The 51,353-nt window shown below is 39.1% G+C and carries 52 protein-coding genes and 2 pseudogenes; 30 read left to right on the forward strand and 24 right to left on the reverse strand.

The genetic code is table 11. From position 1 onward, the window contains the following. From BFP77_RS17590 to BFP77_RS08685, 4 genes and pseudogenes are all read left to right on the forward strand, one after another. Nucleotides 1–173 (forward strand): annotated as a pseudogene (locus BFP77_RS17590) (IS30 family transposase); the annotation flags it as partial. Continuing rightward, entirely contained in the window at nt 170–577 is a 408-nt protein-coding gene (locus tag BFP77_RS08675; protein WP_099573643.1) for a hypothetical protein, read from the forward strand. The pseudogene BFP77_RS17590 and the gene BFP77_RS08675, both read left to right, overlap by 4 nt. A 90-nt stretch (nt 578–667) precedes the next feature. After that, a complete protein-coding gene (locus tag BFP77_RS08680; protein ID WP_099573644.1) occupies nt 668–1,465 on the forward strand; it encodes a TIGR00266 family protein in 798 nt (265 codons plus the stop codon). A 186-nt stretch (nt 1,466–1,651) separates the two neighbouring features. After that, the gene (locus tag BFP77_RS08685) at nt 1,652–2,305 is read left to right on the forward strand and encodes a DUF2461 domain-containing protein (RefSeq protein WP_099573645.1); all 654 of its coding nucleotides are present in this window, start codon (nt 1,652–1,654) and stop codon (nt 2,303–2,305) included. A gap of 2 nt (nt 2,306–2,307) precedes the next feature. Here BFP77_RS08685 and BFP77_RS08690 read toward each other — a convergent pair whose 3' ends face one another. Further along, nucleotides 2,308–3,351 carry a bestrophin family protein gene (locus BFP77_RS08690; RefSeq protein WP_099573646.1) on the reverse strand — a complete coding sequence of 348 codons (1,044 nt, stop codon included), beginning with the start codon at nt 3,349–3,351 and terminating at the stop codon, nt 2,308–2,310. A gap of 4 nt (nt 3,352–3,355) precedes the next feature. Further along, nucleotides 3,356–4,926 (reverse strand): annotated as a pseudogene (locus BFP77_RS08695) (M81 family metallopeptidase). Between the two features lie 184 nt (nt 4,927–5,110). Between BFP77_RS08695 and nudK the strand changes: the two are divergent. After that, entirely contained in the window at nt 5,111–5,698 is a 588-nt protein-coding gene (gene nudK / locus BFP77_RS08700; protein WP_099573689.1) for a GDP-mannose pyrophosphatase NudK, read from the forward strand. Between the two features lie 18 nt (nt 5,699–5,716). After that, entirely contained in the window at nt 5,717–6,226 is a 510-nt protein-coding gene (locus tag BFP77_RS08705) for a peptide-methionine (S)-S-oxide reductase (RefSeq protein WP_099573647.1), read from the forward strand. Here the strand turns inward: BFP77_RS08705 and BFP77_RS08710 are convergent. After that, the gene (locus tag BFP77_RS08710) at nt 6,220–7,491 is read right to left on the reverse strand and encodes a D-alanyl-D-alanine carboxypeptidase/D-alanyl-D-alanine-endopeptidase (protein ID WP_099573690.1); all 1,272 of its coding nucleotides are present in this window, start codon (nt 7,489–7,491) and stop codon (nt 6,220–6,222) included. The genes BFP77_RS08705 and BFP77_RS08710 overlap by 7 nt on opposite strands. A gap of 198 nt (nt 7,492–7,689) precedes the next feature. Between BFP77_RS08710 and BFP77_RS08715 the strand changes: the two genes are divergently transcribed. Then, nucleotides 7,690–7,884, forward strand: coding sequence for a hypothetical protein (locus BFP77_RS08715; protein ID WP_099573648.1), 195 nt, complete (start codon nt 7,690–7,692; stop codon nt 7,882–7,884). A gap of 84 nt (nt 7,885–7,968) precedes the next feature. Beyond that, nucleotides 7,969–8,382, forward strand: coding sequence for a lipocalin family protein (locus BFP77_RS08720; protein ID WP_099573649.1), 414 nt, complete (start codon nt 7,969–7,971; stop codon nt 8,380–8,382). 6 nt (nt 8,383–8,388) lie between these two features. On the opposite strand, the gene BFP77_RS08725 is transcribed toward BFP77_RS08720, so the two are convergent. Then, nucleotides 8,389–9,327: a LysR substrate-binding domain-containing protein gene (locus BFP77_RS08725; RefSeq protein ID WP_099573650.1), complete on the reverse strand. Its 939-nt coding sequence runs from the start codon at nt 9,325–9,327 to the stop codon at nt 8,389–8,391. A 128-nt stretch (nt 9,328–9,455) separates the two neighbouring features. On the opposite strand from BFP77_RS08725, the gene BFP77_RS08730 reads away from it, so the two are divergent. Further along, nucleotides 9,456–9,935: a Dps family protein gene (locus BFP77_RS08730; protein WP_099573651.1), complete on the forward strand. Its 480-nt coding sequence runs from the start codon at nt 9,456–9,458 to the stop codon at nt 9,933–9,935. Nucleotides 9,936–10,089: 154 nt separating this feature from the next. Here the strand turns inward: BFP77_RS08730 and BFP77_RS08735 are convergent, their stop codons facing one another. Continuing rightward, entirely contained in the window at nt 10,090–10,506 is a 417-nt protein-coding gene (locus tag BFP77_RS08735) for a DUF2141 domain-containing protein (protein WP_099573652.1), read from the reverse strand. 216 nt (nt 10,507–10,722) lie between these two features. On the opposite strand from BFP77_RS08735, the gene BFP77_RS08740 reads away from it, so the two are divergent. Then, on the forward strand, nt 10,723–12,882 hold the full coding sequence (locus BFP77_RS08740) for a TonB-dependent receptor (protein ID WP_099573653.1): 2,160 nt from the start codon (nt 10,723–10,725) through the stop codon (nt 12,880–12,882). A 2-nt stretch (nt 12,883–12,884) separates the two neighbouring features. Here the strand turns inward: BFP77_RS08740 and BFP77_RS08745 are convergent, their stop codons facing one another. Next, nucleotides 12,885–13,376 (reverse strand): DoxX family membrane protein, encoded by a 492-nt coding sequence (locus tag BFP77_RS08745; protein ID WP_099573654.1) that lies wholly within the window; start codon nt 13,374–13,376, stop codon nt 12,885–12,887. 244 nt (nt 13,377–13,620) lie between these two features. Between BFP77_RS08745 and BFP77_RS08750 the strand changes: the two genes are divergently transcribed. After that, a complete protein-coding gene (locus tag BFP77_RS08750) occupies nt 13,621–14,706 on the forward strand; it encodes an adenylate/guanylate cyclase domain-containing protein (RefSeq protein WP_099573655.1) in 1,086 nt (361 codons plus the stop codon). A 36-nt stretch (nt 14,707–14,742) separates the two neighbouring features. On the opposite strand, the gene BFP77_RS08755 is transcribed toward BFP77_RS08750, so the two are convergent. Both BFP77_RS08755 and BFP77_RS08760 read right to left on the reverse strand, forming a co-directional pair. Then, nucleotides 14,743–16,110 (reverse strand): glycoside hydrolase family 113, encoded by a 1,368-nt coding sequence (locus tag BFP77_RS08755; RefSeq protein ID WP_099573656.1) that lies wholly within the window; start codon nt 16,108–16,110, stop codon nt 14,743–14,745. Then, entirely contained in the window at nt 16,111–16,722 is a 612-nt protein-coding gene (locus BFP77_RS08760; protein ID WP_099573657.1) for an FMN-binding negative transcriptional regulator, read from the reverse strand. It lies immediately after the preceding gene. Nucleotides 16,723–16,822: 100 nt separating this feature from the next. On the opposite strand from BFP77_RS08760, the gene BFP77_RS08765 reads away from it, so the two are divergent. Further along, entirely contained in the window at nt 16,823–17,653 is an 831-nt protein-coding gene (locus BFP77_RS08765; RefSeq protein ID WP_099573691.1) for an alpha/beta fold hydrolase, read from the forward strand. A gap of 45 nt (nt 17,654–17,698) precedes the next feature. Here BFP77_RS08765 and BFP77_RS08770 read toward each other — a convergent pair whose 3' ends face one another. Continuing rightward, entirely contained in the window at nt 17,699–18,535 is an 837-nt protein-coding gene (locus BFP77_RS08770) for an endonuclease/exonuclease/phosphatase family protein (RefSeq protein WP_257212919.1), read from the reverse strand. A gap of 54 nt (nt 18,536–18,589) precedes the next feature. Here BFP77_RS08770 and BFP77_RS08775 point away from each other — a divergent pair, with 54 nt between their 5' ends. Beyond that, nucleotides 18,590–18,970, forward strand: a complete 381-nt coding sequence (locus BFP77_RS08775) for a glyoxalase superfamily protein (RefSeq protein WP_099573658.1) — start codon at nt 18,590–18,592, stop codon at nt 18,968–18,970. 787 nt (nt 18,971–19,757) lie between these two features. Here the strand turns inward: BFP77_RS08775 and BFP77_RS08780 are convergent. The 3 genes from BFP77_RS08780 to BFP77_RS08790 form a co-directional block, all read right to left on the reverse strand. Further along, nucleotides 19,758–20,279, reverse strand: coding sequence for a nuclear transport factor 2 family protein (locus BFP77_RS08780; RefSeq protein WP_099573659.1), 522 nt, complete (start codon nt 20,277–20,279; stop codon nt 19,758–19,760). Between the two features lie 295 nt (nt 20,280–20,574). Then, nucleotides 20,575–22,593 (reverse strand): adenylate/guanylate cyclase domain-containing protein, encoded by a 2,019-nt coding sequence (locus tag BFP77_RS08785; protein ID WP_143751883.1) that lies wholly within the window; start codon nt 22,591–22,593, stop codon nt 20,575–20,577. Nucleotides 22,594–22,596: 3 nt separating this feature from the next. Then, complete coding sequence (locus BFP77_RS08790; protein WP_099573693.1) at nt 22,597–24,615, reverse strand: S9 family peptidase; 2,019 nt, start codon at nt 24,613–24,615, stop codon at nt 22,597–22,599. Between the two features lie 105 nt (nt 24,616–24,720). On the opposite strand from BFP77_RS08790, the gene BFP77_RS08795 reads away from it, so the two are divergent. Beyond that, nucleotides 24,721–25,722 carry an SDR family oxidoreductase gene (locus BFP77_RS08795; RefSeq protein WP_099573661.1) on the forward strand — a complete coding sequence of 334 codons (1,002 nt, stop codon included), beginning with the start codon at nt 24,721–24,723 and terminating at the stop codon, nt 25,720–25,722. A gap of 43 nt (nt 25,723–25,765) precedes the next feature. On the opposite strand, the gene BFP77_RS08800 is transcribed toward BFP77_RS08795, so the two are convergent. The 5 genes from BFP77_RS08800 to BFP77_RS08820 all read right to left on the reverse strand — a co-directional run bounded on the left by BFP77_RS08800 (nt 25,766) and on the right by BFP77_RS08820 (nt 31,741). Beyond that, on the reverse strand, nt 25,766–26,353 hold the full coding sequence (locus BFP77_RS08800) for a Pycsar system effector family protein (RefSeq protein WP_257212920.1): 588 nt from the start codon (nt 26,351–26,353) through the stop codon (nt 25,766–25,768). Between the two features lie 87 nt (nt 26,354–26,440). Continuing rightward, nucleotides 26,441–27,946 carry a M28 family peptidase gene (locus tag BFP77_RS08805; RefSeq protein WP_099573663.1) on the reverse strand — a complete coding sequence of 502 codons (1,506 nt, stop codon included), beginning with the start codon at nt 27,944–27,946 and terminating at the stop codon, nt 26,441–26,443. Nucleotides 27,947–28,026: 80 nt separating this feature from the next. Next, nucleotides 28,027–28,719: a peptidase E gene (locus tag BFP77_RS08810; protein ID WP_099573694.1), complete on the reverse strand. Its 693-nt coding sequence runs from the start codon at nt 28,717–28,719 to the stop codon at nt 28,027–28,029. 70 nt (nt 28,720–28,789) lie between these two features. Continuing rightward, entirely contained in the window at nt 28,790–30,097 is a 1,308-nt protein-coding gene (locus BFP77_RS08815; RefSeq protein ID WP_099573664.1) for a DEAD/DEAH box helicase, read from the reverse strand. A gap of 93 nt (nt 30,098–30,190) precedes the next feature. Continuing rightward, complete coding sequence (locus tag BFP77_RS08820; RefSeq protein WP_099573665.1) at nt 30,191–31,741, reverse strand: NAD(P)/FAD-dependent oxidoreductase; 1,551 nt, start codon at nt 31,739–31,741, stop codon at nt 30,191–30,193. A gap of 114 nt (nt 31,742–31,855) precedes the next feature. Here BFP77_RS08820 and BFP77_RS08825 point away from each other — a divergent pair, with 114 nt between their 5' ends. The 10 genes from BFP77_RS08825 (at nt 31,856) to BFP77_RS08870 (ending at nt 37,936) form a co-directional block, all read left to right on the forward strand. Further along, nucleotides 31,856–32,272, forward strand: a complete 417-nt coding sequence (locus BFP77_RS08825; RefSeq protein ID WP_099573666.1) for a DUF2141 domain-containing protein — start codon at nt 31,856–31,858, stop codon at nt 32,270–32,272. Nucleotides 32,273–32,302: 30 nt separating this feature from the next. Beyond that, nucleotides 32,303–32,929: a tetratricopeptide repeat protein gene (locus BFP77_RS08830; protein ID WP_099573667.1), complete on the forward strand. Its 627-nt coding sequence runs from the start codon at nt 32,303–32,305 to the stop codon at nt 32,927–32,929. Between the two features lie 8 nt (nt 32,930–32,937). Continuing rightward, entirely contained in the window at nt 32,938–34,275 is a 1,338-nt protein-coding gene (locus tag BFP77_RS08835; protein WP_257212921.1) for a 2TM domain-containing protein, read from the forward strand. A 543-nt stretch (nt 34,276–34,818) separates the two neighbouring features. Further along, nucleotides 34,819–35,097, forward strand: a complete 279-nt coding sequence (locus BFP77_RS08840) for a 2TM domain-containing protein (RefSeq protein WP_099573668.1) — start codon at nt 34,819–34,821, stop codon at nt 35,095–35,097. 53 nt (nt 35,098–35,150) lie between these two features. After that, a complete protein-coding gene (locus BFP77_RS08845) occupies nt 35,151–35,453 on the forward strand; it encodes a 2TM domain-containing protein (protein WP_099573669.1) in 303 nt (100 codons plus the stop codon). Continuing rightward, nucleotides 35,453–35,776: a 2TM domain-containing protein gene (locus tag BFP77_RS08850; protein WP_257212922.1), complete on the forward strand. Its 324-nt coding sequence runs from the start codon at nt 35,453–35,455 to the stop codon at nt 35,774–35,776. The genes BFP77_RS08845 and BFP77_RS08850 overlap by 1 nt, the downstream gene beginning before the upstream one ends. Before the next feature lies 1 nt (nt 35,777). After that, entirely contained in the window at nt 35,778–36,158 is a 381-nt protein-coding gene (locus tag BFP77_RS08855; RefSeq protein ID WP_099573671.1) for a 2TM domain-containing protein, read from the forward strand. Beyond that, nucleotides 36,148–36,480: a 2TM domain-containing protein gene (locus BFP77_RS08860; RefSeq protein ID WP_180272332.1), complete on the forward strand. Its 333-nt coding sequence runs from the start codon at nt 36,148–36,150 to the stop codon at nt 36,478–36,480. Before BFP77_RS08855 ends, BFP77_RS08860 begins: the two co-directional genes overlap by 11 nt. Nucleotides 36,481–36,542: 62 nt before the next feature. Next, nucleotides 36,543–37,184 (forward strand): DUF2306 domain-containing protein, encoded by a 642-nt coding sequence (locus tag BFP77_RS08865; protein ID WP_099573673.1) that lies wholly within the window; start codon nt 36,543–36,545, stop codon nt 37,182–37,184. Beyond that, entirely contained in the window at nt 37,181–37,936 is a 756-nt protein-coding gene (locus tag BFP77_RS08870) for a LytR/AlgR family response regulator transcription factor (protein WP_099573674.1), read from the forward strand. The genes BFP77_RS08865 and BFP77_RS08870 overlap by 4 nt, the downstream gene beginning before the upstream one ends. Nucleotides 37,937–38,006: 70 nt before the next feature. Here BFP77_RS08870 and BFP77_RS08875 read toward each other — a convergent pair whose 3' ends face one another. Then, nucleotides 38,007–39,203, reverse strand: coding sequence for an LETM1-related biofilm-associated protein (locus tag BFP77_RS08875; RefSeq protein ID WP_099573675.1), 1,197 nt, complete (start codon nt 39,201–39,203; stop codon nt 38,007–38,009). Nucleotides 39,204–39,434: 231 nt separating this feature from the next. Between BFP77_RS08875 and BFP77_RS08880 the strand changes: the two genes are divergently transcribed. The 3 genes from BFP77_RS08880 (at nt 39,435) to BFP77_RS08890 (ending at nt 42,305) form a co-directional block, all read left to right on the forward strand. Next, nucleotides 39,435–40,145, forward strand: coding sequence for a DUF4331 family protein (locus tag BFP77_RS08880; RefSeq protein WP_099573676.1), 711 nt, complete (start codon nt 39,435–39,437; stop codon nt 40,143–40,145). 25 nt (nt 40,146–40,170) lie between these two features. Next, the gene (locus tag BFP77_RS08885; RefSeq protein ID WP_099573677.1) at nt 40,171–40,935 is read left to right on the forward strand and encodes a DUF4331 family protein; all 765 of its coding nucleotides are present in this window, start codon (nt 40,171–40,173) and stop codon (nt 40,933–40,935) included. 92 nt (nt 40,936–41,027) lie between these two features. Further along, on the forward strand, nt 41,028–42,305 hold the full coding sequence (locus BFP77_RS08890; protein WP_099573678.1) for a tetratricopeptide repeat protein: 1,278 nt from the start codon (nt 41,028–41,030) through the stop codon (nt 42,303–42,305). 396 nt (nt 42,306–42,701) lie between these two features. On the opposite strand, the gene BFP77_RS08900 is transcribed toward BFP77_RS08890, so the two are convergent. Beyond that, complete coding sequence (locus tag BFP77_RS08900; protein WP_099573680.1) at nt 42,702–44,951, reverse strand: efflux RND transporter permease subunit; 2,250 nt, start codon at nt 44,949–44,951, stop codon at nt 42,702–42,704. A 109-nt stretch (nt 44,952–45,060) separates the two neighbouring features. Between BFP77_RS08900 and BFP77_RS08905 the strand changes: the two genes are divergently transcribed. Continuing rightward, nucleotides 45,061–46,158 carry a BamA/TamA family outer membrane protein gene (locus BFP77_RS08905; protein ID WP_099573681.1) on the forward strand — a complete coding sequence of 366 codons (1,098 nt, stop codon included), beginning with the start codon at nt 45,061–45,063 and terminating at the stop codon, nt 46,156–46,158. A gap of 6 nt (nt 46,159–46,164) precedes the next feature. On the opposite strand, the gene BFP77_RS08910 is transcribed toward BFP77_RS08905, so the two are convergent. After that, a complete protein-coding gene (locus BFP77_RS08910) occupies nt 46,165–46,947 on the reverse strand; it encodes a DUF547 domain-containing protein (protein WP_099573682.1) in 783 nt (260 codons plus the stop codon). A gap of 216 nt (nt 46,948–47,163) precedes the next feature. Here BFP77_RS08910 and BFP77_RS08915 point away from each other — a divergent pair, with 216 nt between their 5' ends. Both BFP77_RS08915 and BFP77_RS08920 read left to right on the forward strand, forming a co-directional pair. After that, entirely contained in the window at nt 47,164–47,868 is a 705-nt protein-coding gene (locus BFP77_RS08915; protein WP_099573683.1) for a TIGR04283 family arsenosugar biosynthesis glycosyltransferase, read from the forward strand. After that, nucleotides 47,861–48,922 (forward strand): VOC family protein, encoded by a 1,062-nt coding sequence (locus tag BFP77_RS08920; RefSeq protein WP_099573684.1) that lies wholly within the window; start codon nt 47,861–47,863, stop codon nt 48,920–48,922. Before BFP77_RS08915 ends, BFP77_RS08920 begins: the two co-directional genes overlap by 8 nt. Before the next feature lie 10 nt (nt 48,923–48,932). Here BFP77_RS08920 and BFP77_RS08925 read toward each other — a convergent pair whose 3' ends face one another. From BFP77_RS08925 to BFP77_RS08940, 4 genes are all read right to left on the reverse strand, one after another. Beyond that, nucleotides 48,933–49,118 carry a hypothetical protein gene (locus BFP77_RS08925; protein ID WP_099573685.1) on the reverse strand — a complete coding sequence of 62 codons (186 nt, stop codon included), beginning with the start codon at nt 49,116–49,118 and terminating at the stop codon, nt 48,933–48,935. A gap of 43 nt (nt 49,119–49,161) precedes the next feature. Continuing rightward, nucleotides 49,162–49,962 carry an anti-sigma factor gene (locus BFP77_RS08930; RefSeq protein WP_099573686.1) on the reverse strand — a complete coding sequence of 267 codons (801 nt, stop codon included), beginning with the start codon at nt 49,960–49,962 and terminating at the stop codon, nt 49,162–49,164. Further along, the gene (locus tag BFP77_RS08935; RefSeq protein ID WP_099573687.1) at nt 49,963–50,496 is read right to left on the reverse strand and encodes an RNA polymerase sigma factor; all 534 of its coding nucleotides are present in this window, start codon (nt 50,494–50,496) and stop codon (nt 49,963–49,965) included. Between the two features lie 74 nt (nt 50,497–50,570). Beyond that, nucleotides 50,571–51,161 (reverse strand): superoxide dismutase family protein, encoded by a 591-nt coding sequence (locus tag BFP77_RS08940; RefSeq protein WP_099573688.1) that lies wholly within the window; start codon nt 51,159–51,161, stop codon nt 50,571–50,573. Nucleotides 51,162–51,353 lie beyond the last annotated feature (192 nt).

Here is a 51,353-nt window from a genome sequence, read left to right on the forward strand (position 1 = left end):
ATAGAATAGGAGTTATTAGACGATTCTTCCCTAAGAAAACGGACCTTAATCAAGTCTCAATAGAGAGAATCAAAGAAGTGGAATTATTACTAAATTACAGACCTATTAGAAAGTTTAACTATTACAACCCTATTGAAGTCCTAAAAAATAAGTGTGTTGCACTTATGGATTGAACACAGCTTATAACCTATATGGAAATTTAGTTACTGATTCAGGTATTGGGTCTTTTTCCATAATAATGCCCATATCTTACTGGATTGGTGCCTTAATCTATGTTTTCATCTTATTGTTTATGCTTTTTTCTAAACTAACTGTTATTATTACAGATAGAGAAATAAATATCCGTCACCTTCTTTTTTTTAAAAAATCATTTGCAGTAAGTGACGTTGTTACATCAAAAATTGTTGCCTACTATTTTCTGGGTTATGGTATTCGCATGAGTCCTAAATATGGAACGGTATATAATGTAAAAGGAAATAAGGGGTTGGCAATTACCTTAAAAAAAGGCAAAAAAATTTTGATAGGTACCCAGAAACCGACAGCGTTACTTTTGGTAATGGAACAAATTTTAGATTAGTTGTAACAAATTGAAGGTTAATTACAACTAATTGTCATCAACAAAAAACAATTAGATTTCGGTATACGCCGAAATGATAAAACACAACTTATGAACGCACATGAAATAGATTACGAGATTTACGGGGAAGAAATGCAATATGTAGAAATAGAGCTAGACCCTCAAGAGGCTGTAGTGGCCGAAGCAGGAAGTTTTATGATGATGGATACCGATATAAAAATGGACACCATTTTTGGAGATGGTTCCAACCAGGACAGTAGTGTCCTAGGTAAAATATTTTCCGCAGGAAAACGAATGCTCACAGGAGAAAGTCTTTTTATGACCGCCTTTTTGAACGTTGGTCAGGGAAAGAAGCAAGTTAGTTTTGCATCTCCCTATCCAGGAAAAATATTACCAATTGACCTATCCGAAAAAGGAGGAAAATTCATTTGCCAGAAAGATGCTTTTCTCTGCGCCGCAAGGGGAGTTTCAGTTGGTATAGAATTTTCCAAGAAATTAGGCAGGGGACTTTTTGGAGGTGAAGGTTTCATCATGCAAAAGCTAGAGGGAGATGGCATGGCCTTTGTACATGCTGGCGGAACCATGGCCAAAAAAGAACTAGCAGTAGGAGAAGTTCTTAAAGTCGATACCGGTTGTATCGTCGGTTTTTCGCAAACGGTGGATTACGATATTGAGTTTGTTGGCGGAATAAAAAATACGGTTTTTGGGGGCGAGGGGCTTTTCTTTGCAACCCTAAGAGGTCCTGGAACGGTATACATACAATCCCTACCCTTCAGTAGATTGGCGGGTCGTGTTTTGGCTGCTATCCCAAGAGGAGGAAAGGATAAGGGCGAAGGAAGTATCTTGGGCACTTTAGGCGATGTAATCGGAGGAGATAGAGGGTTTTAAAGTCCCATTCTTTATTACCCTTTCAAGAGGAGACAGGACTTCCAAATTAGATTTTTTGTCAGTTCGAGCCTTTGGCTTTGCTGAGGACAGGCGCTGCCCAGAATGAGCTCAGGAATATAAATGCATCTCGACTCCGCTGGACTTGACGATAGTTATTTAAGTAACTTTGCGATTCAATTACTAAAAATGAATTTCAAGAACCAAATCAATTTCCTCAAAGAACTCCAGAAAAATAACAATAAGGAATGGATGGACGCCAATCGCAAATGGTACAAAGAAGTCCGTGACGATTTCATAAGTTGGCTGGATGGTATGAATACTAGACTAATGAGTATTGATGATGAATATTACGATACTCCCGGAAAGAAGGGCATAAATCGCATCAATAATAATCTCATGTTTCATCCAAATAAACCCATATATAAAGACCATTTTGGTGCCGGATTAGATAAGCGTCCCAATACAGGTGACTTCTACGTAGAAATAGGAATTGAAAGAGGTATGTTCGCCGGTGGCCTATGGAGACCGGAACCTAAACGGCTACGAAGCATTAGAGATGCCATCGATTATGATGGGGAGGCGTTACAAGAAATCCTAAATAGAAAGTCTTTCAAAGCCATGTTCGGTGGTCTTTGGGAAGATGTAAGGCTTACCAATTCGCCCAAGGGTTTTTCCAATGACCATCCGCATATAGATTTATTGCGGAATAAAACCTTTGCAGTTGCAACCGAGTTTTCCACTAAAGAAATTTTTAAATCCGATTTTGAAGACAAAGTTATTACCGCCTATATGGAAATGCTTCCCTTTAGAAGGTATTTAAACCATGCTATTACGGTTTAGCATTACAATAAAATATCATTAATAGGCGTAATGGCATCAGGAAGTTCGGTTTCACCCAACATTTCCCGCAAGTCAATTTCAATAGTTCTGCATAAGGAGAGCATAGGGATATCGTTACCAAGTCCTTCAAAAGGATTTTCCGAGTAATCGCCCACCAATTCCATCATAATATAGACCCAACCCACCAAGATGGTGAAAGGAATGGAAAGCCATACGCCGAATTCGCCTAATTTTGCAAACTCCGAAACCATCCCCAAAGGCAACAGGAAAATGAATATACCAACGAAAACCAAACTCATGCTACCATACTGTCTCGGTAACGGAAATTTTTTAATCCGTTCACACTGCCCTTGAAAAGTGCAGAAATCGGCAAGAAGTTTTTGCATCTTCATATGCCTAAAATCGTCAACATAATCCTTTTCGCGCAGCGCTTTCAAATCTTGACTTTGGTGGTCTATGATTTGCGTGGCCGTGTTTTTATAATTTATGAGTTGTTCGTATTCTGTTGCGGGTAAAAATTTTCTCAGATGTTTTTCCGTAATATCATCACTGTGTAGACCAACTCCAAAATTCTCCATTCTTTTTTTTTTTGCCGTTTTACGTACATGTTTACCCTGATTAATATGTTCCCATTGGGTTGGTATGAGCAATTGACTTCGTAAAGCATATAGCCATCCAACATGTCTGTATATCAATTTTTTACGTAGTATATCAAGTTCTTTTTCATCATGATGTTCTTCACTGAATTGATTGCTGACAAAAGCTTTTGTAGTGGCTCCCCATGTTCTGCTACCATTAACAATGGCTCCCCATATTTTCCGTGCCTCCCATAACCTGTCGTAGGCGCTGTTATTTTTGAAGCCTACATAAAATGCCACTGCGGTACCGATAACTGAAAGTGGTAACCATGGAATGACCAACCAATCCTTTAAGGGGGTAAATTGATAGACCAAGGCAATGAGTATGGCCCAAGTGGCAATCCAAATGATATGCCCACCGCTAAATATTAGAATAGATTTTAGTCCAAAATTCTTTTTTACGTACATGATTTTAATTCAGTTGATTTGATGCGGATAATAGTCGCGCTTTTAAATTTGGTGTATCCATATCCGCATCTAATGGAAACATGGGACGTTTTATGTATTTATAGTCAAGACGTTCTAAATCTTGGTCTACGCCGCCAGGAGTAAGTGCCATTGTCCATCCTTTACGCATTTCATAAAGTTCCGGGACAAGGTAGCCTATTTTTACTACTATAATATCCGTCTCTCTGGGATTCAGACCCAAATCCATAAAATCCTTTTCCTTGTGATAAGGTTTTCTTTTCTTGGTAACGATAACGTTAATACTGCCTATCCGCACCACAACTTCTACTCCAGCATCACGGTCACCTTCTTTGATTGCGGTTACGGCACCTTCTAGTTGAAGCGGCGGGCATATCTATTGTCCACAAGAGCTCCAGCCATGGCCGATACAGAACCTCCAACGCCAACTTTAAGGGCTTCTTCAATCAACTCTGGCCCGGGAATAGAAGCGTATATCATAGAGGGACCTTTAGCGGACTTAAACTCCTTTCTTGCCAAAAGTTCCCTTAAGGTCCATGTGACATCCCCAGCACCACCTGCAGTGGGGTTATCGCCCATATCACTAATTATATAAGGCCCTTCTTCACTAGCTAAAGCCAATTTTAAACTTTCGTCCAAGCGAGCTACCGGAGCTACAAATTCAAATTCGTTACGTACTCCCCAGTACGCTTCTGCTAAATCTTCCGCAGCATTGACCACTTGTTCTTTGTTATCACCGACCGCCATCACTACGCCATGGTTCCTAGATTCGTCCGCCCATGGATATCCCATCCAAATAGCCGCATCAATAATACCCTCTTGTGCAACTAAAGCAGGAATTTTGCCATACAAGCTTTTTCCGGGCTCTATACGCGTACTGGTTTTCTCTCCAGGAAGTAAAATCGGAACGGGAATCCATGCTTTGAATTTTGGTTTTCCCTTGCCACTTTCTAATCGGTCCAATAAGTTGGTAATGGCGCGTTCTTTTGATTCCAACGCATCTTCATGGGGAGCCATTCTATAGCAGGTGATAAGGTCAGAATGTTCAGCTAGCGTTTCGGTCACATTACCGTGTAGGTCCATCGAGGTAGAAATCAATACATCGGTCCCAACGACTTCTCGTATTCGTTTAATTAAATCCCCTTCTGCATCTTGTAGACCTACCACGCTCATGGCACCATGTATATCAAAGAACAGCCCGTCATAAGGTCCATTTTCCTTAAGCATATTCAATATTTTCGCCACCATGGATTCATATGCCTCTCTCGTTACGATTCCGCCTGGTAATGATTTTCCCAGTAATGTGGGTACCCATTCCGCGCGCTTTCTTACGGAAGTACCTTCCGCAAAGAATGGATAACGCCCAAAAATAGAGTCACCAATTCTAGCATGGAATGCTTCTTCATGTGTTTGGGCAGGGGAGAAGGTACTGGACTCAATACCGATACCTGCTATTGCAATACGGGGAAGTTTTTTAATTTCTTTTTTATTTTGTTCGCAGCCAAAAAACAGCCCAACACATAATGTTGTTAGCAGAAGATATTTATTCATTTTCATTAGGTTTTTCTTAGGGCATAAGTTACAAAGTTTTCATGGTTTACCCTTGCAAGAAATAACGATGATGTCATTGGGCTAGGACTATAGACATTTGAAAACTATATTTGAGAATTCACAAGGAATAGGGATAACAAAAAGCCTCAAACAGTTTAAGCAAGAATTAATTCTTAAAATTATAAATGAATTGAAAAACCCAAAGATTAAAAACATAAGAAAGGAATTATTATCTGACAATTGGTATACGCTGAATAAATATACTTTCGATTATCAAAAGGAAGATGGTACTTGGGAAGAACAACATCGCGAAGCCTATGATAGGGGTAATGGTGCTGGAATTCTGCTGTACAACAAGAAGAAGGGAACGGTAATACTGACCAAACAGTTCCGTATGCCCACCTATGTCAATGGTAACGATAATGGCATGATGATAGAAGTATGTGCCGGTTTATTGGACGGCGACAATCCGGAGGATTGCATCAGAAAGGAAACCGAAGAGGAGACAGGGTATAAAATAGCCGATGTTGAAAGGGTATTTGAAACGTACATGTCTCCAGGTTCGGTAACCGAAATCCTCTATTTGTTCGTTGGGGCTTATGAGGAAAAAATGAAGGTTGGCGACGGGGGAGGAGCTATAGACGAAACAGAAAATATAGAAGTCTTGGAATACCCTATGGCTACTGCGATTAGGATGATTGCCTCCGGTGAGATTAAAGATGCAAAGACTATTCTACTGCTACAATATGCACAGATACATGGGTTAGTTTCTAACTAATATTACGACCAACAGTACATGAAAACGTTACAGAAAGTAGCCCTAGGCGGCGGTTGTCATTGGTGTACGGAAGCGGTTTTTAAATCCTTAAAAGGAGTTAGTAAGGTAGCGCAGGGATACGTTGCGCCTTTAGGGGAGGAAAATGAATTTTCTGAAGGGGTAATTATCCATTACGATGCAGCATGTATATCCCTGCAGGAACTTATAACAATTCATTTACACACACATTCCAGTACTAAGATACATGCTATGCGGCATAAATACCGTTCCGCTGTTTACGTGTTTTCATCTACTGATATGGGCACTGCAAAAGCGGCCGTTATGAAGGCTCAAAGAGATTTCACAGAAAAAGTAATTACCCAGATTATGGAATTTGGTGCCTTTAGAGCTTCTCCGGAACAATTTCAGAACTATTACTATAAGAACACTCAGAAACCGTTTTGTGAGACCCATATAACTCCAAAAATAGGAATGCTTTTAAAGCGTTTTTCAAAAAACGTAAATGAAGAAATGCTGGAAGGTCAGTAGTTCTGGTGAAGCATTTCAAAAATCTGCTGCATCCTAATTTTCACCTCAGAGGAAGGATTTCTAAAATGATTGTTCATAAAACTGAATAGAAGCACTTTACCAGATTTTGTAAGGAGGTAGCCGCTAAGACAATAATTGTTTCCTAAACTACCCGATTTAGCGAAGATGTAGGGATTTATACCGTTACCGTACCAGTTTTGCAAGGTTCCAGAAACACCACCAGCGGGAAAAATACTGAAAAGTCTTTCTTGGGGTACTTCAAGTTGAAGTTGGTGTAGCACATGTACCAAGGACTGTGGGGTAAAGAGGTTGTACCGGGAAAGCCCCGAACCATCTACCCAACGCGGTGGTTGTTTTAAATCGGCCAAGTTGTTTTCTAATATATGTGTTCTTATTATTTCACTGTTCAGCGTATCCCTTAGTTCTGATGCCGCTAATAATAGCAATTGCTCAGCGATAAAATTATCACTTTCGTGCATGAGTTTTACATAAAGGGAATCTGCATGAATACCTTCCAAAGTTCTCGCGTTGCCTTTTGGAATCTTAGTGATAAGACGTACTGGCTGACCCAAACTACTTTCTAATACGTTTTTGGTTGTTCTGCTACCAGTCTTAAAGGGCACCTCCAAAGTATCGGTACGGGCAGTATTAAAATAGAATTTGTTTTTATCCTGCTGACGGTTAAAGTCATAATCTTCATAGAAAACGCTATCCTTAAAATATGTTGGCGAAACATGCTTCTGCGGCGTACTGGTTATTAGGGTAACATTACCGTGAATAGGGAAAGCACTGCGTTCCGGAGAATAGTACCAGTGAAAATCGTCCCAAGACCAACCTGGCCCTAAAGGTGTATCCAGAAAATTATCCGCAAAAAGGGCCAAGTTTTTATACTTTTTGAGAAACTTATAGGCCGTTGAATCGCTTAGAAAGGGGTGTAAGAAGCTAGGGTCTCCAGTACCCTTAAAGTAAAGCGTATCATTTTGCTGCAAATAGCGCAAAGCAGGTATTTTTTCCGGGAGGATTTTTAGGGCCGTGTATAAAGTAAAAATCTTCGTATTACTTGCGGGAGTAAAATATCTGTTACTGTTCAGATTGTAGATTGTATCTCTAGTACTTGGGTCCACAATCAAAAATCCGGTAAACTGATTTTCAAAAAATTTGGAATGAAGTACTGTTTCAATCTCTTTCTTAGTTTGCTTTTTTAACGAAGCACAGCCAAAAAGGAGCAAGAACGTACACACATAAATCGATATTTTTTTTATCATATATTCTATTGTATGGGCGCTTGGATCACTGTTCATTCAGTTAAGAATTCCTAGAAGTTTAAAAGTAATGAAATTAGTGTTTCTTCCTTTGTCATAGTTTAACATATTACCATTCAGTTTTAACTTTTTAGGGGCAATAATATACCTTCTTTTCTGTTTAAATTTACACAACACCTAATCAATAAAACTACATACTATATGACTAGAACTATGCTAGAGTATAGCAAGACAGTACTGAAAAAGGTTAGTTTCGACGTAAAATTATTTTGCAAAGAACTAAAGAAAGCAGTAGACCTGTTACTACCTGAAGAGGTAGTGGAACTCAAAATCTGGTTAGAACGTTTTATTACGGATAAGCCAGAGCTCCAACAAAGTTTAATCTATCTAAAATAATGAAGAGCCACTGAAAAGTGGCTTTTTTTTGTTTAGAAAGCAACCCTTTGAATATATGGTATCTAACTAAAAAGGATAGTCGTTATGAAAAGACTGCTCGCATTAGTATTGGTGGTGTCATTATCTTCGTGTTTTAAGGAATCTAGCGGTATAGAAACTCCAGTAAGAGCGAGTGCCATCGTTGGTACTTGGCAGATTATTTCTAACAGCTATAGTATAGGAGGTCCTCAAATAAATGAAGAAATAGAGGATGGAGGTTTTTATAGCTTTGATTTGAACGGCTCTTTTTCTTATAACGATACCCAGAATCCTTCGCTCGATTACTCCGGTACTTTTGAAATAGAAGAGGAATTGATTGTGCTCTTCTACACCAAATCTGATGAATCCTTCACTTGGAAGTGGAGACCTGATTTTAAAGGAGATATATTGATTGTCTACCAAGGTGGTCCTACAATTTGTATAGAAGGTTGTTCCTTTACCTTGAAACGAAAGAACTGATTGCTACTACTTGTTCAAAGGACTTATGATTTTTACATCTTGAAATTTAATCGCCCCTCGGATCACTCCGGATATGACGTCACGTAAGGCCTCCGTTATTTGAATCTTTAATTCGCTTTTATGGTAGATAAGGCTTACTTCCCGTGCGGGTGAAGGTTCCTTGAAAAACTTAAGATTTTGCTTTTTAGTCGTATCGAGTTCTAAGGTATTTAGAAAGGGTAATAAGGTCATTCCCAAGCCTTCATTAGAAAGATTGATCAGGGTTTCAAAACTGCCACTTTGCAATTGAAAATGCTCTTCCCCAGATTTTTTTGGGGTCTTACAGAGATTAAGCACCCCTTCCCTAAAGCAATGCCCATCCTGCAATAACAGGATATCCGAAACATTTAAATCGTCCGGGGTAATTTCTTTTAATGCCCTAAGTCTATGGTCTTTTGGAACATAACCCACAAATGGTTCGTAATAGAGGGGTCTTTCCTTTATAAATTCAATTTCAAGAGGAGTAGCGGCAATGGCGGCGTCTAGATGGCCATCTTGAATATTCCTGATTAGATTCTCCGTGCTCTGCTCCTTGATGATGAGGTTTACCTCCGGGTATTTATTTATAAAGGTTTTCAAGAACATGGGTAACAGTGTAGGCATTATGGTAGGGATAATACCCAAGGTGAAATCTCCGCCGATAAACCCTTTTTCTTGGTCCACCACATCTTTGATACGATCCGCTTCGTTTACGATATTCTTGGCCTGTGCAACGATTTTTTTGCCTACTTCCGTAACGGATATAGGTTTTTTGCTTCTGTCAAAAATCTGTATATCAAGCTCGTCCTCAAGCTTTTGAACCTGCATACTTAAAGTAGGTTGCGTCACGAAACACTTTTCCGCCGCCAGGGTAAAATTTTTATACTCGGCAACTGCCAGCACATATTGTAATTGTGTAATAGTCATATCAATAATTTAGTACTATAAAGTTATAAAAACTATCAATAAAACTTATGACAATCGTCATGTTTATTTTTTAAACTTATAGTTAAATATGTAAGTAGTATAATGTCACCTATAAAATTATAGAATTAATGAAATTAAATAGTATTGGTTTAGATGCAGAAAAGTCCAAAGTTATTGGGGCAGACCTTAATATTCTTTTGGCCAATTTCCAACGTTATTATCAGAGTTTAAGAGGTATACATTGGAATATCAAAGGAAAACGATTTTTTGATTTGCATATAAAGTTTGAGGAACTTTATGATGATGCTAATCTGAAGGTTGATTTAATTGCAGAACGTATTCTAACCTTAGGAGTTGTTCCTTTACACACCTTTGAGGATTACACGGAGCAAGCCACGGTACCTGCGGGTAAAGATATTACTAAAGATGAAGAAGCCATTCGTTTAATCGTGGATTCCTTAAAAGAACTATTGTTAATAGAACGAAAGCTTTTGGATGCATCAGCAGACGCCAATGACGAAGGAACGAATAGCATGATGAGCGATTTTATCACCGAACAGGAGAAAACGGTCTGGATGATGAAAGCTTGGCTAACAGAAGAGATTTAAAAAAAAAGGCTTCCAAGATGGAAGCCTTTTTTGTTCTTGATTGATGAATAATCCGTTTACCCGATAATAGGGATTAAGGAAGCACTAAAGCTCGCCTCGAAACTAGAAGTTCATTCTATATAAATGACTCCTTAATCTGCTAGTAGGACCTTTTTTAGAAACGAATTCTAAAATCAAGGTCATTGTCGACTACCTCAAACTTTGCGCTATTAAAGTTTGGAGGACCAAAGACCAATTCTCCCGTCGTAGCATAACTCTCTTTGGGCATTCCGTTAGCTTCAAAATCCATACGGTTATTCCCATTACCATCGTGCAAAATCATTATGGCAAAGGTGCCGGGTTCAACATTTGTAAAGGTCAAGGTTACTTCCCCTTTTTTGGCATCTACTACCTCGGTAGCAATGCCGGCTCCTTTCATAAAGGTACCCTCTATATGCAGGGCCCCTATAATCTTACCTTCATTTGAAAGAACATTCTCGATAGTTACGGTAAGGGTCATCCCTTCCTTTTCCTGTGCGTTACTCAAAAAGCTGGTCAATACTAATCCTAAAATAAGTGCTGCAATTCTCATAATATATAAAGTTTTAATTGTTATTGAATGACTCAAAATTCCAAAGAAAGCACGCATTCTGAAAAATGGAAGTACCCAGTTGTTGATTTTTGTGCGTGAATTGTCATTGAAAAACAGCGATACATTTCAGTCTTAAAAATCTACATTTCGGTCAGACGTTTTGGTTTAGGTCTGTGTAAACATTCAATTTTGCCCCGTAATCATCACTCAAAAACCATGAAGGCAATTTTAACAACACTAGTTTTTCTAATCACACTAAATAGCGCTGCTCAAACCGTTATTACGGGTACAGTTGTGGATAGCAAAGGTAATTCCATAATGGGTGCGAACGTTTACTTAGACGGAACGTATGATGGGGCATCTACGAATGCAGATGGAAAATTCAGCTTTGAGACCTCCGCTTCCGGAACACAAAACCTTATTGTATCCATGATTTCCTATGAAACTTATATGCAAGCAGGTGACGTATCCTACTTAAAAGACTTAGCTATTGTATTGCGGGAGGCCATTAACCAATTAAACGGAGTTACCTTAACAGCGGGGAGCTTTAAAGCTGGGGACAACTCCAAAGTATCGGTACTAAAGCCTTTGGATATCGTAACCACAGCAGGAGCTGCAGGAGATTTCATTGGAGCGCTACAAACATTACCAGGGACTTCAAATGTGAGCGAGGACGGCCGCCTTTTCGTACGTGGAGGCCAAGCAGGGGAGACACAAGTTTTTATAGATGGGTTACGGGTATTTCAACCTTTCAACGCAACGGCCAATAATATACCTACTAGAGGGCGTTTCTCACCGTTTCTTTTTAAGGGAATCACATTTAGCACCGGAGGATATTCTGCCGAATATGGTCAGGCACTATCTAGCGTGCTTCTATTGAACACCACCGATGAACCGGACCAAGAAAAAACGGACATATCGGTTCTCTCCGTTGGCGGAGGTCTTGGGCGAACTATGATATGGGACAACAAATCGCTCAGCGTTAACGCCCAGTATATAAATCTGGCACCGTACCAATGGATCGTGCCTAATGAGCAAGGTGCCCGTTGGAACAAACCTTACCAATCTTTTTCTGGCGAAACGGTGTATAGAAGTAAAACGGATAAAGGAATTTTTAAATTTTACACCGGATTTAATCAGGCGAACCTAGATGTAGACCAAGAGGATATCAATTTTGAGGACTTTGTCAACTTTCGTTTAAAAAATAGCAACCTGTACGCCAATACCACATACAAGCATTTTTTTGATAAGGAATGGACCGTAACTACGGGAGCAAGTATTTCTTATGATAGAAACGATATTGGTTTTGAAGCCAACGATATTTTAACGAGCGAGACCGCCGGACATTTAAAACTGAAGGTAAAGAAGACCTTTAATAGTAAACTTCAATTGAATATGGGAGTGGAACATTTTATTACCGATTACAAAGACGATTTCACAACCCCGTACAATTTTATTTTAGCATCGGGATTTAAAGATAATTTAAGTGCCGGATTTGCCGAGGCCGATATTTTCTTTAGTAACAAGTTTACAATGAAACTAGGGCTTAGGGCAGAGCACTCCAGTTTTTTAGATGATACTAATATTGCACCTCGTGTGTCATTGGCTTATAAGAGTAGCGAAAAGGGACAGTTTTCTCTGGCTTATGGAGATTTTTATCAAAACCCTTTGACCGAATCCCTGAAATTTGACCAAAGTCTAGACTTTGAGAAGACCGCACACTATATTTTAAATTATCAGTATCTATCTGATGGAAAAACTTTTAGGGCAGAGGCGTATTATAAGGACTATGACGGACTCGTAAAATTTGATACCCAATTTCCCCAGTTCAACTCGGAATTCAACAATCTTGGTAAAGGCTATGCCACGGGTATAGATATATTTTGGAGAGATAACAAGAGCATAAAAAATCTGGACTATTGGGCCTCCTATTCCTATTTGGATACCGAACGGGATTTCCGAAACTTTCCGGAGAGGGCAACACCCAATTTTGCCCCCGCACATAGTCTTTCCTTAGTGACAAAGTACTGGGTGGGAGACTGGCGTTCCCAAATAGGCCTTTCCTACAATCATGGTTCAGGAAGGCCTTATGACAATCCGAATACGCCAGAATTTTTAGCAGAGAAGACCAAATCTTTTAATAGCTTGAACATGAACTGGGCTTACCTGATTTCGCAACAAAAAATATTGTTTTTCTCGGTTAGTAATATTACCGGATTCAAAAATATAAATGGTTATCAATATGCAGATACACCAAATATAAACGGTATTTTTGAGCGCCGTGCCATACGACCTACAGCAGATGCTTTCTTTGTAATCGGTTTCTTTTGGACCATAAGTGATGATAAGACGAGCAATCAGTTAGATAATCTGTGATGCTAGCGTAGTTTTTTCGATAACCAATAATCCAAGCCCCATTTTCCCGAGCCGAAACCCATGAGGAACAAGCCAAGGCAAAAGAAACAGAAAACTGGAAGTATGTCCCAAGTGCCGTCCCAAGTCCTAAAAAAAATACCCATGGTCATTGTAAGAAAGACAAAAAATGCGGTGATACGAGTATTAAGACCTAAAATAAGCAGAAGGCCACCAAAGGCTTCCATAAAGCCAATGGACCAAGCGAAAAGGTCAGGAAATACATCAAATGGATAACCTTGATTTGCAATGAGCCCTACAAACTCGTCAGAAACTTCCAAAAAAGACAATTCCAATGCGTCTGGGGTCCATGGGGTTCCAAATTTATTAGGGGCATAAACAAATGCAAGCAACACACCGGCCACCACACGGGGAACGAACAGAAAGAAATTAACAAGGAAACTATCAATGGTATATGGAGTAATCCACTTCTTAATTTGGTATGTAATGAACGTCATCTGAGGTCATTTGGTCGGTTATTTGGTTAGCTACTTAAATATACCAAAATGTTCACTACGCATCAATAAAGATTTCATTATGAGTGTTTCATATTAAAGAGAATATAATTTGTAGTTCCCAACATATAATTTGGTATTAAATCATACGTTAATCTAGAGTATTTTTATAAGAAATAATATTGAGGCATATTAGCTGTCCTAGTATTATTTACTTATACTGAGTATTCAACTAAGAAGGTTCGTCTTGCGTATAAAGAGATTTTTAAAACAAATTGTGCCCTTTGGTCTCATATGGGCAGGATTTGCATTTGTTTATGGTTTGGTAGAATATGGGTTACTAGGTACACTGGATAAATATCCTACTACGGGAAACCCTTATGATTTTGAAAACGGCATTTTACCCTTGGTTTTGGGAGCGTTCGTGGTTGGACTATTACAAGGGGCATTTGAAGTTGCTTGGTTTAAAAAAAGACTTTCCCATACCTCGCTCAGGGTAAAGATTTTATTAAAGCTGCTATTCTATGTCTTTTTTATAGCGCTAAGTCTAATGGCGTTCAGCCTTCTTAATAGTTACTATAATTATGACGAATACCAATTCACGGATGCCTTAGATGATTTAAAACGTTTTTCAGCCAATTTTGCCTTTTGGAGCATTTTAATTTTCATGGCTTTCATTGCGGGTATAGCAGTGTTTTTCTCGGAGATGATTCAATATGTGGGGAATGACGTGCTCTACAATGCTTTGTTCTCCAAGTATCATAAGCCTTTGAAAGAAGTTAGAATATTCATGTTTTTGGATATGAAGTCTTCCACTAGCATTGCGGAATCGCTAGGTCACGAGCAATATTTTGCCTTATTAAAGCAGTATTATGCGGATATGACCAGCGCTATTTTAGATAGCGAGGCAGAAATATACCAGTATGTTGGGGACGAAATTGTTTTATCCTGGCCCAAGGAAATTGGTCTAAGAAATAACAATTGTATTGTTTCTTTTCTTAAAATTTCCGAAACGCTCGAAGCAAAAAATAATTGGTACCAGAAAACGTTTGGAATAGCACCAAAATTTAAAGCAGGCTATCATATAGGGGAAGTCACCACGGGAGAAATAGGAATCATAAAGAGAAACATCATTTATACTGGGGATATTTTAAATACTGCCGCTCGTTTAGAAGCGGCCTGTAACACGTATAGGGCCAACTTACTAATGTCCGGCGAGCTTTACAGGGAACTAAACAACAAAAGTACTTCTAGATATAAATTCAAACGAATAGGGGAGTTAGTACTGCGAGGAAAGAACGAACCAATTGATTTGTACACCATTGAATTCTAGAAACTTAACTCTAGTATCTTAACTGAAACCTCAAGTTTAAGGTCTTTTAACCGTATTTTTAAAACCCTTGGCAATTACATTTTCTGCGGGCTTAAAACGTGGCGAGAAATTGAGGTCTGTTGCGGCACTTTCCTCCGTAGTCCGTACGTTCCATTCCCAAATATAAATACCCGCTAGCCATGGCTGGTCCCAACATTTGTTGAACAAAGCTTCGAAAGCCAATTGTTGGGTCTTATCGGATTTCTTTTTAGTAAGTATACTAAACCCTGAACCCCATTCCCAAGGCTTTATGGTAGCATTAGATTCGCTTTTATAGCCCACTTCTGTAAAAAGTATGGGTTTCTCATATTTTTCATGTACACTCTTTAATTCCAGTATATGTTTGTCCCATCCCATTTCGATGGTCTCTAAATCCGGATTTTCCATTTTGGTCAAGGGAAAGTAAGCTTGTATTCCTATGTAATCTAACCTGTCCCAAAAGCCAACGTGCTCATACTCATCGTACCAGTTTGCGGCGTAAGTGAGTTCGCCCTTATAAATTTCCTTTATTTCATCAATAAGTCCGTTCCACTTTTCAGGTTGTCTTTTTATAGAGGTTCGCAGTTCGGTACCTACGCAGAATAGTTCCGTTTCTGTCAGCGCCGCAATCTTTGCATAGCGCATCATGTTTATCCGGTAAGATTCAAACCAGGCATCCCAATCTTCATTACTATCTAGCGTAATATTACTCCGCCAACCACTACTCATCCACAAATGCGGTTTCAGATGTACTTTAAGTCCTTTTTTATGAAGCGTCCTTATCGTTTTTATGAAGCTAGAATCCCTTCTGGTAAAAGAATTGAGATCATCTGGAACATTAATTCGTTTTGTGGTTTCATCCTCTTGATAAAGAAAGGGAATTACTGCCACCCATTCTACATTGGCCTTGATAAGATCATCTATAACCTCGTTATTATCACGAGACCAGCCAAAAACACTCATGCCTCTTTGTTTTTGATCGGCCTCATAAAAATTATTAACGATTCCCTCAGTATTCATTACGGAATTATCCCACTGATAATCGTGCCACTCATAGGAATTGGCATAGATAAGTGTTTTAAGACCTAGGAAGGCTATCAGAATGGGAAGTATAAAACGGTAACCCAGTTGTCTGAAGAAGACCGATTTTGATTTGGATCGATAAAGTTTGATGAAATATTGAAGTGCCAATAGCAGTAAGCTGCACAAAAGAAAAACTATATGAAAACCGGTGAGGAAATTTTTATTCCCGGCAATGTTAAAAAAGAATAAGGCGCTGTCTCCAGGGCTTCTATCTCCACGACTTAAAAGAATAGTAATGACAATGAAGCTAAGGAACCAAAGTACCGCATATACTACCAAGAATTGTTTGGTTTTACGACCCATTTATGCACTATTAGATTTGGTCATTGCACTAGCAACTGAAGCTGCTTGCGCATCTCGTTTATTTAATTCTTCAATGATTCTAGGTTGATCATGCTCGCGTCCTTGAGATAATTTTTTCGCCGCCTGTATGTCCGTTATCCGTATTTGAAATCCGACAACACCTTTTATTTGGCGCATGGTTTTTGGGGATAGATTTTCAATGGCCACCGGACATGCGGAATTTTTCTCGTACTTGTTCACTAGCTTATGCATGGAATCCAGAACGGCCGCCTCGTCTATAATTTTAAGGGTACCGTAGACATGAACCGCAATATAGTTCCACGTTGGAACTTCCTCTTCTTGGTACCAAGAGGAAGAGATATAGCTGTGCGGACCATTAAAAATACAAAGGACTTCGGTCTGTTCCGAAAATTGAGTCCACTGCGGGTTGGCCTTGGAGATGTGACTAACGAGAATATCGTTTCCATCCTTATCGGTATCCAATTCCAACGGAATATGGGTGGCCCATGGTTTTCCATCGACCTGACTTACCAAAATGCCAAAGCTGTTCTGTTCTAAAAACTCTTTGACTTCGGAAAGGTTCTCGTTTCTATACTGTGTGGGTATGTACATAGTGTGAAATTAGATAAAATATTAATAGAGCAAATATTCTTTTAAAACGAGGTAATAGCATGCCAGTTATAAAACTACCTTGTTTAAAATAAAAAAAGATATGCCATTTATAACAAACGAGAAAGCAAAAGAATCCGTAGCTATTTTTTATGAAGATTACGGACAGGGACAACCAGTAATCCTAATCCACGGCTGGCCGTTGAGCAGAAAATCATGGGAGCAGCAAGTATGGAAGATTGTTGAAGAGGGCTACCGATGTATTTCGTACGATAGAAGAGGGTTTGGAATATCTTCATCGCCTTGGGAAGGTTATGATTATTCCTCTTTAGCAGGCGACTTACATACGCTAATTACCGAACTGGACCTAAAGGATGTTGTCCTAGTAGGGTTTTCCATGGGTGGCGGCGAGGTAGTGCGCTACTGTACGGACTTTGGTACGCAAAACATTGCGAAAGCGGCGCTCATAAGTTCTATCATCCCCTTGGTAAAGAAGAAAGACGATAATCCAGACGGCGTGCCAGTGCATGTTTTGGATAATATTAAAAGTGCCTTACAAAAGGACAGGGTCGGATTTTTAAAAAATTTCCACAAAGGTTTTTATAATTATGAGGATAATAAGAACCGGGTAAGCGAAGGCCAATTGGAATATGATTTTATAGTTGCCTCCCACGCATCTCCAAGAGCCACGATACAAGCTGCCTTGTCATGGATGCATACCGATTTTAGACCGGAGCTTAAAAACGTAGACGTGCCTACTTTAATAGTACATGGCGATGCAGACCAGACCGTTCCTATTGAAACATCAGGTGATTTAGCGGCCAAGGGAATTTCCAAAAGCACGTATGAAGTCATTAAGGGAGCCCCACATGGCTTAAATGTTACTCACGCTGACACATTGAACGATATCTTGGTCAATTTCCTAAAAGGATAAGGATGAGATAGTTTTAGTTAGGGGGCCAGTGTAAAAAGTGGGCCTTTATGGTGTAAAGCTGAGCATGGCTATTACGGGCAAATGATCAGAAATGTGTTTGTTGTTTTCCATACGGTCGTCTATATGGGTATAACTTTCTACTTTAAAACCATCCACGAAAATATAGTCTATACGCTTATCCAGAACTGCATTCCAGTCAAAACCATTGAATGTCCCAAGAGGTCCGTAGGGAGGCTTTTTTGATACTTCACGTCCATCATTGAGCTGTTTGCTCAAGTACATAATAGGAGCCTCGTCCGGGGTAAGATTTAAATCTCCCATTAAGATACAAGGTAATTTTTGGGTATTCAGTTCTCTTATCTTACTTATGATAAGCTGTGCAGCCTTTGCACGTGCGGTCTTACCAATGTGGTCAAAATGCGTATTGAACACATAGAATCGATTTTTAGTAATACTATTTTGGAATAAGGCATAAGTACAAATACGTTCTAAAGCGGCGTCCCATCCCACGGAAACCTTATCCGGTGTCTTCGACAACCAAAAAGTATCGGTTGCCAATATCTTCAGCTTGGTGCTGTCATAGTGAATAGCCGTATATTCCCCTTTTTGCGTTCCATCGTCCCTTCCTATGCCAACATAGGCGTAAGAGGTGATGCTACTATCCAAATAGGTGGTTTGATGGTAAAGGGCCTCCTGTGTGCCAAAGACTTGTGGATTGTAATGTTTGATCAAACGCGCCATGGCTTGTTTTCTATTGTTCCAATTATTTACGGTATCATTGACATTATCGTATTTTATATTGTAGCTCATGACGGTCATTTCCTGACCATATCCCATACGCGTACAAATTACCAAAGCAAGAAAAAGTATATGTTTTAACATCTCTATATAGTGTGGAAAATTACAAGGTAGCTATAATCCCTTTATATTTATAGTATGGAAAGAAAAGGATTTTTACATCAAATACATCCTGTTTTACCTGTTAGGGATGTGGTACATGCACTAGATTTCTATGTAAATAGATTAGGGTTTAAAATCGCATTTGCGGACGATTCCAAAAAACCGACTTACGCAGGTGTTCTGCGCGATGATATTGAAATTCATTTGCAATGGCATGACGCCAAGGAATGGGAGCTGAACGGTGATAGACCCATGTTAAGAATTGTTACCCAAAATATTGAAGCGCTTTACGAGGAATATTCAGAAAAATCTGTTTTTAATGCCCATACCTTACTTAGGGAAACAGCTTGGGGAACCAAAGAGTTTGCTTTTTACGACCCTGACAATAATGGACTTACTTTCTACAGGGATGCGTAAAAAATAGCGTTACTCGATCATACAGATTTATCGCCTCGACGCTTACGTAGAAAATAAATATTGGTTTTTTTTCTAACGCCTCATGAGTTTAATTCAAGGTCGTTTAGCCTAGTTTTCTTTTTCTTTCTTCTTCATTTCAATATATCTTGTAACAAGGCGGACCCCTAACCTTGCAGAAAGGATAACGGCGATAACCATTACAATATCAAATCCGTTCAAAATTTCTTTTTCTTTAAGATAAGGTTTTTAGGATTAAAAAGAAGCAGCTTTAACCATTTTAACTAGTATAATAGGCCTCTTTAGTCTTACGTAATTCTTTGGTGTAGCCAACAAGTTTTGGATTATAGGGAATGATTTCTCCCATAATATCACCCACCCCTTGATCCCCTCCAAAGAGGGGTAGGTTTCGTTTTTAAATTTAACATTGATAGTAACTAAAAACCGAATAACTAGAAGGATAATTTCACCAATGGCATATTTGAAGTATTCGGTGATTTTTGATTTTCAAAGAAGTATTGCTATAGTTGTTTTTTTCAGGATTGAAGTCTCGCTTCAGATTCAAAGAGGGAAAAGGGTTCTGGGCCTGGGATAGCTAGTAAAAAAAGTATAAAGAAGAAATGGCCAGACCTATAACTAGGTAAGGAGTGTTGGGTTGGTTTCATTTGGTTGGTCTAATCAACGGCAATCGCTTAAAGGTATTAAAATAAATCTTAAAGAGTTAACTATATATTAAACAAAACCCAGAACAGGATTCCGGGTTTTGGAGTTTTGTAAGGAGGTTAAGAAGTTATTCTGGCGCAGTAATTTTATAACCCTGTGCCATCATAACATTCATCATATCGTAAAAATAACGAGACATCACTATTTTTCCATTTTCTACCAAATTTGCGGTATGGTAAGGAATTACGATAGTTTCCGCTGTCTCTTTATTGGTCAGCGTATTGGCGCCCCAAGCAAGCACCCATTCTCCTTCGTTCCAGTTATTGGTAACTTTTACAGGTAAGTATAAATCTTGCCTAATCGTATGTTCGAAGCTATCTGTACTATTTTTAAAATTCTCCTTGTGTTGTGCAACGTTCAAGGAGTCCAGTCCTCCTCCAAGTCCATATATCATTGCATGATCTGCCAGATGCATATTCATAGTGGCTACATCTCCTTTTTGCAAAGCAGCAATATAGTTTTGAACAACTTCGCTTGCCGTCTCGGCGTTATCAAATTCTATGGTCACGGTAGACTCTTGTGCTTTAGAAATTGAAGGAATCAATAAAAGGGTTAGTGCTAAAAATAGATTCATTTTTAATGTTCTCATAATACTTATATTTAATTGGTTACTATTCTTAATAAGTAATTACAATCAATAATGATTTGGCAACAATCGATGGTGATCAAGTCGGGAGAACAAATACGTGGGAGAACAATAAAGAATCTGGTCTAAACCAGTAAAAAGAAGGTCTACAAAATGGACCTAGGGTAATGTAGTGATTATTTTGACATGTTTATCAATTGATAATCAAAATGTTATAACTTTTGTTGATTTTTCATTGTATTTATGTAAATCCTATTTAAGTGGCGTTATCATACAATTATCGGAAAAGCAGGTTAAACTATACATCTATAAGTTTTTCAACAAACCACATATCAACTTCTCCTTTACCTTTTGCATTTATTTTGCCTCTATGGGTACAAGTGAGTAATGGGTTGTCTTTTATTAACTCATAAGTGTCCTGAGAAATATTTACTTGTCCTACAGCGCCGCTACTTTCCATTCTCGAAGCCGTGTTCACAGTATCTCCCCAGATATCATATTGAAATTTCTTAACTCCGACTATACCGGCCACTACGGGCCCGGTGTGTATTCCTAAGCGCATTTTAAAGGTAAACCCGTCCGTTGATTCTTTTTCTATGAACCTCTGTGTCATGTAAGCCTGCATCTCTAAGGCCGCCAGAACAGTATTATGAACGGCATCGTCCGATGGTATAGGCAATCCACCTGCAGCCATATAGGCGTCTCCAATAGTTTTTATTTTTTCTATACCGTATTTTTCACAGATATGGTCAAAGGCCTTGAAACAGTTGTTGATTTCACCAATTAATTCCCCAGCGGACAGTTCGGCAGATTTTTCGGTAAAACCTTTAAAGTCGGTAAATAAAATCGACACAAGGTCAAAATCCCGAGCCGCTGCCTCTCCTTTTTCCTTGAGTTCTTCGGCTATTTCAGCAGGTAGTATATTGAGCAGTAAACTTTCTGAACGGTTTTTTTCCTTTTCTATAACGGCGCGCGACTTTTTTACATACCGCCAGCGAATAAAAAAACCTATGGCGAGGATTAGGCAGATTAGTGCACCGGCGATGGCGATATTTCTATTTTTATCTTTTTGCTCTACTTCAATCTCGTGCTGCAACCGTACGGCCGTATCTTTCTCTATCTGTATTAAACTGTCCTCCGCCACTTTTTTGGAGAACTCCATTTGCTGTAGTTTAATGGCGGTTTCCTCAGATTGTATACTATCCGAAATTGCAATCATTTCTTCGTAATAAGATAAGGCCTGGCTGGTTTTACCGAGGGCTCTAGAAGCTTCGTAAAGACATTCGTAAGAATACTCCTGTCCACCTAAATCGCCAACTATTTTAGCATAGGATAGGCTTTCAGTGCAGAGCTGTATGGCCTTTTGGTAGTTTTCTTGATCCAGATAAATATCGCTCATACTCAGTAAATAGGAAGTACTCCCTTGTAGGTCATGGATACTTTTTGCGATTGCTAAACTACGTTCCAGATAGTCCAATGCTTGTTCCGTATCACCTTGATTATAGAACACAATGCCCATACCGGAAAGTGAGGCAGCGATACTCAATTTGTCTTGTTTTTTCTCATCAATGGCTAGCGCCTTTTGATAATACTCCAAGGCCTTCGTATACTCTTCAGTATCCAGGTAAACATTCCCAATATTTGTATATTGGGAAGAGTTGGCCGTTTCGTTACCGTACTCCTTATTAATGGCAATGCCCTTAAAATAATAGTCCAAGGCTTTATCATGATCACCTCTCACAAAATAAATGCTGCCAAACTCGTTATAAATAGCGCTCACACCTTCCGAATCACCAATTTCTTCAGAAATTTTTAGACTTCTTTCATAGTTTTTCAAGGCATTGATGACATCCTCGTTGTCATGGTAGATATAACCTGTTTTCAATAAAATATCAGCAGCTCCGGTTTTATATCCAATAGTCTCTGCGAGCGATAGCCCTTCATTATAAGCAGCTAGGGCCTCAGGATAGTTTCCACTTCTAAATAATACGTAACCCTTTAGGTCCAGTGCGTCTACCGTTGCAGTAGCGTAATTAATTTCTTTGGTGAACCGGTACAGCTCATTGGCCAAGATCAAGGCACTATCAGGAGCACTGTTAAATGGTCCTTCGTTAATATAATCATGTAGCGCATCCGCACGGGCCGAATCCGGTAGGGCTTTGTTCAGCCAGATACTTTGGAGCGAATCTAGTTTTTGTTGTGCACATAAAGTACCAGTAAAAATTAGAAAAGCAGCAACGAGCAAAGCCATATTATTCTTAGCTACCATTCCTATAGAACAATTTTGCGCAGTTCCCACCTCTAAATTGTTATGCAACGATTAATCTTTATGTTTCTCAAACCAAGCCAGTATACCCGCTATTTTAGCGATTAAGTTGCTTGGCCTGTTGGCAATGCCGTGCGATGCTCCGGGGATACGTACCATAGCGGTTTCTACACCCTCTAGCTTTAGCGCGGTATAAAACTGCTCCGACTCTGCAATGGGTGTTCTATAGTCTTCCTCACCGGTGAGTAGCATGGTGGGTGTGGTTACATTGGCCACATAGTTCAGTGGGGAACGTTTAAAATAACTCTCTGGGTCTTCCCATGGTTTTTTACCGAACCAATATTTAGAGAAGAATGCGGCACCATCTGCATAGAGAACAAAACTTGCCCAGTTGATAACGGGTTTGGCCACTACGGCAGCTTTAAAACGGTCGGTCTTACCTACGATCCAAGCAGTGAGTACTCCACCACCGCTTCCTCCGGTAACGAACAACTTATTCGGATCTACGTAGCCTTTTTCTATCACTGCATCTACACCACTCATTAAATCATCATAGTCGTGGTTGGGATAATCGTGATGTATAAGGTTACCAAAATCAGCACCGTAACTGGTACTTCCGCGTGGATTGGAATACAGCACTACGTACCCTGCCGCTGCAAAAGCTTGTATTTCTGCCGAATAGACCGAACCATAACTGGCGAAAGGCCCACCGTGAATCTCTAAAATAAAAGGATACTTTTTTGAAGGGTCAAAATTTGGAGGTGTTACGATCCAACCTTGAATATCTTGTTGGTCATAGGAAGATTTCCACCAGATTTCTTCCACATTACCGATAGCTTTGAAAGAGAAAAGGTCGTCGTTTACAAAGGTAAGTCGCTTGTTCCCTTTTTTGGTCTGAACGCTTAAATCTGCTGGGTGCTCCGTAGTACCCAAGGTGTAGGCAATGTTTCCATTTTTGGCTACCGTAAAGGCCCCTGCATTATAGGGTCTCCCCAGGGAAAGTCCTCCAACCTTACCCACTTTGTCCGTAATTTTACCACTTAGTGCGATATGTGCAATTTTGGTTTCCCCCTTATCATCATATTGAAAGAAAAGCCCTTTACCATCGCCGTCCCATTGAATATTGGAAATATTACGATCAAAATCGCCGGACAATAGCATTGCGCTTCCGCCAGTAACATCCCTTACGTACAACTGATTCAGTTGATACCCTAGTAATTTATCATCTAGTCCGGTATACGCCATTTTGGTGCCGTCGGGAGAGATTACTGGCGTATTGTCCGGCCCATAGCGTTGCGTCAGCGCCTTAACTTCATTGTTATTTAAATTTAGCGCGTAGATTTCACTATCATTGGGTTCAAAAGCTTCATCGGGATTAAAATTGGCGGAGAAGTATAAAGTCTTACCATCTTTTGCCCATTGGGGAGCACCATGGTCAAATTCTGTCGTAGTCAATTGTTTTGGCGTTCCTCCATCAATGGATAGGGTAAAAAGTTGCGTGTTTCCTCCTTTTATGTAGCCCTGGCCATCTCCTCTATAATTGAGTTGGTCAATATAAGTAGGGGGGGTGTTCCATTTAGCCCCCTCTGGTTTCGCCGGCATTTTTATGATGGATTCGTTTGCTTTGGGCACGAACATGGTAAAAGCCAGGTATCGGTCGTCCGGAGACCAGCTTACGGCACCCGGTGACTTCGGTGTATTGGTCAGTGGCGCAATTTCCTTGGAATCCATCCACATTACAAAAAGTTTCATACGATCGTCCTGCCTGTTGGATTTAAAAATGATTTTATCTCCCTTGTGCGACCATCTGGGATAAAAGTCGTTCTGGTTGCCCGTAGTAATTGGTCTGTTTTTGGAACCGTCACTATTTATGAGCCAAATGTTGGACAGATTCTTATCCGTCATCACATCCTTAAAATTCCGAACGTACAGAACTTGGCTCCCGTCCGGTGAAATCTGGGAATCGGAAACATATTCCATATTGTAAATATCCAGTAGATCTAAATTTGCAGTCTTTTGGGAAAATGCCAAGGGCCCACTTAGGATCAATAGCAATAGTAATACGTTTTTCATGATGTTATTTTTGGTGGTTATACTGATGTTTTTGAATATAGTGATTAACTTCAAATATTTATAGTACTTTGAAGTAAATAGTACTTACTTTAAAAAGCAGGGAACATGAAAGTTTTATTTATTGGGGGAACAGGAAATATCAGTACGCCATCCAGTAGATTGGCACTTGCTAGGGGCGTAGACCTGTACCTTCTGAACAGGGGAAAATCTAAGGTCCACATAAAAGGTGCTAAGACGATTATTGGAGATATTAACAAACCAGAGGAATTAACGGAGCTTAAAACGCATCAATGGGATGTGGTGGTCAATTGGATTGCTTTTACTCCAAAGGACATAGAACGCGATATCAACCTTTTTAAAGGAAGAACAAAACAGTATATTTTTATTAGTTCGGCATCCTGCTATCAGACCCCGTTGAGTTATCCGGTAATTACAGAATCTACTCCCTTAAACAATAATTTATGGGATTACTCCCAGGATAAGATACGTTGTGAGGATCGTTTACAAAGCGCTTATCGCGAAGAAGGGTTTCCTGTGACCGTAGTGCGTCCTTCGCTAACTTACGACACGGTTATCCCCATTGCAATCGGAGGATTTAATAGATACAATACGGCACAACGAATACTTCAGGGCAAAGAAATTATTGTGCACGGCGATGGTACCGGACTATGGACGGTAACCCATTCCGATGATTTTGCTAAAGGATTTGTGGGTCTTCTGGGCTTAACCACGGCAATAGGTCATGCATTTCATATTACTTCGGATGAAATATTAAGCTGGAACATGATTTATAAAATACTCGCGGAGGCCTTAGGGAAAGAGGCGAAGGTAGTTCATATAGCGTCTGACTTTATATGTAAAATAGCGACTTCCTTTACCGGAACACTTTTGGCCGATAAGGCAGAAAGCGTCATATTTGACAATACCAAGATAAAAACTTTTGTGCCGGGCTTTAAAGCGACCATTCCTTTTACCGAGGGTATTAAACGTACACTTAGCTGGCTCAATGAAGACGACAGCAGAAAATTTATTGACCCAGAGGCAGAACAAAAAATTGAGAAGGTCTTAAAAGCTTATAATGCTCTTGGAGATATCCGAAATTTATAAGAGGCAAGTATTAGTGTGGATTTTGCAAAATTACTGAAGCAGGCTAAACTCCCAGAGTTAATACTGCATAATAAAACACAAGAATTAAGAACACAATAAGTCCAGAAGCTAAAAATTGCAGTGATCTATTAACATATTTGAATTTGGCAGCGGCTATTTTGGATATTATATAAATCTGTTGTCCCAATTGATCGAACAATTCTTCTTCTTTTAGACTAGTAGTGTAGAATATTTTTGAAAATTCTTTTATGGAACCAAATTTGGTAATTACGTCTCCGAAATAAAAAACATTCTTTTCATAATTGCCTTCTAAACGCGGCATAAAACAACGAATACTAAAGTATATAGAGATAACGGTAGATAAGAACCAAAGGATTAGGAGAATATACAATAGAATTTCTTTGGGACCGCCAGTTAATACCACCTCAATTTGTTGAAATATAAAGTTTAGCAGGATACCATAAAAAGTTAAAATTAGACCTGCTTTCACTTCAGATGCTCTTATGAGACCTAAAACATAATTTATACTGCCCCAATAGTGATCCACAAGTTCTTCGGAATGACCTTTAGATTCCAGTTTTTTAAGTAGCTCCGTTTCTAGCGGTGTCAATGTTTTTTCTTTATTTTCCAAAATAACGTGGGCATTTAGTCTATTACTAGAATGGTGTGTCTAATGTCTTAACTGCAACATATTCATATAATTGGAAATTGAAATCTATTAATTCTTCATAGGAACTTCTGGCGTTTTTTCGTAGAGCGCTTTACTTGCTGCTTCATACTTGTCCCCGGCCACCCAAGTTGGGGTAGTGGGGTCGTTACCAATTTGTCTTCCCGCTAGGACATAAGCACTGAAAAATTTGAACAAGTAATCATAATCCAAGGTATCCGCCTCATCACCTGGTCTATGATAATACTTGGTAACATCCCCATCAAAAGATGAAAATCCGAGGGAGAAGGTGGGCGCAGGTATTCCCTTTTTAGCAAAGTTAACGTTATCGCTCCGGTCAAATAAACCCTGTTCTTTTGCAGGATCTTCAATCGCCTTTAAACCAAAGGTTGTAGCTGCAGTAGTTATATTTTTTTCCGCAGTGGTTCGGGTTAGTCCTATAATGGTGGCTAAAGAAATGTCGTTGTACCCACCATTATCGCTATTAAAACAATAGACCATTTGATTTAGTGGCAACACGGGATTTTCCACATAATATTCACTTCCTAGAAGCCCCTTTTCCTCGCCCGTAAATAAAATGAACAGGGCGGAACGTTTGGTGGGATATTTCGCCAGATTTTCTGCCATGCTCAGCACGGTCGTGGTTCCTATGGCGTTATCTCTAGCGCCATTGTATATGGTATCACCTGTTTCATCTGGCGTTCCAATACCCACATGGTCGTAGTGTGCGGAGTAAATGATGTATTCCTCTTTTAGTTTTGGGTCCGTACCTTCAACAATCCCGATGACGTTTTGGGATAGCACAGTTTTCTCCTGTTCTTCGTTAAGGGAAACTTTGGCCTTTAAGGTTGTAGAAGTTTCCAATTCTTTGGCCATGGCACCGGCAGTATCCAATACCCAAATGTGAACCATTGAGTTATCTTTTCCCTTATTATCTTCTTCATCTTCAGCTACCATTAATCTGGCTTCATTAAAATTATGATCTATAAAACCCCACATATTAGCATCGGTATCTAGTAATTCTATGATGGCAGCAACTCCATGCTCTTTGGCAATTTTTTGTTTTTCCGAGCGTAATCCAAAGGCTGCCCTTGCATCTTTGGTATCCGGACCCCCGGCCTTTACGACGATAACTTTACCTGAAACGCTTTTTCCAGAATAATCTTGAGATAGCCCATAATTAAGGAATATAGCATCACCTTCAACACTTATTTGAGCAGGATTTATGAGCGCATAGTCGGTAATTTTGGTATCGTTTATTTGAATATTGACTTCTGATGGGGCAGAAACACTTTTTAATTTTACTTCTTGGTAATACGTACCTGTCTTGGGATTTGGCTTTAACCCATAACCGCGAAAGGCGTTAGCGAGGTAGGAAGCCGCAATTTTTAATTCGGGAGTACCGGTTGCACGACCTTTTAAGAGGTCGTCCGCCAAGAAATAAATATGGCCTTCTATATTGGATTTACTAATGGTCTCTTTCGTTTTTTCAATATCCGTTTGCGCAAAAATAGAACACAGGCAGAATACCGCGACTAAAGTGGAATAGATTCTCATGGTTTATGGTTTGTTGTTGGTTTGTATAAAGTATGGAAGATAACAAATTGAATGCGAATGTGCTTCGAATTATTTTAAAATCAACCAATGATGTCTCCCGGAATTAAATCTTCTATGATGTGTCCATTCTCCGCATGTACGTAATACGAATGATTGTCGGCGTCTAGCGAAACTGATTTTACTACCTTTTCATTGATAAAATGAAGGGCAGACCTATCATCGCAGGCATAACCATCGGTCAAATCTCCATTAAGGATATTGGAGTGATATAATGGGCGTCTGGATTTTTCCGAATTGTAATGCGGACAATGACTTTTGTCAATAAACCGCATTCCCTTAACAATACTTAATTCTGCCGGGCGAGAATCCGTAGTTCCTCCATTGAACCAGCATAGAGAACCAGCACTGCCACCACCCATAACAACCCCGTTTTCGTAGGCGTTCCTCAAGGCTTTGTCTATACCTTGGGCATGCCATATGGCGAGCATATTCAACGTATTGCCGCCACCTACCACAATAGCGTCCATTTGATTGATAATAGTCGTAAAAGTTTCTTTATCATCATAGGAATTCACCCAGACCCTCAGTACATGGGCATGTACCTCTAGCTGATCGCAAACTTCATGAAATCGTTCTATATAACCTTCATCGTCTCCGCTGGCCGTAGGAATAAAGCATAGGTTGGACTTTTGCTTTCCAGTGGCTTTCGTCATATAATCCAAAAAAGGTACGGTATGCTTGCCACTGCCGTAGATAAATAGTTGTCTTTGCATTTGGTTCATTTCACATTGTAAGGTATGAACTTACCAATTAAAGAGAACTTTTCAAATTTAAAGAGAAATACTAGGAGTTTGACTTTTCGGACGACCCTCCCTTGTTTCTGTTATTGTTGGAGTTTCTGTTGTTTCTTCCTCTAAAATTTGAATTTCCAGAACGGTTTCTGTTTTTGTTATTTTTAGTGCGATTAGAACTTTTTGGTCTCCTTGGCTGACTTGGACTTTCTTGCTCGGAATCTGCATCCGTAAAAGGATGTTCTGGCATACGGGGAACCTGTTGTTTTATAAGTTTCTCTATGTCCCTTAAATAGGCACGTTCTTCCAAATCACAAAACGACAGCGCGATACCACTGGCGCTGGCACGCCCCGTTCGGCCGATACGATGTACATATGTTTCAGAAACATTAGGTAGGTCATAGTTCACCACTAGGGAAAGTTCTTCCACATCTATGCCCCGAGCTGCGATATCGGTGGCTACAAGGACTTTAAGTTTTCCGTCCTTGAAAGCACCTAATGCCTTTTGCCTAGCTGCCTGCGACTTATTTCCATGAATTGCCGCAGACCGTATATCCGCCTGAGCCAGTTTTTTCACAATCTTGTTAGCACCGTGTTTGGTACGTGAAAAAACAAGAACGGATTCGTTCGGTTTTTCCTGTAAAAGATGCACTAATAACTTAGGTTTGTTGGGTTTGCTTACAAAATAGACCCCTTGTTCCACCTTTTCCGCCGTTGCCTGTTCGGGTTTTATAGTGACCCGCTCAAAATCCCCCAGCATTTTGGTGGAAAGTTCCACTATGGTTTTTGGCATGGTGGCCGAGAAAAATAGTGACTGTCTTTGAGGAGGTAGCTTTGCAATAATTTTTTTAATATCATGTATAAAGCCCATATCCAGCATTTGGTCGGCCTCATCCAAAACAACAAATTCTAGGTCCCTAAAGGTGATAAACCCTTGGTTCATAAGGTCTAATAAACGACCTGGAGTGGCAATGAGAATATCTATACCTCCTCGTAGGGCATTTACTTGTTTGCCTTGTTTGACCCCACCAAAAATAACAGTGTTCCGTAGGCCCGTATGTTTGCCATAAGCGGTAAAACTTTCTCCTATCTGTATGGCTAGTTCCCGTGTTGGTGTTACCACAAGGGCTTTAATTTTACGCTTATTCTGGCGCAATGAAATTCCTTCGTACAAATGGTGTAGAACGGGAATACCAAAAGCAGCGGTTTTACCGGTTCCCGTTTGGGCAACGCCCAATAAGTCCTTTCCTTTTAATAAGATAGGAATCGCTTTTTCTTGAATAGGTGTCGGTGTGGTATAGCCTTCTGCTTCTAAGGCTTTTAGTATAGGTTCGGCAAGGCCGAGTTCTTTAAAAGTCATAATTTTTTATCAGCTGCGAAGTTACGGCTAATTGCGCTATAAAAATTTATTAATACACGACTACGATTATAACGGTATCACAAGGATATTGGTTTATAAACCTACTACAGCTGCTTCCGCACAGCGTTCACCATCCATTGCGGCAGATACGATACCACCGGCATAACCACCACCTTCACCACAAGGGAAAAGCCCCTTGATTTCTGGATGCTCCAACTGCTCGTTCCTGGGAATGGTTACCGGAGACGAGGTTCTGGATTCTACCCCGATAATATTGGCCTCTGCCGTATAATAGCCCTTCATTTTTTTACCGAATTCAGCAAATCCCTGCCTTAGACGACTACCTATAAGTTTGGGCAGTAATGAGTGCATTGGGGCCGATTTTAAGCCCGGTTGATAGGAAGTAGAGTTAAGGTCGGTTGAAAGCGTTCCTTCCACAAAATCCGTTAAACGTTGCGCTGGAGCGGTTTGGCTTCTTCCACCAGATGTGAATGCCAATCGTTCTAAGTTTTTCTGATATTCCAATCCTTTAAGGGCTCCAAATTTTTCAAACTTGGGAATATCCTGATCAATATTTATCTCCACGACAATACCGGAATTGGCATACAGGTTATTGCGTTTTGAAGGTGACATTCCGTTTACCACCACTTCACCAGGTGCTGTAGCTGCGGGAACTATAAAACCTCCAGGACACATACAAAAGGAATATACGCCTCTATTTTTAACCTGTTGAACTAGACTATATGCTGCCGCAGGTAAAAGTTCGTCTCGCTCTCCCTTACAATGATATTGTATGGAATCAATAATGTGTTGTGGGTGTTCTGCACGAACCCCCATCGCGAAAGACTTCGCTTTCAGGCTAATATTTTTATCGTTCAGGAGATAAAAAATATCACGTGCAGAGTGACCTGTTGCTAAAATAACACGGTTTACTTGCTGCTCATCCGTATCGTTTAAAACAAGCGATTTAATGGTGTTGTTTTGGATTTGAAAGTCTGTGACTTTGGTATTAAAATGAACTTCGCCACCTCGGTCAATAATTGTTTCACGGATGTTCTGCACAATTTTTGGAAGCTTGTTCGTGCCTATATGTGGGTGTGCGTCAACAAGAATCTCCTCAGTAGCCCCGTGATAGACCAAACTTTCGAACACCCGCCTTACATCACCCCGTTTTAAACTTCTTGTATATAATTTACCGTCGGAATACGTGCCTGCACCACCTTCACCAAAGCAGTAGTTGGAGTCTTCGTGAACAAGGTGGTCTTGATTTATCGCTTTTAAGTCCCTTCTTCTTTCCTGAACATTTTTACCGCGCTCTAGAACTACGGGTTTATAGCCTAACTCCAGACATCGTAGCGCAGCCCACATACCCGCCGGGCCAAAACCGATGATGTGTACTTTTTTGGATTTGGAGACGTCCTTATAATCAAAGTTGAAGTTATCCTCGGGAACGTGCTCATTGATATATGCTAATAGTTTGTAATTAAAAACGATTTTTGGTTTTCTCGCATCTATGGACTTCCGTACGATTTTTAACGAAAAAGTTTGCTCCTCAAGACTTAAATATTTTGCAGCTTTCTTCTTTAAAATACCTTCTTGGGCTTCCTCTTGGAGTGATAGTCGTATTTGTAGGGTTTTAATCACAGTGTAAAATTACCGCAATTCGGTAGCTTAAATCAACAACTCGGTATTTCTTTTTTTAAAATAGTATCCCTTTAAGAGAAATTTGCTTCATAAATAAGAACAAAATCCGATAACATGAAAAAATTGATGACGCTTGCAATATTCTTTGGTTTTTTAATAATCACCGCTCAGGAAAAGAAGTCTGGGACAATACAACTTCAAATTGATAATATTGAGAATGACAAAGGTCAGATGCTAATTGGGCTATACGATTCAGAGGACAATTGGCTTAGCAAAATCTATGTGGGTAAGGTTGCCAAAATTACCGACGGAAGCGCGGAAATAACGTTCGAAAATGTACCGTTGGGCGTTTATGCCATTTCCGTTTTTCATGATGAGGATAACAATGGTAAATTGAAAACTTTTCTTGGAATTCCTGCAGAAAGTACCGGTTCTTCTAACAATGCACCCGCACGGTTTGGACCACCAAAATGGGAGGATGCCAAATTTACGCTCGCCGAGAAAACAGTTCATCAAAAAATAGCACTTTAACCACTTGTAATAATTTTTAAATCTGATAAAATGAAAAATAGCATAATTGTATTAACACTATTATTTACGACCCTTTTTTTTGGGCAAGACCAGTATACTCAAGGAATGCAAAAAGCCTTTTCTTTATGGGGTGAAGGTAAATCTACTGAAGCTGCTAATATGTTTGAACGAATTAGTACGGTTGAACAGGATAATTGGCTACCCTATTATTATGTTGCTCAAATTAATACCATTGCTTCTTTTGGTGAGAAGGATGAAAAGGTTTTGAAACAACAGTTAGATAAGGCTCAGGAATTCATAGACATAGCGAAAGCCATATCCCCGAATAACCCTGAAATAATGGTACAGCAAGCCATGACACATACGGCCTGGATTGCCTTTGATGGGGCCACGTACGGAATGACCTTATCAGGAAAAGTGGCTGCACTTTATGCAAAAGCAGAGCAATTGGCTCCTGAGAATCCAAGGGTTATTTTCTCAAAAGCGGAATGGGATATGGGTTCAGCGCGTTATTTTGGACAGGATATTACGCCTTACTGTGCAGATGTAGAACGTTCGTTAGAACTTTTCGCTAACTTTAAACCGGAAAGTACTTTTCATCCCAATTGGGGTGCCGATAGGGCGGAAGCGACTTTGGAAAACTGTGGTAAAAAATAGAATTACACGTGAATAGATTCTTAAAACATTTAGGAAATGCATGGCTGGTAGGCACCCTGATATTTATAATTATCATGGCAATACTCTACGCAAGTGGTGTCTATCCTAATGGAATAAGTTGGGCCGAAGCATGGGAGGAGTACTATGAAGGGATGATTTTTTCATTGATTATATATTGCGCCAACGCTATTTGGATTCAGTATTTACTCAATACGTACAAATATGATCTTTTTACCGCCAAAAGGTTTATTAAAGCGATTCTGGGAAACATTGGATTTTCTTTGATAGGAATTTTCATTTCGAAACTTATTCTTTTGGTTGGAATTCAAAACCAGCCGTTACTAGAATTTTTAGAAGATCAAGAAATAACGGATTATAGAATTTCTCTTTTCATTTCCATTGTCGTAGCCTTGATATTCTACTCGGTATGGTACTATAAGTATCGACAAGAGAATAAGGTCAAAGAACAAAAGATAATCGCGGGTACGGCATCGGCTAAGTTTGATGCCTTAAAAAATCAGTTAGACCCTCATTTTCTATTCAACAGTTTAAATGTGTTGACAAGTCTTATTGATGAGGATCCTAACCAAGCTCAAAAGTTTACTACTTCCCTATCCAAGGTCTACCGTTACGTGCTGGAACAGAAAAATAAGGACTTGGTTTCTGTAGATGAGGAACTGCAGTTTGCCCGTACCTACGTAAAGCTTTTAAAGATGCGCTTTGAGGATAGTATAGTTCTTGATATTCCGGAAAAAGCTATCAATTCAGAAGCTAAAATAGTTCCACTTTCCTTGCAATTACTACTAGAAAATGCGGTAAAACATAATATTGTCACTTCCGCTAAACCCTTACATATCCGTATTTATGAGGAAGAAGGATTGCTAAAGGTCACTAACAATCTACAAGAGAAACAGGTAGTCAAAAAAAGTAGTGGCGTGGGCCTCCAGAATATTAAGCAGCGTTATGATCTCCTAAGCAATAGAAATATGGAGATTTTTAATGACGGAACAAACTTTACGGTACAGCTACCAATGCTCACCCAGCAAGTTTCCGTTGTGGAAACACAAGAGGAGTTTATTGATGATAAACGCTATCAAAAAGCAAAGGAAAAGGTCGAAGCTGTGAAGGGCTTTTACGGTAATCTAATTGCTTACTGTATTGTTATTCCCTGTCTTGCCTTGTTAAACTATAAAACAACAAGTTTTCCTTGGGTCATCTTTCCCATATTGGGTTGGGGTTTTGGACTTCTCACCCACGGCATGGAAGCTTTTGGTTACAATCCGCTTTGGGGAAAACGTTGGGAAGAAAAAAAGTTACGAGAGCTCATGGATAAGGAGGATTTTTAGATGTTGGCATGTGCCTTGTAAGTAGTTAGTATTCAGTATTCGGTTTTCAGTTTTCAGTTTTCAGTAAGCAGTAAGCATTAGTCAGTAGGCAGTAAGGAGTATTCAGTAGGCAGTAAGCAGTAAGCAGTAAGCAGTATTCAGCTTAGTTAGTATATAGTATTCAATACAAAGTGTGTTTTTATTCTAACCTCCATCCTCCATCTTCTATTCTCTAATATATCAGGTCACACCTCTAACGTCTAATGTCTCACACAGGCAGTGTTCGGTATTCAGTAAACAGTATTCAGTATTCAGCTTAGTTAGTATATAGTATTCAATACAAAGTGTGTGTTTAATCAGTCCTCCATTCTCTAATATCGTGCATCTTGCATCTCAAATCTTACATCTAGCATCTAATGTCCAACATCCGGTATCCATTTCATCAATCCATCCTAGAAAAACCACAGTTCGGTAGTTCCTTTTTTTAAAAGAGGGGTTCTTTAGGGATATTTGGAGTGTAGATAAGAACAAACGTAAAGTTTAAATAACGCTAAAATAAAGATCATGGAAAATTCAAACGAGTATAAGTATAGAAGGGCTAAAGAAAGAGTAGGAGCTATAAAATCTTTTTATAATAATCTTTTGGCATACTGCATTGTAATCCCATTTTTGGCTTGGGTCAATTATAATACCACAGGCTTTCCTTGGGTAATATTTCCGGCACTCGGATGGGGAATAGGATTAGTTGGTCATTGGGCCAATGCATGTGGGTACAACCCCATTTTAGGGAAGAACTGGGAAGAGCGTAAAATTAAGGAGTTAATGAACAGTAACGATTTTTAGGGAATCGCTTATATTTAGTAAATGATTTACTTACTTTAATAATCATAGCAATCATGGACGATAGAAATAGAGAGGACAAATATTTTAGGGCACGGGAACGCGTAGACCAGATAAAGAAGTTTTATTCTAGCTTACTGTCTTACATTATCTTCATAGCACTACTGGGAGGACTGAATTATTGGATAGATGAGTGGAGGTATCCTTGGTTTTTATGCGCAGCTTTCGGATGGGGGATAGGTTTGGTCTTTCAAGCTGTCAAGGCATTTGGGTTCAACCCTTTTTTTGGGAAGGACTGGGAAAATAGAAAAATTAAGGAACTGATGGAAAATGATGAAGACGCAAAAAAATGGAAATAATGAAGACAGATAGAGAAAAATTGAATCGTGCTAAAAAACGATTGGAAGAATTAAAAGGATTTTATTGGCACTTAGCTGTTTATTTAGGGGTTAATTCCTTTATTACAATTTCAACTATAATAGGAAGAATGAGCAACGGGGCTTCATTCCTTGAGGTATTGGACTTCGGGACTTTTGCTGTATGGTTTTTCTGGGGTATTGGTCTTTTTTTTCATGGGATGAAGGTGTTCTCGTATAATCCTATTTTTTCCAAGTCTTGGGAAGAACGTCAAATTCAGAAATATATAGAGAAAGACAAACAACAGGCGGAAAAATTCAGATAGGATGGAACGGAATTATAAACAGTCGGAAAAATTTTTAAAAGCTAAAAAGCAGGTAGAGCATATTAAAAATTTCTACAAACACTTACGGGTGTATATTATAATTAATTCATTATTGCTCGTAGTAAAATTCAATTTAATAGATTGGTTCAAGGACGATTATGAATGGATTCAAAACCCTGGCTTCGGTGATTGGGTGAGTTGGAACATTGTAGGAACTCCTATCATTTGGGGTTTAGGTTTGATGGTACATGCCGCTTACGTTTTTAAGTTCGGTGCTAAATCTTGGCAGGAATTAAAGCCAGCATTCTTAAAGAGGTGGGAAAAGAGACAATTGGAGAAATTTTTGGAAGAGGAAAACAGGAATGGGGAATATGGAAAATAAATCGGAAGAAGAGAGACTGGACAAAGCACGCCTCCGTGTGGCAAAGCTGAAAGGGTTCTACATCCACCTCACCATATATTTGGTCATTAATACGGCATTGGTACTCATAAAACTGATAGGTAACTCGTACTATGGAGAAGCTTTTATGGGTCCTCTTTGGCACTTTAGCACCTTTGCGACGTGGATGTTTTGGGGCATAGGGTTATTTTTTCATGGTCTAAAGGTATTCTCTAATAGTTCTGTGTTTGTAAAAAATTGGGAGCAGCGTCAAATTGAGAAATATATGGCAGCGGATAAGGATAAAGCTGAAAAGTTGAGATAATTAAAATGCAAGGGTATTTTAAATAAGCAGTTCGTAAATGATAAAGCTCAGAAAAAAGATAAATGGATATCGTTAGGTTTTTAATTTTTATTCATGCCGTAACGGGAGGTATCGCATTATTAGCGGGTGCAATTGCAATTGGAAGTAAGAAAGGCAAATTAGTGCATAGAAGAGGAGGCAAGTGCTTCTTTTATTCCATGCTTGTCTCTGCAATTACGGCTTTGGTCATAGCCGTTTTACCTGGTCATGAAAACTCGTTCCTCTTCTGTATCGGAATCTTTAGTCTTTATTTTTTGATTGCCGGCTTTAGGGCTTTGGCCTATAAAAACGACATTAGCGATTTACGGTATGATAAATTACTATCTATCTTAGTTATCTTTATAAGTCTTGCAATGCTTTTGTACCCCATATTACAGGAAGGAGCAATAAATATTGTCCTAATGGTTTTCGGGATAGTAGGATTAGTATTTGCGCTTAGAGACTTTTCTAACTACAGAACTCCAAAAAAACTACAACAAAATTGGTTAAGAATACATTTAGGTAAAATGATGGGGGCTTATATTGCCGCGGTATCTGCTTTTCTGGTGGTAAATCAATTTTTACCATCACTGTTAAATTGGTTTCTGCCAGCAGTTTTTGGGGTCGTTTTTATTACCTATTGGATTTTAAAAATTAAAAAGAAGGATAAAGCTATAACAGGATGAACGTAATTATTATAGAAGACGAAAAGCCAGCAGCAAGAAGACTGGGCAGGTTATTGGCAGATTTGGATATGCCGGTTACCACCATGCTGCACTCAGTTGAAGAGTCTATTATTTGGTTCGAGGGAAATGAACACCCGGATTTAATTTTCCTCGATATTCAATTGTCAGACGGGCTATCCTTTGAAATATTCGATGTAATCGAGGTAAAGAGCGCCATTATATTTACTACGGCCTATGATGAATACGCCTTGCAAGCTTTTAAACTGAATAGTATAGACTATTTGCTTAAGCCCATTGATGATGAAGAACTGGAAAGTGCCGTTAAAAAATTTAAGGCGCTTAAACCTAACAGTCAAAAACTGGCCATGGATTTTGAGGATATAAAGAAACTACTTGTAAATCCCCTAGAGCGGGAGTATAAAAAACGATTTACCGCTAGGGTAGGACAACATCTAAAAATTATAAATGCGGATGAGGTACAGTGTTTCTACAGTGAAAATAAAGGAACTTATGCCGCTACGCTAGATGGTAGAAATTATTTACTGGATACTACTTTGGAACATCTTGAAAGTGAGTTGGAACCTAAAATGTTTTTCCGTGTAAGTAGAAAGTTTTACGTTAACGTTAACCACATAAAAGACATCATATCCTACACTAATTCTCGCCTTCAGATTAAACTAACGAACTTTTCTGAGCAGGAAATTATTGTCAGCAGAGAACGTGTAAGGGACTTCAAGTTATGGTTGGAGTAAACTAATTTAATAAATTGAAAAATAATTGATTAAAAAAGCATTATAGATTTTATCGATACTGTATTTTGACCTATTTTTCGCTTTGCTCAATCCTATTTTCATCGAATGAAGAAGGCAGTAGTTTAGGAATTAATTTTATAAAAATTGGTAAGAGTACCGCTCCTCCGGGTAAAAGAAAAATAGCCAGTGAGGGAATACTCTTGAATATGTCCAAGAGCTGGCGTTGTACTTTTTTCTTCTCCTCCTTACTAAGGTCCTTAACCGTAGATTTTGACAGCAATGCAACCAATTCCGCACTTTCGGACAGTTCTTTCTGTAGTCGTTTGCTATTTCTCAGAATTAGCCTGTTGACCAATCTACCCATATTATCGTAAAATTGCAGGGCCAGATTTTGGTCTTTTAAAAATGGAATCGTTTCAGCGTTCTCAATAAAAAAATGGGTTACCTGTGCTAAAGCCTCCTGTATATGCTCATGGGCAAAACCTAAGTCTTTTCCTATACCATAAATAAACTCGGATTCTTTGTACTCCAAAGAATTATCTTCCCATACCGTTAAGCAAGCCATATCTAGCAAATAGGCATTCTCCCATTTAGAATCGTTAGCTAAAAGTATATTTCTATAAGAACCATCGAAATTTTGATTATCCCCATCAATAAAACTCAGCGATGAGGCTAGCAATTGCGCCAGTTTTTCATCCTTCTTATTTTTTTCTTTTGAGTTTAAGGCGTGGTAGGTAACGTTTATTACTAAATATTCTAGCTTTTGGGCGTGTTTCTTTATGTTCTCTGCTTCGGTTAGATACCTTTTGAAGAGCAACACATCAATGAATAACAGGGAATTGGTGATGAAACTATTAAAGGTTTTACTGATAATGTTATCTTCTAAATATACCCGAGAATCTATAAGTTTCTCCAGCTTGGAAGAAGTTTTACTTCCCGTAAAAATTTTTCCAAGAAAAGAGGCCTGATTTACCTCCAGGGTTTCATAAAACTTGAATATACATTCTAAAAAATCAGCGAAGTTCCCATCAGTATGCTTATCGATAAAGGTGAAGTATAGGGCGTTGAGCAAATTTATTTTTGCTTTCTCGTCCTCCGATAATTTATGCTCAGGAGTAACAAAGGCCGGTAGCCCGGAATGTATTCCATAGACAAAACCTGTTTCTCTTAATCCAAAATATAAAGTGTTGAAGTCTTTATAGGTTTTTTGGTAGCTCTTGGCCAAGGACCCAAATTTATCAATCCAACCCGAAGCGGATGGGTTCATAAGAAAATTCTTTAACCGAATTAGAGTACCAAATTACTACAAAATAAGGAGATCAGAGTAATACCGATAGTATTAAAAGGATAAATAGATAATATAAAATTAATCGGACCGAGCTTTTGAAACCGATTTAGCTCATTTTCTTGACTTTAACGTTTTTTAACATTCATAAACAAACCTTCCCAAAGATGTCTCGTAAGTATTAGTGATTCTAATCTAAAAATTAAACTAAGAATGAAAAAATCAAAATTATTTATGGGCCTAGGGGCACTTGCTATTGCGGGAGCCGTGTTGGTTGCAGCAGATCACATTGATGCTCCGGGTACAATGGGTACCACAGCGGACATCGCCGATTTTTATGCTTTTGAACCTTCGGAAGGTTCGGACAATACCGTATTTGCGGTAGACTTACAGTCTAATGTGCTACCAGATTTGGCATATGGTACATTTGACGAGAATATTTTAACCGAAATCAATATTGATACCGATAACGATTTGGTAGAGGATTTGGTGATACAAGCTATTGCAAGAGATGGTGAAATGTATTTCTTTGGACCAGTTGCACCAAGCGCTACGGGCACTAGTGGTGAGATAATGGTAGACGCACCTCTTGGGTCTGTTGCTATTTCTACGGATACCGCTATAGTAGAAACTACTAGCGACGGTGTTTCGCTCTTTGCCGGTCCAAGACAAGATGCCTTCTTTTTTGATTTCTTTCAGTTCAATGCGGTAATAGGCGGAATGGCCCCTGAAGGTTTTAAGCCAGCCGGAGACCCAAACACAACAGATGATGACGATACTACAGGGGTGGACACTTTTGATGGTGCTAACACCATGTCCATTGTAGTAGAAATTCCAAACAGCATGTTAGGGGAGACCACCGGTACAAATGCACTGGGTCTTACGGTTTATAAGACCTGGGTTACCACTAATGCAAAACAATAATTAAGAAAAGATAAAAACAAAAAAGATGAAATTAGATACAATAAAATACATATTCTTATCATGTTGCGCAGTAGCGGTTTTAGCGTCTTGTAATAATGATGATGACCAAGTAGCAATGAACGAACCTACTTGTACGGACGGCATAATGAACGGTGATGAAACCGGTGTAGATTGTGGCGGAACCACCTGTGAGCCTTGCGAGGTAGCAATGATGGAACCAGATTTTTCTGGAACATTTGTTCAGGTAGATTTTATGGGAAGACCAGGAATCAACACGGTTCTTAGTGCAGACGGCACTATTAAGGATGCCCATAACTTAGCTATTCCGTCGGAGATGGGAGCTATTTTTCAAGCTGACTTTGAAGCGAGATTAGAAGCATATCATGATGTATATGCCGGTTTGTTAGGAGCAGACCCTGCCGATGTAAATTATGAGAACAATATTCTTGGTTTGGATGCCGCTACGCTTACCGGCTATTTAGCTGCCGATGTTCTAGAAGTAGCACCTAATTTACCTACCACATACTTTAATCCTGGAACGGATGCTGATATGGACGGGAGAATTCTTGTTCCAGACGGAGATGAGGTAGCCCTTACAGGTAGAACTCCGCAAGATGATGTTATCGATGTTTCATTGATTCTATTATTCGGAGGAATGGAAGGAGACAGGTTCAGCGGACAAGATACGGATATGGATGGTGTTCAGGATTTACCGAGATTAACTTCAGACGGTGTTGGGCTTACCGCTGATATTACTACAACATTCCCATATTTGGGAGCTCCTGAATAAGACTATGAAAAAGGAGTTTAGGGAGGGCAGTCAAAGCCCTCCCTTTTATTACGAGTAAAGAGTACATCCAAAAAAACAATAAAAACGAAAAAATGAAACCTATAATTTATATGCTATTTAGTTTTCTATTGCTTTCGTGCAATACCAAAAATAAAAACGATATAGCACAATCTAATGACTACGATAAATATTTAATTACAAACCCTACGGACACTACCTCAAAGTATTTTGAGCTATGGAACAAAAAGATACGTCCGGACAGCATGCAACTTACCAGTTTCGGAATAGTCGGCGGCGAGTACAATAGATACTTTAAAGAAACCGGTGATATTAGCTTCTTAAAAAAGTCGGAACAAAGTTTACAAAGAGCCGTTGATATTGCAGCAATCGGTAAAGAGGGTTATTTAAGGGCTTTGGCAAGAAATTATATCTCCCAACATAGATTCAGGGAAGCACTGGAAATGGCACAGCAGGCAAAGGAATTAGGCGGTGGTCTAAAGGACTCCCATAGCCTTCTCTTTGATGTCCATATGGAATTAGGAAATTATGAGGTAGCGGAGGAATACTTGGGGCGCATAAAAAACATGTCAGATTTCGGTTATCTCATTAGAGTAGCCAAATGGAATGATTACAAAGGAGATTTGGATACCACAATTGCCTTCATGGAAAAGGCAAAAGAAAAGGCAGTGGCTTCCAAGAATAAAGAATTAATGCTCTGGAGCTTTACAAATATCGCCGATTACTATGGTCATGCGGGCAGAATACAGGACTCCTACCAACATTATCTAAAGGCATTGGCCTTGGATGAGAATAATGCGTATGCAAAAAAGGGAATAGCTTGGATTGCCTTTTCCCACGATAGAAACCCTGACGAGGCTATGCGCATATTAGATTCAATAACCAAGACGTATAGTGCTCCTGATTACTTTCTATTGAAAGCGGAAATTGCAGATTACACCAATGATGACTTAAACCGTATGACAAATTTAGACCGCTATTTTTATAGTGTTCAAAATGACGCCTATGGAGAAATGTATAATGCCTACAACATTGGTCTTTATTTGGAAGAAACAGCGCAATACGAAAAAGCCTTGGAGCTAGCACAAAAAGAGGTCGCAAACAGACCTACACCAGAATCATTTAGCTTATTGGCCTATACCAATCTCAAAATGGGAAAGAAAGATGCGGCAATGAAAATAATTGATGACGAGGTTTTTGGTAAAACCTTTGAACCTGCCTTACTCTACCATGCAGCTGAAATTTACAAAGCAAATGGAGTTACGGATAAAGTAAAAGAACTTAAGGGAGAGTTGCTAGGCGCTATTTATGAGCTTGGCCCCACTATGGAAAAAAACATCCAGAATTTGTAGTTTTTTGCCCCTCCCGAATATCAAAGAATTGCCCTTCCGCGGTGTTCGGGATTTACAACTGGATAGTTTTTAGGTTGGATTGTTTTTTTGGAAAGCGCCACGGTCTTTAGACCGTGGCGTTTTTAAATGATGCATTTCATCGAAAATTAAGCTTTCCTTAAGACTGGTATGGATGAAATGCATATATTTATCGACCAAATGCATATTTTGGATTTTTAAGGAAGCCCCAAGCCACTTAAAATAAGAATTGAATTTAACCAAAGTAGACCGCTTAAAATTATAATGTTATGGAATATCTTCTTTTTTCTTTATGGATATTAGCAATGGCTGTAATGGTAGGCAAAAGCATAATTGCATACCGCGCACTTCAAAAAACACTGAATAGAAAAAACAGTATTATTTAGTCTTTAACAATTTTCTTATTAATACGGGTAGTAGTAAAAGGTCCAGGACAAGGGCGGTTACCAAGGTTACACTTATAATGAGTCCGATGGTTATACTGGGTTGATGAATGGAGAAAAGCATAACCAGAAAACCAAAAAAGAGTATAATGGTCGTTATCACCAAGGCTCTACCGGTTTGTATAAAAGTTTTTTCAAGTGCTTTTTCCTGTGATAGTCCTTGAGCTATTCCCAGTTTGTACTTTCCGAGAAAATGAATGGTATCGTCCACGGCAATACCAAAAACGATAGCGAAGACTACGGATAAAGATGCCTCTAAAGGAATTCCCAAGAAACCTAGAATACTACCGGCAAATACAATAGGCAGTAAATTAGGAACCAAGGATATAAGAAACATTTTAAAGTTTCTGAAAACGAGGACCATAATAACGCCTATGACAAGTAACCCATATAATAATCCCTCTAACAAACTTGTGCGGATATATTCTGAATTTTTATCCAACAACATACTTTTCCCCGTAACCTTCACCTTCACCAAGCTCGAATCTAGTTCTCTTGCGGCAAAATCATCTATCTGCTTATAAATCACCATAAGACTATCCGTGCCTACGTCTTCCAGTTTTCCATTTATTCTCGCTATTTGCTCCGTAGAATTTACAAAGCGGGCTAGTTGTTTACGAGCTAGCTTTTTCGCGTCTTTTTTATAGCGCTCAAAAAGAATTTCGTTCTCTGGAAGCGCAAAATATTCCGATTTATTTAAATGATGCGCCTTATTGATAATTTTGTAGGGTAGGTTGGCAGACTGCAGATTACCAATGCTCTTTATCTCTTTTAGGTAGGTCGTGAGTTTCTCTATTTCTTGCGCAACGGAAAAATCCGTGACCTTAGCGCTACCCTCTGACATAACCGCAATTTCTAGGGGTCTAAACCCTGCATAGTTTTCTTGAAAAAAGTTAAAATCCGCTGCTATTTTGCTCTCGTTGGGTAGCGTTTGCTTAAACTCATAATTTGTGCTGATAAGATTAATACCAATAATACACAACAACGTAAAAACTAGTGTTCCATAGAGTATGGCTTTTGGATGGTTTCTCGTAAACACGTTAATCCGAAGTAGATAATTCACCCATTTCTTGGAAATACTTTTTTGACCAATGAGTACCTTTTCGGGTATGCTTATTAAAAGGGAACCTGTAAAAAAAATCACCGTTAAATAGGCCACTATAACACCCATAGCAGCATTAATCCCAAAATCTTGGATACTTACCAGCCTCGAAGATAGCAAGGTAATAAAACCAATGGCAGTGGTAAGCGAGGTCAGTAACGTGGTGAGCCCTACTTCCTTTAGTGAGGAAGCTATAGCGGTATATTTATGGAGTCCGTTCTGTATTTTTCTAATAAAGCTATCCGTGATGTGAATCACGTCAGAAGTACCCACAATGAGCATCAATACCGGATAGAAGGCCGCCATGGCGTTTAATTCTTTTCCCATAACCGATAACAAGCCAAGAAAAAGTAAAAGCGAAAGTCCAATGGATAACACCGAAATGAATACCACAGGGATGCTTCTGTAGACCAATAGTAGTATGGTAAAAACCAGAATACTGGCAACAAGGGTCGTTTTAAGGACTTCACTCTTTTGCATCTCTACAATGGCTTCATAAAAAAAAGCCCTGCCTAGAATATGGTAATCGTTTAGTTCGTTGGCCTTAAGCGCCTTACGTAACTGGTTCAGTAATATTTCAGACTTCTCATAGTCTAGATTATCAATGGTTTGTAATGCCACGACTAAAGAAGTTCCTTTCTCGTCTATAAGTGCATTCACGAACAATTCATCTTCCTGTATTTTTAACCAATCTTTTGCATATTTATTTTTATCGTCCTTATGAATTATAGGGAGAGTGGTGTAACCAAATGAGGTTTTTAATGGATAAGAAAGTGTTGTTATAGACGAGCTCTCGGTAACAAAATCAAAAGTTTTACTTTCCTCGGAAAACTGATGGAATCTATTTAGAAATCCCTGTTCAAAAACGGTGCTATCACTTTTAACGGCGACCAATAAAAAGTTGTCATCCGTTCCAAATTCTGCAACATAGTCTTGATAAAATTCCAAATCGGGGTCCTCTTCTGGAAAAAACTGGCTAAAATCGAAAGAGAATTTCAAATTTTCCAGAACGGAGGCAGACAGTATGCCCAGGCCTATGAACAGAACGATGAATATTTTTTTTAAAATAGAAAAGCTGTTCATGAAATGCGGATGGGGCCTTTAGTCTTAATCCTCTGCGAAATTAATCAAACTAGAACAGTTTTCTCCTAAAAAAACTCTTCAAGCGAGAGGAAGTTGGTAAATTGTAACGATGAAAAAGAATTACTTGGCTTTGGTACTAATTTGTGCTTTGATGTACCCGTTATCAGCAATAGCTCAAAAACGGACCAAAAAGGTCAGAGACAGCACTAAAAACTTTCAATTAACGGCACTTCCGGTCTTATTTTTTCTTCCGGAAACGGGGCTTGGTTTTGGTGGCTTGGGACTTTCCACTTTTCGTTTGAAAGGAGAGCCTAAAGAATCCAGACCAAGTTCGGTGCAGTTGGGCCTAACTTTTACAAGTAAAAAGCAGTTGTTGTTCTTTATGCCCTTTGAAATTTATTCAGATAATGAAAAGTGGCGTTTTATAGGGGAATTAGGATACTACCAATACTTCTACAACTATTATGGTAGGGGCGTTAACTCACAGGAAGAAGATTTAGAAACCTACGATGCAGATTTCCCCAGACTACGTTTTTCGGCGTTGCGAGAAGTCTTTCCCGGTATTTCCATCGGTATGGGTTACGAGTTTGACGGTTACAACGTAATTAATTTGGAACCTGATGGATTACTGGATAATTCTAACGAAATTGGAAAAGATGGAGGTACGGTATCCAATCTTGGCCTAGTGGCCTTTTATGATACCAGAGATAATATATTTTTTCCCACGAAAGGCTTTTTTCTTCAAACTAGTGCTTTCACTGCCATGAAATTTCTGGGCTCTTCTTTTGCCTACAGTAAATTGGAAATTAACGCTAGTTATTATAAACAATTGAAAGGGAACCATATTTTAGCCAGTAATGTATTTCTTGGCACAAGAAGTGAGTATGCACCTTTCCTTGATTTAAATTCTTTAGGAACTAGACGTACAAGAGGGCACAATGCCAGACGTTTTCAAGATAATGCAGAACTCAGTGCGGTGGTAGAGTATCGGTTTCCTATTGCCGGTAGATTCGGAGGGGTGCTTTTTGGCTCTACAGGAACCGTTTCTCCAACTTTGGGAGATACTTTCTCTTCTGGATTCAGAAATGCCGTAGGTACTGGTTTGCGGTATATCGTGAATAAAAAGGAAGGTACACGTATCCGAGTGGATTATGGAATTTCATCCGAGGGCGGACAATTTTATTTTACGATTAACGAAGCATTTTAACTTCAACTATAACTCAATATAGTTATCCAAATCCAGAGTCCAGTCGTAATTTTTATAGGTTATATCAATATCCTTAGTGGTTGGAATAAGGTTCAGATTCTTAAGTATTTTCTTAACACCACTTTTGCCACCAAAATCCCCTCTAAACCAACTGAATAATGAAGTCACTGCCACCTCTTTTTTAGAAGCATCGTAGATGGTGGAACCAGATAGGTAATTTTCGGTACCCTTATCAAACTGTTCATCAAGTCTTTCCCATTCGTAAATAGCCACCGGAGGGCAATCCTTGGCACCACAGTTAAGCGCAAAATGTATTCGGTAATCCCTCTTGTCCACTCTGAGTTTGCGTTCCAACTTATTCGGAAACCATTTTCTAATGCGTCCAAGACCATACTCCCATTGCGATTTTCTAATGATGCCATGTTCTATTTTAGCAAATGATATCGTATCGCCAGCAATGGGTATTTGTTCGTTCTTGAAAAAACTACCCCTGTCTTCATAAAGTTTAGGATTGTCCTTGAGTATGTCTAAAATGTAGGCATTATAAACATTTACCCAAAAAGCCAATTTTTTTTGATCGTTGTCTAAGGCTAGTTCTAGGTCCTTAAGAGTAGAATTTGCGAATACACCGCGTATTTCTTTAGTATCTTCACCGTTCAAAGCTTGTGCTAGGAATTTTTCAGATAATTCATTGTAATCAATGTTAGCTGCACTTTGAGCAGTGACATTGTTTTTGCAGGCAACGAGCATGATAGCTAAAAGAGAAAAAACAAAATAGGAGTTCTTCATGATATTTTACTTAATATATTTTCACTTACGTAAAGATAATGTTACAGGTTTTGAAAATGAGTCGAAAAAACATGCAAACCTTTCATTCTAAATTATGGCTTTTTTAATTGGAAATTTAGAACCCTTTTCATTCTTATTACGTAGATTGAAATGAATTTTATGCAAACCTTTTATCTTAAACCGTTCCAATGGACAGTTTCCCCAAGATAGTATTTTATGATTAGTATAATAATACCTGCACACAAAGAAAAATCCAACCTTATACAATTGGTGACATACCTTGGAGATATGGATAATTCAGGTTTCTATGAAATTATTATCGCCCAGTCCCCGGATTGTTGTGAGGACATAGCCAAGATTGCGAACGGAACATCTGTTCGCTTGGTAAAATGTGAGAAGAAGGGAAGAGCCTGTCAGATGAACGAGGGAGCCGAGCATGCCAAGGGAGAGATAGTAGCTTTTTTACATGCCGATGTAAGACCTCCAAAGGACTTTCTAAGTAATATAGAAAGTGCTCTTGCTACGGGGTTTGATGCGGGATTCTTTTCCTACAAGTTTGATAAAGATAATTTTTGGCTTGGAATCAACGCATTTTTCACCGCTAAGGACGGTTTGTTTACGGGTGGTGGTGACCAATGCCTTTTTATTCGAAAATCGGTTTTTAAGAAACTTGGTGGATTTGATGCGAAACAAGTACTCATGGAAGATTTTGAGTTTTTCAAGCGCATGAAAAAAAATAAGATTCCATATACTATTATTAAAAATGACCTTGTGGTATCTGCCCGTAAATATGAAAGTAATTCTTACCTCAGGGTAAACCTCTCTAATTTACTTTTGGTCATACTTTTTAAATTGGGATATCCTAGCCAGAAGCTTAGGTTCCTTCACGATAAATTACTCCGCACCCCGTATAATGGATGAAAGCATAAACGGTATTCAACAAATAGGAATTGGTGTCCACGATACCAAAACGGTATTTAACTGGTACCGAGAACACTTAGGATTTGATATTCTGTTGTTCAAAGATGAAGCTACGGCCTCCTTAATGACCAAATATACCTTAGGCGAACCTCAAAGAAGAGATGCATATTTGTCCTTAAATATGCTTGGTGGCGGAGGACTGGAAATTTGGCAGTTTAAAGACCGGGTAGCGCAAGGGCCAGAGCATGAGATTTTATGGGGAGATTTAGGCATCAACGCGATGAAGGTAAGAACGGTCGATATTAACAAAAGTCATTCTCAAATTTCCGATTTGAAACTTTCTGGTATAACCAATATCACAAAGTCAAGTTACGGGGAGTTATACTTTTACTTTAACGACCCTTGGAACAATAGGGTGCAGATGGTTCAGGATTCTTATGCATTTGGAAGCAGTAAAACAGGCGTTGGGGGCGTTCTGGGTGCCGTAATCGGAGTTTCTGATATGGATACTTCCACTCTTTTCTATAAAAATTTCTTGGGCTATACCGATGTCGTGTGCGACGAAGAAATAGTGCTTTCCGCTAATACCGCGAATACTATTAAAGAACGGTTTAGAAAAGTGGTCATACGACATTCTAGAAAAGAGATCGGGGGCTTTGCAGAATTACTCGGACCAACTCAGATAGAACTGGTGCAGGCCTTGGACCGGCAACCCAAAAAAATCTACAAGAATAGACTTTGGGGAGATTTAGGTTATATCCATATCTGTTTTGATGTTCAAGGTATGGACAGCTTAAGGAAGAAGGCCAAGGCCATGAACAATCCTTTTACCGTTGATAGTGCGCAGAGCTTTGATATGGGAGATGCTGCAGGACACTTCAGCTATGTAGAAGACCCCGATGGAACGTTAATTGAACTCGTGGAAACCCATAAAGTTCCTATTATTAAGAAATTGGGACTGTACCTAAGTTTGAAAAATAGGAAAGCGAACAAACCTTTGCCAAAATGGTTGGTTAAGACGCTTCGTTTTCATCGAATCACCAAGAATCTCTAAAAATTCTTTATTATTCTTGAGACTTTGTGGTACGGATAAGGCCAATACCTGAAAAGAAAAAAATAGCTCCCAATACGCCGTAAACGATCAAGGCTTTGGTGGTTCCGGTACTATTACCGAATAAAATTGCTGCATACACAAGTCCGCCGATACCCAAAAGGGTTAATACGGTTCCAAAAAGTTTCTTTAAATCCATGGCGGAAAAATAAGAAAATTTCTGTTCGGGAAAAAAATTATTATTAGGAAGCCGATACCGCACCTAATGTATACAACTGTTCCAATGTGGGCGACTCGCTACCACCTGCCGGTTCTAGCGTAATTCCAAACGCTTCGGAATCGTTAGGATTTTCTAGCGTAAAAATTTTGTTTTCATCAGCATCAAAATTCTCTAGAAGCCCCATGTTAGTGGGAGTTAGAGGAGATAGTTTTAGCGACCAGACTTGATAAACAAAACCATCTGGGGGTTCGGGTAAACCTTGTACGTCGATAAACACTTTCTGTTCTTTTTTGTTCCAATAAGCTTTGGCATAGGATGTGGGGGACACTTCTTGGCCACCTAAAGGAATAACGGAAATATCCTTGTCTCTCAGGGTGGTTAATAATTCTTTTGTCTTTTCCGAGGAAGTACCAGCATTAGCTATTTGCTCTTCTAACATTAGGTTCTGTTGTTCAACGAGCTCTAGTTCAGATTTTAATTTGTCATTCTGATTATAGGTCCAAAAGAGTCCTATAGCCAGAAGAATAGAGGCTGCCCAACCAAGATACTGTGACCAGTCAGTACTGGATTTTTCTATCGGTATAACCTTTGTTTTGGTCTTGTAGAGACCTAAATAATCCGCTATCCTCTCAAACTGATGTGCTTTTACGACAGTAGCCTCTTTAGTAAGTCGCAATATAGCTGCCTCAATAGCTTCAATTTCAGCCTCAATGGCAGGATACTCCTGGGCATAGGCGATTATTTCCAGATTTTCTTTTTCTGAAAGTACCCCTGCAACATAAAGTTCCAGTATTCCTGATGCTATGTACTTTTCTACATCCATTTACTTGACATCCATAGTTTCCCTCAATTGGGAAATACAACTTCTATTTCTTGTTTTAACCGTTCCCACTGGTATTTCTAATTCCTCGGCTGCTTCTTTCTGAGTATATCCTCTAAAATATAGGAGTTCTATTATTTGAACACATTTTTCATTAAGATTTTTTACCATTTTTCTGATAGCAGAGGTGTCTATACCATCCTCTGTATCTTCTTTGTGGGCTAAAATACCTACGAGATAATCTGCGGAAAGGTTCTTTTTTTGATTTTTATACGACCTACTGCGTACTTCATCGATAGCGGCATTTCTGGCAATGTTCAGTATCCAAGTAAAGAAGCGCCCTTTGGAAGAATTGTAGCTTTCGGCATTATTCCAAATTTTCACGAATACATCTTGGCAAATTTCCTGCGACCTACCTTCGTTACGCACAATGGTTTCAATAACACCACAGATATTATCTGAATACATGCCATAGAGAATTTCAAAGGCGGAGGCGTCCTTGTTCTTAAAACGTTCTACTAAAGCATCTAACTGCATATTTTTTGCTATCTAAGAGGAGAATAAATAAAAAAGCTGCTCTGTGAAGCAGCGTTTTTTAAAAAGTACTGTAATTATTGAATTATTCCTGTACAACTTACCCTGGCCCCGGCAGCACCACTAGGTTGTGACGTGAAATCATCGATTCCTTGATGCACGATAACCGCTTTACCAACAATATTTTTATTCTCGTCCTCACATCCAATACACCATTGATCCGTTTCGAACTCTTTTACCGCATTACCGTCTGCATCAGCAACAAAATTTCCGATATCTCCTTTGTGATATCCTTCTTCAGCACCCCATTTACCATGTGGTTCGTTAGTAGGGTTCCAGTGACCGCCTGTTGATTTTCCGTCCGCGGAAGAACAATCTGCTGTTTGATGAATATGTATGGCATGCTCACCTTCGGTCAGACCACTTAAATTGGCCATCATTTTTACCGTACCGTTTTCTTCGGTAAAGGTAACCTCACCCTTTACATCACTATCGCTCTTGGGTTCCATCATAAATTTGATGCTCTGAGCCATTACCTCTTGTTTTACCTCCTCAACGGCTTCTTCCATTTCATCGGCCGCATCGTTAGTTTCTTTTTTTACCTCTTTACAACTTACGACCGCTAATAGCGACATGGCTGCTAACGGTAACTTAAATATTATTTTCATTTTCTAGTGTTTTTATATTTTCTAAGTTCAAGTCATAAGTGCAACATGCATATTTAAAATACTTGGGGCTAGCCCCAAGTATTTTAGGTTCAATATTTATATTGATCTTGCATGAAACATTACAAACAATTGACCCTATCTCAAAGGTATCAAATTCAGAGTCTTTTACAAGTCGGATTTACTCAAACCCAA

The sequence above is a fragment of the Maribacter sp. 4U21 genome (assembly GCF_002742365.1).
Taxonomy (GTDB): domain Bacteria; phylum Bacteroidota; class Bacteroidia; order Flavobacteriales; family Flavobacteriaceae; genus Maribacter.

Excerpts from the sequence above, each read along its gene's own strand:
- BFP77_RS08680 (WP_099573644.1), top strand. The coding sequence starts at position 668 with ATGAACGCACATGAAATAGATTACGAGATTTACGGGGAAGAAATGCAA.
- BFP77_RS08685 (WP_099573645.1), top strand. The coding sequence starts at position 1,652 with ATGAATTTCAAGAACCAAATCAATTTCCTCAAAGAACTCCAGAAAAAT.
- BFP77_RS08690 (WP_099573646.1), bottom strand. The coding sequence starts at position 3,351 with ATGTACGTAAAAAAGAATTTTGGACTAAAATCTATTCTAATATTTAGC.
- BFP77_RS08705 (WP_099573647.1), top strand. The coding sequence starts at position 5,717 with ATGAAAACGTTACAGAAAGTAGCCCTAGGCGGCGGTTGTCATTGGTGT.
- BFP77_RS08710 (WP_099573690.1), bottom strand. The coding sequence starts at position 7,491 with ATGATAAAAAAAATATCGATTTATGTGTGTACGTTCTTGCTCCTTTTT.
- BFP77_RS08715 (WP_099573648.1), top strand. The coding sequence starts at position 7,690 with ATGACTAGAACTATGCTAGAGTATAGCAAGACAGTACTGAAAAAGGTT.
- BFP77_RS08720 (WP_099573649.1), top strand. The coding sequence starts at position 7,969 with ATGAAAAGACTGCTCGCATTAGTATTGGTGGTGTCATTATCTTCGTGT.
- BFP77_RS08725 (WP_099573650.1), bottom strand. The coding sequence starts at position 9,327 with ATGACTATTACACAATTACAATATGTGCTGGCAGTTGCCGAGTATAAA.
- BFP77_RS08730 (WP_099573651.1), top strand. The coding sequence starts at position 9,456 with ATGAAATTAAATAGTATTGGTTTAGATGCAGAAAAGTCCAAAGTTATT.
- BFP77_RS08735 (WP_099573652.1), bottom strand. The coding sequence starts at position 10,506 with ATGAGAATTGCAGCACTTATTTTAGGATTAGTATTGACCAGCTTTTTG.
- BFP77_RS08740 (WP_099573653.1), top strand. The coding sequence starts at position 10,723 with ATGAAGGCAATTTTAACAACACTAGTTTTTCTAATCACACTAAATAGC.
- BFP77_RS08745 (WP_099573654.1), bottom strand. The coding sequence starts at position 13,376 with ATGACGTTCATTACATACCAAATTAAGAAGTGGATTACTCCATATACC.
- BFP77_RS08755 (WP_099573656.1), bottom strand. The coding sequence starts at position 16,110 with ATGGGTCGTAAAACCAAACAATTCTTGGTAGTATATGCGGTACTTTGG.
- BFP77_RS08760 (WP_099573657.1), bottom strand. The coding sequence starts at position 16,722 with ATGTACATACCCACACAGTATAGAAACGAGAACCTTTCCGAAGTCAAA.
- BFP77_RS08765 (WP_099573691.1), top strand. The coding sequence starts at position 16,823 with ATGCCATTTATAACAAACGAGAAAGCAAAAGAATCCGTAGCTATTTTT.
- BFP77_RS08770 (WP_257212919.1), bottom strand. The coding sequence starts at position 18,535 with ATGTTAAAACATATACTTTTTCTTGCTTTGGTAATTTGTACGCGTATG.
- BFP77_RS08775 (WP_099573658.1), top strand. The coding sequence starts at position 18,590 with ATGGAAAGAAAAGGATTTTTACATCAAATACATCCTGTTTTACCTGTT.
- BFP77_RS08780 (WP_099573659.1), bottom strand. The coding sequence starts at position 20,279 with ATGAGAACATTAAAAATGAATCTATTTTTAGCACTAACCCTTTTATTG.
- BFP77_RS08790 (WP_099573693.1), bottom strand. The coding sequence starts at position 24,615 with ATGAAAAACGTATTACTATTGCTATTGATCCTAAGTGGGCCCTTGGCA.
- BFP77_RS08795 (WP_099573661.1), top strand. The coding sequence starts at position 24,721 with ATGAAAGTTTTATTTATTGGGGGAACAGGAAATATCAGTACGCCATCC.
- BFP77_RS08805 (WP_099573663.1), bottom strand. The coding sequence starts at position 27,946 with ATGAGAATCTATTCCACTTTAGTCGCGGTATTCTGCCTGTGTTCTATT.
- BFP77_RS08810 (WP_099573694.1), bottom strand. The coding sequence starts at position 28,719 with ATGCAAAGACAACTATTTATCTACGGCAGTGGCAAGCATACCGTACCT.
- BFP77_RS08815 (WP_099573664.1), bottom strand. The coding sequence starts at position 30,097 with ATGACTTTTAAAGAACTCGGCCTTGCCGAACCTATACTAAAAGCCTTA.
- BFP77_RS08825 (WP_099573666.1), top strand. The coding sequence starts at position 31,856 with ATGAAAAAATTGATGACGCTTGCAATATTCTTTGGTTTTTTAATAATC.
- BFP77_RS08830 (WP_099573667.1), top strand. The coding sequence starts at position 32,303 with ATGAAAAATAGCATAATTGTATTAACACTATTATTTACGACCCTTTTT.
- BFP77_RS08840 (WP_099573668.1), top strand. The coding sequence starts at position 34,819 with ATGGAAAATTCAAACGAGTATAAGTATAGAAGGGCTAAAGAAAGAGTA.
- BFP77_RS08845 (WP_099573669.1), top strand. The coding sequence starts at position 35,151 with ATGGACGATAGAAATAGAGAGGACAAATATTTTAGGGCACGGGAACGC.
- BFP77_RS08850 (WP_257212922.1), top strand. The coding sequence starts at position 35,453 with ATGAAGACAGATAGAGAAAAATTGAATCGTGCTAAAAAACGATTGGAA.
- BFP77_RS08855 (WP_099573671.1), top strand. The coding sequence starts at position 35,778 with ATGGAACGGAATTATAAACAGTCGGAAAAATTTTTAAAAGCTAAAAAG.
- BFP77_RS08860 (WP_180272332.1), top strand. The coding sequence starts at position 36,148 with ATGGAAAATAAATCGGAAGAAGAGAGACTGGACAAAGCACGCCTCCGT.
- BFP77_RS08865 (WP_099573673.1), top strand. The coding sequence starts at position 36,543 with ATGGATATCGTTAGGTTTTTAATTTTTATTCATGCCGTAACGGGAGGT.
- BFP77_RS08870 (WP_099573674.1), top strand. The coding sequence starts at position 37,181 with ATGAACGTAATTATTATAGAAGACGAAAAGCCAGCAGCAAGAAGACTG.
- BFP77_RS08875 (WP_099573675.1), bottom strand. The coding sequence starts at position 39,203 with ATGAACCCATCCGCTTCGGGTTGGATTGATAAATTTGGGTCCTTGGCC.
- BFP77_RS08880 (WP_099573676.1), top strand. The coding sequence starts at position 39,435 with ATGAAAAAATCAAAATTATTTATGGGCCTAGGGGCACTTGCTATTGCG.
- BFP77_RS08885 (WP_099573677.1), top strand. The coding sequence starts at position 40,171 with ATGAAATTAGATACAATAAAATACATATTCTTATCATGTTGCGCAGTA.
- BFP77_RS08890 (WP_099573678.1), top strand. The coding sequence starts at position 41,028 with ATGAAACCTATAATTTATATGCTATTTAGTTTTCTATTGCTTTCGTGC.
- BFP77_RS08900 (WP_099573680.1), bottom strand. The coding sequence starts at position 44,951 with ATGAACAGCTTTTCTATTTTAAAAAAAATATTCATCGTTCTGTTCATA.
- BFP77_RS08905 (WP_099573681.1), top strand. The coding sequence starts at position 45,061 with ATGAAAAAGAATTACTTGGCTTTGGTACTAATTTGTGCTTTGATGTAC.
- BFP77_RS08910 (WP_099573682.1), bottom strand. The coding sequence starts at position 46,947 with ATGAAGAACTCCTATTTTGTTTTTTCTCTTTTAGCTATCATGCTCGTT.
- BFP77_RS08915 (WP_099573683.1), top strand. The coding sequence starts at position 47,164 with ATGATTAGTATAATAATACCTGCACACAAAGAAAAATCCAACCTTATA.
- BFP77_RS08920 (WP_099573684.1), top strand. The coding sequence starts at position 47,861 with ATGGATGAAAGCATAAACGGTATTCAACAAATAGGAATTGGTGTCCAC.
- BFP77_RS08925 (WP_099573685.1), bottom strand. The coding sequence starts at position 49,118 with ATGGATTTAAAGAAACTTTTTGGAACCGTATTAACCCTTTTGGGTATC.
- BFP77_RS08930 (WP_099573686.1), bottom strand. The coding sequence starts at position 49,962 with ATGGATGTAGAAAAGTACATAGCATCAGGAATACTGGAACTTTATGTT.
- BFP77_RS08935 (WP_099573687.1), bottom strand. The coding sequence starts at position 50,496 with ATGCAGTTAGATGCTTTAGTAGAACGTTTTAAGAACAAGGACGCCTCC.
- BFP77_RS08940 (WP_099573688.1), bottom strand. The coding sequence starts at position 51,161 with ATGAAAATAATATTTAAGTTACCGTTAGCAGCCATGTCGCTATTAGCG.